The sequence below is a fragment of the Actinomycetospora chlora genome (assembly GCF_039542135.1).
GTDB classification, from domain to species: domain Bacteria; phylum Actinomycetota; class Actinomycetes; order Mycobacteriales; family Pseudonocardiaceae; genus Actinomycetospora; species Actinomycetospora chlora.
On record NZ_BAABHO010000003.1, the window covers coordinates 120,568 to 176,268 of the forward strand.

The 55,701-nt window shown below is 74.6% G+C and carries 58 protein-coding genes (1 of these 58 only partly in view); 34 read left to right on the top strand and 24 right to left on the bottom strand.

The genetic code is table 11. The features are described from left to right. On the top strand, positions 1-1,177 hold a 1,177-nt coding region (locus ABD994_RS02835; protein ID WP_345410862.1), incomplete at its 5' end, for a serine hydrolase. A gap of 30 nt (positions 1,178-1,207) precedes the next feature. Beyond that, entirely contained in the window at positions 1,208-2,176 is a 969-nt protein-coding gene (locus tag ABD994_RS02840; protein ID WP_345410863.1) for a hypothetical protein, read from the top strand. Here ABD994_RS02840 and ABD994_RS02845 read toward each other — a convergent pair. Continuing rightward, a complete protein-coding gene (locus tag ABD994_RS02845; protein WP_345410949.1) occupies positions 2,161-2,667 on the bottom strand; it encodes a MarR family winged helix-turn-helix transcriptional regulator in 507 nt (168 codons plus the stop codon). The genes ABD994_RS02840 and ABD994_RS02845 overlap by 16 nt on opposite strands. Before the next feature lie 51 nt (positions 2,668-2,718). Here ABD994_RS02845 and ABD994_RS02850 point away from each other — a divergent pair, with 51 nt between their 5' ends. The 3 genes from ABD994_RS02850 to ABD994_RS02860 are packed head-to-tail and all read left to right on the top strand — an operon-like array spanning position 2,719 to position 6,006. Beyond that, positions 2,719-3,213, top strand: coding sequence for a VOC family protein (locus ABD994_RS02850; protein WP_345410864.1), 495 nt, complete (start codon positions 2,719-2,721; stop codon positions 3,211-3,213). Positions 3,214-3,217: 4 nt separating this feature from the next. After that, on the top strand, positions 3,218-5,014 hold the full coding sequence (locus tag ABD994_RS02855) for an FAD-dependent oxidoreductase (protein WP_345410865.1): 1,797 nt from the start codon (positions 3,218-3,220) through the stop codon (positions 5,012-5,014). After that, complete coding sequence (locus tag ABD994_RS02860; protein WP_345410866.1) at positions 5,011-6,006, top strand: ring-cleaving dioxygenase; 996 nt, start codon at positions 5,011-5,013, stop codon at positions 6,004-6,006. Before ABD994_RS02855 ends, ABD994_RS02860 begins: the two co-directional genes overlap by 4 nt. Here the strand turns inward: ABD994_RS02860 and ABD994_RS02865 are convergent, their stop codons facing one another. Continuing rightward, positions 6,007-6,465, bottom strand: coding sequence for an SRPBCC family protein (locus ABD994_RS02865; protein ID WP_345410868.1), 459 nt, complete (start codon positions 6,463-6,465; stop codon positions 6,007-6,009). Between the two features lie 115 nt (positions 6,466-6,580). Between ABD994_RS02865 and ABD994_RS02870 the strand changes: the two genes are divergently transcribed. The 4 genes from ABD994_RS02870 to ABD994_RS02885 are packed head-to-tail and all read left to right on the top strand — an operon-like array spanning position 6,581 to position 9,645. Beyond that, positions 6,581-7,711: a sodium:calcium antiporter gene (locus ABD994_RS02870; protein WP_345410870.1), complete on the top strand. Its 1,131-nt coding sequence runs from the start codon at positions 6,581-6,583 to the stop codon at positions 7,709-7,711. Next, positions 7,704-7,982 (top strand): hypothetical protein, encoded by a 279-nt coding sequence (locus ABD994_RS02875; RefSeq protein WP_345410871.1) that lies wholly within the window; start codon positions 7,704-7,706, stop codon positions 7,980-7,982. The genes ABD994_RS02870 and ABD994_RS02875 overlap by 8 nt, the downstream gene beginning before the upstream one ends. A gap of 12 nt (positions 7,983-7,994) precedes the next feature. Further along, positions 7,995-9,308, top strand: coding sequence for an aspartate aminotransferase family protein (locus tag ABD994_RS02880; RefSeq protein WP_345410872.1), 1,314 nt, complete (start codon positions 7,995-7,997; stop codon positions 9,306-9,308). Positions 9,309-9,342: 34 nt separating this feature from the next. Next, positions 9,343-9,645 carry a YrhK family protein gene (locus tag ABD994_RS02885; protein ID WP_345410873.1) on the top strand — a complete coding sequence of 101 codons (303 nt, stop codon included), beginning with the start codon at positions 9,343-9,345 and terminating at the stop codon, positions 9,643-9,645. A 7-nt stretch (positions 9,646-9,652) separates the two neighbouring features. On the opposite strand, the gene ABD994_RS02890 is transcribed toward ABD994_RS02885, so the two are convergent. The 4 genes from ABD994_RS02890 to ypfJ form a co-directional block, all read right to left on the bottom strand. Then, entirely contained in the window at positions 9,653-10,462 is an 810-nt protein-coding gene (locus tag ABD994_RS02890; RefSeq protein ID WP_345410874.1) for an aldo/keto reductase, read from the bottom strand. A 30-nt stretch (positions 10,463-10,492) separates the two neighbouring features. Further along, positions 10,493-11,527 (bottom strand): S-methyl-5-thioribose-1-phosphate isomerase, encoded by a 1,035-nt coding sequence (gene mtnA, locus ABD994_RS02895; RefSeq protein WP_425550008.1) that lies wholly within the window; start codon positions 11,525-11,527, stop codon positions 10,493-10,495. Positions 11,528-11,582: 55 nt separating this feature from the next. Then, positions 11,583-11,828, bottom strand: a complete 246-nt coding sequence (locus ABD994_RS02900) for a hypothetical protein (RefSeq protein ID WP_345410876.1) — start codon at positions 11,826-11,828, stop codon at positions 11,583-11,585. A gap of 200 nt (positions 11,829-12,028) precedes the next feature. Further along, the gene (ypfJ, locus tag ABD994_RS02905; RefSeq protein ID WP_345410877.1) at positions 12,029-13,045 is read right to left on the bottom strand and encodes a KPN_02809 family neutral zinc metallopeptidase; all 1,017 of its coding nucleotides are present in this window, start codon (positions 13,043-13,045) and stop codon (positions 12,029-12,031) included. Positions 13,046-13,116: 71 nt separating this feature from the next. On the opposite strand from ypfJ, the gene ABD994_RS02910 reads away from it, so the two are divergent. Beyond that, complete coding sequence (locus ABD994_RS02910; RefSeq protein ID WP_345410878.1) at positions 13,117-13,725, top strand: P-loop nucleotide/nucleoside kinase family protein; 609 nt, start codon at positions 13,117-13,119, stop codon at positions 13,723-13,725. On the opposite strand, the gene ABD994_RS02915 is transcribed toward ABD994_RS02910, so the two are convergent. Together ABD994_RS02915 and ABD994_RS02920 are read right to left on the bottom strand one after the other, a co-directional pair. Continuing rightward, positions 13,701-14,297 carry a TetR/AcrR family transcriptional regulator gene (locus tag ABD994_RS02915; RefSeq protein ID WP_345410879.1) on the bottom strand — a complete coding sequence of 199 codons (597 nt, stop codon included), beginning with the start codon at positions 14,295-14,297 and terminating at the stop codon, positions 13,701-13,703. The two genes, ABD994_RS02910 and ABD994_RS02915, sit on opposite strands and share 25 nt — an antisense overlap. Then, positions 14,294-15,526, bottom strand: coding sequence for an alpha/beta fold hydrolase (locus ABD994_RS02920; protein ID WP_345410880.1), 1,233 nt, complete (start codon positions 15,524-15,526; stop codon positions 14,294-14,296). The genes ABD994_RS02915 and ABD994_RS02920 overlap by 4 nt, the downstream gene beginning before the upstream one ends. A gap of 186 nt (positions 15,527-15,712) precedes the next feature. Here ABD994_RS02920 and ABD994_RS02925 point away from each other — a divergent pair, with 186 nt between their 5' ends. Next, entirely contained in the window at positions 15,713-16,438 is a 726-nt protein-coding gene (locus tag ABD994_RS02925) for an SDR family oxidoreductase (RefSeq protein ID WP_345410881.1), read from the top strand. Next, entirely contained in the window at positions 16,435-17,376 is a 942-nt protein-coding gene (locus ABD994_RS02930) for an RNA polymerase subunit sigma-70 (RefSeq protein WP_345410882.1), read from the top strand. Before ABD994_RS02925 ends, ABD994_RS02930 begins: the two co-directional genes overlap by 4 nt. Before the next feature lie 7 nt (positions 17,377-17,383). On the opposite strand, the gene ABD994_RS02935 is transcribed toward ABD994_RS02930, so the two are convergent. Continuing rightward, positions 17,384-18,433 (bottom strand): YihY/virulence factor BrkB family protein, encoded by a 1,050-nt coding sequence (locus ABD994_RS02935; RefSeq protein WP_345410883.1) that lies wholly within the window; start codon positions 18,431-18,433, stop codon positions 17,384-17,386. Positions 18,434-18,551: 118 nt separating this feature from the next. Here ABD994_RS02935 and ABD994_RS02940 point away from each other — a divergent pair, with 118 nt between their 5' ends. Continuing rightward, positions 18,552-19,514 carry a mechanosensitive ion channel family protein gene (locus tag ABD994_RS02940; protein WP_345410884.1) on the top strand — a complete coding sequence of 321 codons (963 nt, stop codon included), beginning with the start codon at positions 18,552-18,554 and terminating at the stop codon, positions 19,512-19,514. A 60-nt stretch (positions 19,515-19,574) separates the two neighbouring features. Here the strand turns inward: ABD994_RS02940 and ABD994_RS02945 are convergent, their stop codons facing one another. Continuing rightward, positions 19,575-20,435 carry an alpha/beta hydrolase gene (locus ABD994_RS02945; protein ID WP_345410885.1) on the bottom strand — a complete coding sequence of 287 codons (861 nt, stop codon included), beginning with the start codon at positions 20,433-20,435 and terminating at the stop codon, positions 19,575-19,577. A 161-nt stretch (positions 20,436-20,596) separates the two neighbouring features. On the opposite strand from ABD994_RS02945, the gene ABD994_RS02950 reads away from it, so the two are divergent. Further along, the gene (locus ABD994_RS02950; RefSeq protein ID WP_345410886.1) at positions 20,597-21,550 is read left to right on the top strand and encodes an AraC-like ligand-binding domain-containing protein; all 954 of its coding nucleotides are present in this window, start codon (positions 20,597-20,599) and stop codon (positions 21,548-21,550) included. On the opposite strand, the gene ABD994_RS02955 is transcribed toward ABD994_RS02950, so the two are convergent. Beyond that, the gene (locus tag ABD994_RS02955) at positions 21,547-21,708 is read right to left on the bottom strand and encodes a DUF1059 domain-containing protein (protein ID WP_345410887.1); all 162 of its coding nucleotides are present in this window, start codon (positions 21,706-21,708) and stop codon (positions 21,547-21,549) included. The two genes, ABD994_RS02950 and ABD994_RS02955, sit on opposite strands and share 4 nt — an antisense overlap. Before the next feature lie 155 nt (positions 21,709-21,863). Here ABD994_RS02955 and ABD994_RS02960 point away from each other — a divergent pair, with 155 nt between their 5' ends. Continuing rightward, positions 21,864-22,625 (top strand): AfsR/SARP family transcriptional regulator, encoded by a 762-nt coding sequence (locus ABD994_RS02960; protein ID WP_345410888.1) that lies wholly within the window; start codon positions 21,864-21,866, stop codon positions 22,623-22,625. A 3-nt stretch (positions 22,626-22,628) separates the two neighbouring features. Here ABD994_RS02960 and ABD994_RS02965 read toward each other — a convergent pair whose 3' ends face one another. After that, on the bottom strand, positions 22,629-23,459 hold the full coding sequence (locus ABD994_RS02965) for an alpha/beta fold hydrolase (RefSeq protein WP_345410890.1): 831 nt from the start codon (positions 23,457-23,459) through the stop codon (positions 22,629-22,631). 89 nt (positions 23,460-23,548) lie between these two features. After that, entirely contained in the window at positions 23,549-24,379 is an 831-nt protein-coding gene (locus ABD994_RS02970) for an SDR family NAD(P)-dependent oxidoreductase (RefSeq protein ID WP_345410891.1), read from the bottom strand. A 70-nt stretch (positions 24,380-24,449) separates the two neighbouring features. Here ABD994_RS02970 and ABD994_RS02975 point away from each other — a divergent pair, with 70 nt between their 5' ends. Beyond that, entirely contained in the window at positions 24,450-26,828 is a 2,379-nt protein-coding gene (locus ABD994_RS02975; protein WP_345410892.1) for a xanthine dehydrogenase family protein molybdopterin-binding subunit, read from the top strand. A 58-nt stretch (positions 26,829-26,886) separates the two neighbouring features. Here the strand turns inward: ABD994_RS02975 and ABD994_RS02980 are convergent, their stop codons facing one another. Then, positions 26,887-27,135, bottom strand: a complete 249-nt coding sequence (locus ABD994_RS02980; RefSeq protein ID WP_345410893.1) for a hypothetical protein — start codon at positions 27,133-27,135, stop codon at positions 26,887-26,889. Positions 27,136-27,244: 109 nt separating this feature from the next. Next, the gene (locus tag ABD994_RS02985; protein ID WP_345410894.1) at positions 27,245-27,904 is read right to left on the bottom strand and encodes a TetR/AcrR family transcriptional regulator; all 660 of its coding nucleotides are present in this window, start codon (positions 27,902-27,904) and stop codon (positions 27,245-27,247) included. Positions 27,905-28,170: 266 nt separating this feature from the next. Here ABD994_RS02985 and ABD994_RS02990 point away from each other — a divergent pair, with 266 nt between their 5' ends. Both ABD994_RS02990 and ABD994_RS02995 read left to right on the top strand, forming a co-directional pair. Further along, on the top strand, positions 28,171-28,542 hold the full coding sequence (locus ABD994_RS02990) for a hypothetical protein (protein ID WP_345410895.1): 372 nt from the start codon (positions 28,171-28,173) through the stop codon (positions 28,540-28,542). Positions 28,543-28,565: 23 nt separating this feature from the next. Further along, positions 28,566-29,318 (top strand): SDR family NAD(P)-dependent oxidoreductase, encoded by a 753-nt coding sequence (locus ABD994_RS02995; RefSeq protein WP_345410896.1) that lies wholly within the window; start codon positions 28,566-28,568, stop codon positions 29,316-29,318. On the opposite strand, the gene ABD994_RS03000 is transcribed toward ABD994_RS02995, so the two are convergent. Beyond that, the gene (locus ABD994_RS03000; RefSeq protein WP_345410897.1) at positions 29,282-30,406 is read right to left on the bottom strand and encodes an LLM class flavin-dependent oxidoreductase; all 1,125 of its coding nucleotides are present in this window, start codon (positions 30,404-30,406) and stop codon (positions 29,282-29,284) included. The genes ABD994_RS02995 and ABD994_RS03000 overlap by 37 nt on opposite strands. Positions 30,407-30,473: 67 nt before the next feature. On the opposite strand from ABD994_RS03000, the gene ABD994_RS03005 reads away from it, so the two are divergent. Continuing rightward, complete coding sequence (locus ABD994_RS03005) at positions 30,474-31,784, top strand: phytoene desaturase family protein (RefSeq protein ID WP_345410898.1); 1,311 nt, start codon at positions 30,474-30,476, stop codon at positions 31,782-31,784. Here ABD994_RS03005 and ABD994_RS03010 read toward each other — a convergent pair. Together ABD994_RS03010 and ABD994_RS03015 are read right to left on the bottom strand one after the other, a co-directional pair. After that, complete coding sequence (locus ABD994_RS03010) at positions 31,760-33,490, bottom strand: class I adenylate-forming enzyme family protein (RefSeq protein WP_345410899.1); 1,731 nt, start codon at positions 33,488-33,490, stop codon at positions 31,760-31,762. The two genes, ABD994_RS03005 and ABD994_RS03010, sit on opposite strands and share 25 nt — an antisense overlap. 57 nt (positions 33,491-33,547) lie before the next feature. Continuing rightward, a complete protein-coding gene (locus ABD994_RS03015; RefSeq protein ID WP_345410900.1) occupies positions 33,548-34,318 on the bottom strand; it encodes an enoyl-CoA hydratase/isomerase family protein in 771 nt (256 codons plus the stop codon). A gap of 58 nt (positions 34,319-34,376) precedes the next feature. On the opposite strand from ABD994_RS03015, the gene ABD994_RS03020 reads away from it, so the two are divergent. Then, positions 34,377-35,594, top strand: a complete 1,218-nt coding sequence (locus ABD994_RS03020) for an enoyl-CoA hydratase-related protein (RefSeq protein ID WP_345410901.1) — start codon at positions 34,377-34,379, stop codon at positions 35,592-35,594. On the opposite strand, the gene ABD994_RS03025 is transcribed toward ABD994_RS03020, so the two are convergent. The 3 genes from ABD994_RS03025 to ABD994_RS03035 are packed head-to-tail and all read right to left on the bottom strand — an operon-like array spanning position 35,591 to position 38,218. After that, on the bottom strand, positions 35,591-36,181 hold the full coding sequence (locus ABD994_RS03025) for a TetR family transcriptional regulator (RefSeq protein ID WP_345410902.1): 591 nt from the start codon (positions 36,179-36,181) through the stop codon (positions 35,591-35,593). The two genes, ABD994_RS03020 and ABD994_RS03025, sit on opposite strands and share 4 nt — an antisense overlap. Further along, the gene (locus tag ABD994_RS03030) at positions 36,162-37,733 is read right to left on the bottom strand and encodes an AMP-binding protein (protein WP_345410903.1); all 1,572 of its coding nucleotides are present in this window, start codon (positions 37,731-37,733) and stop codon (positions 36,162-36,164) included. The genes ABD994_RS03025 and ABD994_RS03030 overlap by 20 nt, the downstream gene beginning before the upstream one ends. Then, a complete protein-coding gene (locus ABD994_RS03035) occupies positions 37,730-38,218 on the bottom strand; it encodes an ester cyclase (RefSeq protein WP_345410905.1) in 489 nt (162 codons plus the stop codon). The genes ABD994_RS03030 and ABD994_RS03035 overlap by 4 nt, the downstream gene beginning before the upstream one ends. Positions 38,219-38,289: 71 nt before the next feature. Here ABD994_RS03035 and ABD994_RS03040 point away from each other — a divergent pair, with 71 nt between their 5' ends. From ABD994_RS03040 to ABD994_RS03060, 5 genes are read left to right on the top strand one after another with little or no spacing between them, the layout of a single operon-like run. After that, positions 38,290-38,919 carry a TetR/AcrR family transcriptional regulator gene (locus ABD994_RS03040; RefSeq protein ID WP_345410906.1) on the top strand — a complete coding sequence of 210 codons (630 nt, stop codon included), beginning with the start codon at positions 38,290-38,292 and terminating at the stop codon, positions 38,917-38,919. Positions 38,920-38,959: 40 nt separating this feature from the next. Then, on the top strand, positions 38,960-40,264 hold the full coding sequence (locus ABD994_RS03045) for an aromatic ring-hydroxylating oxygenase subunit alpha (protein ID WP_345410907.1): 1,305 nt from the start codon (positions 38,960-38,962) through the stop codon (positions 40,262-40,264). Beyond that, positions 40,261-40,746 carry an aromatic-ring-hydroxylating dioxygenase subunit beta gene (locus tag ABD994_RS03050; protein WP_345410908.1) on the top strand — a complete coding sequence of 162 codons (486 nt, stop codon included), beginning with the start codon at positions 40,261-40,263 and terminating at the stop codon, positions 40,744-40,746. The genes ABD994_RS03045 and ABD994_RS03050 overlap by 4 nt, the downstream gene beginning before the upstream one ends. Beyond that, the gene (locus tag ABD994_RS03055; RefSeq protein WP_345410909.1) at positions 40,743-40,985 is read left to right on the top strand and encodes a hypothetical protein; all 243 of its coding nucleotides are present in this window, start codon (positions 40,743-40,745) and stop codon (positions 40,983-40,985) included. The genes ABD994_RS03050 and ABD994_RS03055 overlap by 4 nt, the downstream gene beginning before the upstream one ends. A 10-nt stretch (positions 40,986-40,995) precedes the next feature. Beyond that, complete coding sequence (locus tag ABD994_RS03060; RefSeq protein ID WP_345410910.1) at positions 40,996-41,586, top strand: TetR/AcrR family transcriptional regulator; 591 nt, start codon at positions 40,996-40,998, stop codon at positions 41,584-41,586. Here ABD994_RS03060 and ABD994_RS03065 read toward each other — a convergent pair. Next, positions 41,583-42,392 (bottom strand): enoyl-CoA hydratase/isomerase family protein, encoded by an 810-nt coding sequence (locus ABD994_RS03065; RefSeq protein ID WP_345410911.1) that lies wholly within the window; start codon positions 42,390-42,392, stop codon positions 41,583-41,585. The two genes, ABD994_RS03060 and ABD994_RS03065, sit on opposite strands and share 4 nt — an antisense overlap. 53 nt (positions 42,393-42,445) lie before the next feature. Between ABD994_RS03065 and ABD994_RS03070 the strand changes: the two genes are divergently transcribed. From ABD994_RS03070 to ABD994_RS03090, 5 genes are all read left to right on the top strand, one after another. Beyond that, the gene (locus tag ABD994_RS03070; protein WP_345410912.1) at positions 42,446-43,240 is read left to right on the top strand and encodes an SDR family NAD(P)-dependent oxidoreductase; all 795 of its coding nucleotides are present in this window, start codon (positions 42,446-42,448) and stop codon (positions 43,238-43,240) included. 55 nt (positions 43,241-43,295) lie between these two features. Continuing rightward, entirely contained in the window at positions 43,296-44,468 is a 1,173-nt protein-coding gene (locus ABD994_RS03075) for an acyl-CoA dehydrogenase family protein (RefSeq protein ID WP_345410913.1), read from the top strand. A 26-nt stretch (positions 44,469-44,494) separates the two neighbouring features. After that, positions 44,495-45,109: a TetR-type transcription factor C-terminal domain-containing protein gene (locus tag ABD994_RS03080; RefSeq protein WP_345410914.1), complete on the top strand. Its 615-nt coding sequence runs from the start codon at positions 44,495-44,497 to the stop codon at positions 45,107-45,109. Further along, positions 45,106-45,819, top strand: a complete 714-nt coding sequence (locus ABD994_RS03085; RefSeq protein ID WP_345410915.1) for a YoaK family protein — start codon at positions 45,106-45,108, stop codon at positions 45,817-45,819. Before ABD994_RS03080 ends, ABD994_RS03085 begins: the two co-directional genes overlap by 4 nt. Before the next feature lie 67 nt (positions 45,820-45,886). Next, the gene (locus tag ABD994_RS03090; RefSeq protein ID WP_345410917.1) at positions 45,887-46,681 is read left to right on the top strand and encodes a class I SAM-dependent methyltransferase; all 795 of its coding nucleotides are present in this window, start codon (positions 45,887-45,889) and stop codon (positions 46,679-46,681) included. Between the two features lie 20 nt (positions 46,682-46,701). Here the strand turns inward: ABD994_RS03090 and ABD994_RS03095 are convergent, their stop codons facing one another. Beyond that, positions 46,702-47,766, bottom strand: coding sequence for a hypothetical protein (locus tag ABD994_RS03095; protein ID WP_345410918.1), 1,065 nt, complete (start codon positions 47,764-47,766; stop codon positions 46,702-46,704). A 437-nt stretch (positions 47,767-48,203) separates the two neighbouring features. Between ABD994_RS03095 and ABD994_RS03100 the strand changes: the two genes are divergently transcribed. The 3 genes from ABD994_RS03100 to ABD994_RS03110 all read left to right on the top strand — a co-directional run bounded on the left by ABD994_RS03100 (position 48,204) and on the right by ABD994_RS03110 (position 50,809). Continuing rightward, positions 48,204-48,608, top strand: a complete 405-nt coding sequence (locus tag ABD994_RS03100; protein WP_345410919.1) for a hypothetical protein — start codon at positions 48,204-48,206, stop codon at positions 48,606-48,608. Between the two features lie 130 nt (positions 48,609-48,738). Continuing rightward, positions 48,739-49,359: a DUF3159 domain-containing protein gene (locus tag ABD994_RS03105; protein WP_345410920.1), complete on the top strand. Its 621-nt coding sequence runs from the start codon at positions 48,739-48,741 to the stop codon at positions 49,357-49,359. Positions 49,360-49,372: 13 nt separating this feature from the next. Continuing rightward, entirely contained in the window at positions 49,373-50,809 is a 1,437-nt protein-coding gene (locus ABD994_RS03110; protein ID WP_345410921.1) for a carotenoid oxygenase family protein, read from the top strand. A gap of 56 nt (positions 50,810-50,865) precedes the next feature. Here ABD994_RS03110 and katG read toward each other — a convergent pair whose 3' ends face one another. Further along, positions 50,866-53,058: a catalase/peroxidase HPI gene (katG, locus tag ABD994_RS03115; protein WP_345410950.1), complete on the bottom strand. Its 2,193-nt coding sequence runs from the start codon at positions 53,056-53,058 to the stop codon at positions 50,866-50,868. 258 nt (positions 53,059-53,316) lie between these two features. Here katG and ppdK point away from each other — a divergent pair, with 258 nt between their 5' ends. Further along, on the top strand, positions 53,317-55,701 hold the 5' portion of the coding sequence (ppdK, locus tag ABD994_RS03120; protein WP_345410922.1) for a pyruvate, phosphate dikinase. The gene runs 294 nt beyond the window's last position; 2,385 of the gene's 2,679 nt are visible here — the first part of the coding sequence; its start codon is at positions 53,317-53,319; its stop codon lies beyond the right edge, outside the window.

Sequence of the window (55,701 nt, forward strand, 5' to 3'; positions counted from 1 at the left end):
CGCACCGTCACCGCGGGAGGGACGGGCGCGCCGGCGCCGGACCGAGCGCGGGCGCCGCGTCCTCGAGACCCGGCTCGTCGAGCCGGGCGCGGCCTTCGGCGGCGGCAGCGGCAGCACCGGCCCCGCACCCCGGGACCTGCCCACCGTCCCGCGCGCCACACCGGTCCCGCGGACGGGCCCGCCCGCCGAGGCCGCGTCCGCGCCGGTCACGGCGGCGCCGTACCCCGCCCCGCCCCGGCCCGCCCCGGCCCGACCGGCCCCGAGCCGGCGCGCGGGCGTCGCCCGCCTCGTGCTGCTCGTGGCCGTGCTGGGACTGCTGGTCGTCACGGCGAGTCAGGCGCTCGAGCCGGGGACACGGCCGGCCCCGCCGCCCCCTGTGGCCGCCCCGGCACCACCGCCCGGGCGCACCCTCGTCGATCCCGCCGCGGTGGACCGCGACGCGACGGCGGCCATCGACCGGCTCGTGCAGGGCGACTCCGCGGGCCACGTGTCCGTCGCCGCCCTCGACACCGCGACCGGGCGGTCGTTCGGCTACGCCGCCGACAACCCCGTCTCGACGGCGAGCGTGGTCAAGCTCGACATCCTCGAGACGCTGCTGCTGCAGAGCCAGGAGGGCGAGACCGTCCTCGGCCCGGCCGCGCGGGACCTCGCCGGCCGGATGATCCAGCAGAGCGACAACGCCGCGGCCACGAGCCTGTGGGGCGACCTCGGCGGCATCCCGGCGCTGACCGCCGCCAACCGCCGCCTCGGGGTGCGCCACACCACGCTCGACGACCACTGGGGCAGCACCACGACCCCCGCGTCGGACCAGGTGCGCCTGCTCGCCGCGCTGACCGGCACGCCGCCGCTCGCCTCCCCCCTCGACGCCGACTCCCGCGCGTTCGCCCGCGACCTCATGACCCGCGTCGCCGCCGACCAGCGCTGGGGCGTCAGCGCCGCCGCCGACCCCGGGACGACGACCGCGCTGAAGAACGGCTGGGTGCCCGTGGACACCGCGGGCGGACGCTGGATCGTCGGCTCCGTCGGTGCCGTGACCGCCGGGGGCCACCCGGTGCTCCTCGCGGTCCTCTCCGAGCACCAGCCGAGCCAGGAGGCCGGCATCCGCCTCGTCGAGTCGATGGCGCGCCTCGCCGCCGGTGCCGTCACCTCGCGGCCGGAGGTCGTCGCGGCGGGCTGACGACACGCCCACTCGCGGTACCGTCGCCCGATGGCGCGGCGGGGCCGGCTCGGGTGGGTCCTCGCCGCCGTGCTGCTCGTCGGGCTGGCCGTGGAGACCGTCCACGACCTCCGCGCCGGCGACCACGCGCCCGACATCCCGGTCATCGACGACTGGCTGCACAGCACGCTGATCCTGGCGTCGAGCGCGATCTGCGCGGCCGGGGCGCGGCGCCGGGTCCCCCGCAGCCCGAGCCGCGGGGCGTGGTGGTGCTTCTCCGCGGCGCTGCTGCTGTTCGGGCTCGCCGAGGTGCTGTGGTCCGCGCTCTACCCGGCCGGCGTCGACGTCCCCACCCCGAACCCCACCGACCCGCTCTACCTCGCCACGTATCCCCTGTTCATGGCCGGGCTCGTGCTCATGGTCCGCGCCCGGGTGATCGACGTCCCCTGGCACCGCTGGCTCGACGGCTTCGTGCTGGCCCTCATCGTGGCGACCCCGGGCGTCCTGCTCGTCATCGAGCCGGTGCTCGAGACCGCGCCGATCGACCCCCTCGGCCGGGCCGTCACCGTGGCCTACCCCCTGGGCGACATCCTGTTGCTCGGCGCGCTCCTCGGGACGCTGCCGCTGATGTCGTGGCGGCTGCACGGCAGCTGGAAGTGGGTCGGGCTCGGCCTCACGTGCATGACCGTCGCGGACGCGACCTACAGCCTCGCCGCGAGCGACGCGTTGTCTCACGAGGGGCCCGTCGACTTCCTCTGGAGCGCCGGGGCGCTCGCCTTCGCCGTCGGCTCGACGCGCCTGCCTGCGGGCCCCCAGCCGTCCCGGGAGATCACCGGGTGGCCGGCGATCGCGCTGCCGCTGTTCGCGCAGCTGTTCGCGCTCGCCACCCAGGTCTACGGCTGGTTCCGGCCGCTGCCGGCGGCCGAGCGGCTGCTGACGATCGCTGTGCTGATCATCGGCATCGCCCAGATCGTGGTCTCGCGCCCGCGCCCGGGCACCGGGGATCAGCCCGCGGACTGAGCGTCGGCGATCCGGGCCAGGACCGCGTCGGAGACCGCCGCCCAGGCGTCCACCTGCGCGTCGTCGAGCCCGTCGAACACGAGCTCGCGGACGGCCGCGACGTGCGCGGGCGCCGCCTGCTCGATCGCGCTCCGCCCGGTGGGGCTGAGCACGACGAAGGCGCCGCGGGCGTCGTCCGGGCAGTCCTCGCGACCCACCAGGCCCCGGCGCTGCATGCGCGTGAGGTGGTGGGACAGCCGGCTCTTCTCCCACTGCAGGGCCTCGGCGAGCTCGGTGACGCGCAGCGGCGCTCCCCCGTCACCCCGCTCGCTCAGCGCCACGAGCACGTCGAAGTCCGCGAGCGAGAGGCCCGCGTCCGCCTGCAGCCGCCGGTTGAGCTCGGCCTGCAGCCGCGCCGCCACCGCGAGGTGGCCGCGCCACGCACGTTGCTGGCGCTGGTCCAGCCACCGGGGCTCCGTCACGACGCCATCGTACGCCAGTGGTTGACACATCATCCATCAGTGAGCAAGGTAGGTGACACGTCAACTGACGAGGAGGACCCGATGGCGACCGACACGACGACCCTCGACGCCGAGCGCGCCCGCATCCGCGACGCGTACCTGCAGCCGCCGGCCGAGCGCCCCGCCTCCACGGCCCGGGGGCTGCACCACACGGCCCTGGTGTCGAGCGACGTCGAGCGGACCGTGCGCTTCTACCAGGGCGTGCTCGGCTTCCCGCTCACCGAGTTGATCGAGAACCGCGACTACCCCGGCTCGTCGCACTTCTTCTTCGACATCGGGCACGACAACCTGCTCGCGTTCTTCGACTTCCCCGGCCTCGACGTCGGGCCCTACGCCGAGGTGCTCGGCGGGCTGCACCACGTGGCGATCAGCGTCGACCCGCAGCGCTGGGAGGAGCTGGTCGCCCGCCTCGCCGACGCCGGCGTCGAGCACGAGGTGCACAGCGGCGTGTCGGTGTACTTCCGCGACCCGGACGGCGCCCGGATCGAGCTGATCGCCGACCCGCTGGGCGAGATGTACGGCCACCAGGTTCTCTGAGCACATGACCCCCGCGTTCACGACCGACGTCCTGGTCGTCGGCACCGGCCCGGCCGGCGCCGCGATGGCCCTCGCGCTGGCCACGTACGGCGTCGACCACGTCGTCATCACCCGCTACGCCTCCCTGGCGACCGAGCCGCGGGCGCACATCACCAACCAGCGCACGATGGAGGTCCTGCGCGACCTCGGCGTCGAGGACCGCGTCGTCGCGCAGGCGACGCCGCAGCACCTCATGGGCACGACGACGTTCTGCACGTCGATCGCGGGCGAGGAGCTCGGCCGGCTGCGGTCGTGGGGCAACGACCCGCTGGTCCAGGCCGCGCACGACCTGGCCAGCCCCTCGCGCATGTGCGACATGCCGCAGAACCTCATGGAGCCGGTGCTCGTCACCGAGGCCACGCGGCGCGGGACGCCCCTGCGCTACCAGACCGAGTACCTGTCCCACCGCGAGGACGCCGACGGGGTCACCGTCACCGTGCGGGACCGGCTGCGCGACGACACCTACGAGATCCGCGCCCGCTACCTGTACGGCGCCGACGGCGGGCGCAGCCGCGTCGCGGAGAACGCGGGCCTGCCGATGCGCGGGGAGATGGGTGTCGCCGGGTCGCTGAACATCCTGTTCCGGGCCGACCTCTCGGACCTCGTCGCGCACCGGCCGAGCGTCCTGTACTGGGTGCTGCAGCCCGGCTCGGACATCGGCGGGATCGGGATGGGCGTGGTCCGGATGGTCCGCCCGTGGGACGAGTGGCTGACGATCTGGGGCTACGACGTCGCCGACGGCCCGCCCGACCTCTCCGAGGAGTTCACGACGGATCTGGTGCGCCGGCTCGTCGGCGTGGACGACCTCGAGGTCGAGATCCTCGGCAGCTCCGCGTGGACGGTGAACCACATGGCCGCCGAGCGCTACGACGCCGGCCGGGTGTTCTGCGGCGGCGACGCCGTCCACCGTCACCCGCCGTCGAACGGCCTGGGCTCCAACACGTCGATCCAGGACTCGTTCAACCTCGCCTGGAAGCTCGCCTTCGTGCTCGACGGGCGCGCCGGGCCGGGACTGCTCGACTCGTACAGCGCCGAGCGGGCCCCGATCGGGCGCGGGGTGGTCGACCGGGCCAACCAGTCGATCGGTGAGACCGCCCGCATCTTCGAGGCGCTGGGCCTCGCCGGCGTCGACGACCCCGCCCGCATGCGGGCCAACATGGCGGCCCGCCGCGGCAGCGACCCCGACGCCGAGAAGCAGCGGCGCGCGCTGCGCGAGGCGATCCGGTTCAAGGTCTACGAGTTCAACGCCCACGGCTTCGAGCTCAACCACCGCTACGTCTCCGGCGCGGTCGTCCCCGACGACGGCGACGCGGGGCTGCGGCCGGATCCCCTGCCCGCCACGGCCGACGCGACGCTCGAGCACGTCGCCACCACCGCCCCGGGCGCCCGGCTGCCCCACGCGTGGGTCACCGTCGGCGGCCGCGAGCGCTCGACGCTCGACCTCACCGGCGACGGCCGGTTCACGCTGCTCACCGGCCTCGGCGGGGAGGCCTGGCGCGACGCGGCGGCCGCGGTCGCCGCGGACACCGGCGTGACCGTCGACGTCGTGCTCGTCGGGCCCGGGTGCGCCGTCGAGGACCCGTACGGCGACTGGGCGGCCCGACGCGAGGCCGACGGGCTCGCCGACGCCGGGGCCCTGCTGGTCCGCCCCGACCAGCACGTCGCCTGGCGCACGGCGGGTGTCCCCGACGACCCGGCGGGCGCCCTCGCGCGAGCGCTCGCCGCGGTGCTCGCCCGGACCGCGATTGAGGAGCGCGCGTGACGCCGACCCCCGACACCGTGACCGACGCCGCCAGCACCATCGCCCCGCACGGCCTGCACCACGTCACGGCCATCGCCTCCGACCCGCAGCGCAACCTGGACTTCTACACGGGCGTGCTCGGGCTGCGGCTGGTGAAGACCACCGTCAACTTCGACGACCCCGGCACCTACCACCTCTACTACGGCGACGAGGCGGGCCGGCCGTCCACGATCCTGACGTTCTTCCCGTGGCGCGACGTGGAGCCCGGCCGCCAGGGCACGGGCCTGACCACGGCGACCGCGTTCAGCGTGCCGCCGGAGTCGCTGGGCTGGTGGCAGCGCCACCTCGCAGGGCACGACGTCGACCTGGTCGCGGCGCCCCGCGACCGGGACACCGCGGGGCGGCACGAGGAGGTCCTGACCTTCCGCGACCCGGACGGGCTGGTCATCGACCTCGTCGCCTCGCCCGGCGACACCCGCTCGGGGTGGGACGGCGTCGCCGCGGTGCCCGCCGAGCACGCCGTGCGCGGCCTGCACTCGGTGACGCTGACCGAGCGCGAGCTCGACGCGACGGCCTCGATGCTCACCGGCCTGCTCGGGATGGACGGGAGCGGCGGCGGCGAGCGCGCCCGGTTCGCCATGGCCGACCAGCCGGGCGCGGTGCTCGACGTCGCCGCCACCACCGACGGGCAGGAAGGTCGGCAGGCCGGCGGGACCGTGCACCACGTCGCGTTCCGCGCGCCCGACGGCGAGACCCAGGAGCGCTGGCGCCGGGAGCTGGTCGACGCGGGGCTGCACGTCACGCCGATCCTCGACCGGCAGTACTTCACGTCGATCTACTTCCGCGAGCCCGGCGGGGTGCTCTTCGAGATCGCGACCGACCGGCCCGGCTTCGACGTCGACGAGCCCCTGCTCGAGCTGGGCCGCCACCTCAAGCTCCCGCCGTGGCTCGAGCCCGACCGCGAACAGATCGAGCGGTCGCTGCCGGCCCTGCGGTTGCCCGACGCCGGGTAGTCAGCCCTCGGCCTGCGCGGCGAGCCGGTCCAGCGAGGCGGCGAGCCGCGCGGTCGTGGTGGCCCGGGCGGTGCGGAACCGGCCCGGATCGGTGAGCTGCGTCCAGTCGTAGGTGTGCCGCACGAGCGTACGTCCCTCGCCGCGCGGCTCGAGCTCCCAGCGCCACAGGTGGCCGGGCGGCGCGGCGCCGGGCTCCGCGGGGCGCCAGGCGATCCGGCGGCCCTCGGTGAACTCGACGACGTGGTTCTCGCGCTCCGCGCCCATCGTCAGCCGCATCGTGAACACGTCACCGACAGCGTGCACGCGCTGTCCGGGGGCGGCCTCGGCGAGGTTGTCGCCGCCGTCCCACGCGGGCTGGCGGGCCGGGTCGGCGATCATCTCGAAGATCGTGGCCGCGTCGGCCGCGACCTCCCGCTCGGCCGTCGTGACCTGCGGTTCGTCCGGGTTCGGCGCGCTCACCGGGCCGCTTCTATCGGTCCCCGGGAAGGGTGTCAACCCGTTGCACGAGCGGATGGTCCCGATCACCATCGGTGTTCGGCGCAATCCGTTCCGACATCGGCGTGGGGGCAATCTTGTGATCCCGATCATCGAATTCGTCCTCGGCATCGCGGTGCTCGTCTACAGCGCCGAGAAGCTGATCGGGTACCTCGTCGGCGTCGCGAGCCGCTGGGCGATCTCGCTGTTCCTCGTCGCCGTGGTGTTCACCGGCATCGAGTTCGACGACCTCGCGTTCGGCATCGTGCTGAACCTCGAGGACCTCAGCAACGTCGCCCTCGGCACGGTGATCGGGACGACCGTGGCCATGACGGGGGTGGTGCTGGCCATCGCCGCCATCGTCGCGCCCACGCCCGTGGACGTGCCGGCGAGCTACCTCGTGCTGTTCGTGGCGGCGCCGGTGGTCATGTACGCGCTGGCGCTGGCGGGCGTCCTCACGCTGGTCACCGGCATCGTGCTGCTGCTGCTGTTCGTGGCCTTCGTCGGCTGGGTCGCCTACCGCGAGTACTCCTCGCGCCGCCCGGTGTGGCGCAACGCCGAGCTCTACGAGCAGATCGACGACATCAAGGTCGGTGCCGGCGTCGGCGGCGGGACGGCCACGCTCGCGGGGGACGGTGGCGGCGCGCCGCCGGCCGGCGGGAGCACCGGCTCCGGCACCGGCACCGGGTCCGGTGGGCACCACTTCGAGCTCCCGGACGACCTGAAGGTCGACCAGGGCTTCCTCAAGGCCCGGGCCAAGTCACCGGTCGTCACGGTCCTGTTCGCGGTCATGGCGCTGATCGGCCTCGTGGTCGGCGCCGTCGTCGCGGGTCAGGGCACCGAGGGCGTCCTCGACGAGTTCGCGATCGACGGCACCGTCTTCGGCGTCACCATCGCGACGCTCGCGCTCTCGCTCGAGGACATCTTCCTCACGGCCGAGCCCCAGCGCCGCGGCGCGCCCGAGATCGCGATGGCCAACGTCGTCGGCAGCGTCGTGTTCTCGGTGACCGGCAAGCTCGGGATCATCCTGCTCGTCGGCGGCGCGATCACCGTCGACCACAGCGTCCTGGTCTGGCACCTGCCCGCGCTGGTGGTGCTGACGCTGATCTCGGCGCTCTTCCTCTCGAGCGGACGGCTGCTGCGCTGGCACGGCTTCGTCCTGCTCGGGCTCTACGTCATCTACTTCGTCACCAGCCTGGTGTCCTTCGGAGGGGTCCCGCTCGATGACTGAGACGCGCACGGCGATGACCACGAAGGACCGCGTCGGGGCCGGGCTCGCGGTGCTCGCCGCGATCGTCGGCCTCGTGCTGGTGTTCACCTACCGCGACGTGGCGGGCGGCGACGATGACGACGACGGCCCGCAGGGCCCGGCCGCCCCGCCCTCGATCAGCCAGGTGGTCCCGGCGCCGGGACAGCCGGGGCAGGTGGCGCCGCAGCCCCAGCAGCAGGCACCCCAGCAGGCACCCCAGCAGGGTGACGGCGACGGTGACGACGACGGCTGAGCCGGAGCGACCGTGAGCGCTCCCGACCCCGCGCCCCCCGAGCACCTGATCCGCTACGGCGTCCCCTTCGCCCCGGACCTCGTCGAGCGGGCGCGGGGCTCGTGGGTGGTCACCCGCGGGGGCGCGGAGCTGCTGGACTTCACGTCCGGCCAGATGAGCGCGCTGCTCGGGCACGGTCACCCCGAGATCGTCGAGACGGTCGCGCAGGCCGCGGCGACGCTGGACCACCTGCACAGCGGCATGCTCAGCCCGCCGCTGCTCGACTGCGCCGCGGCCCTCGCCGGCACCCTGCCCGCGCCGCTGTCGAAGGTCCTGCTCGTCACCACCGGGGCGGAGTCGAACGAGGCCGCCCTCAAGATGGCCAAGCTCGCCACGGGCCGCTACGAGGTCGTGTCGTTCGACCGCTCGTGGCACGGCATGACCTCCGGCGCGGCGGCCGCGACGTTCTCCGCCGGGCGGCGCGGCTACGGCCCGACCATCCCCGGCAACCTCGCCCTGCCGACCCCGGACGCCTACCGCTCGCCCTTCCGCCACGCCGACGGCAGCCACGACTGGGAGACGGAGCTGGAGTTCGGGTTCGACGCGGTCGACCGGCAGTCGACGGGCAGCCTCGCCGCCTGCCTCGTCGAGCCGATCCTGTCGTCCGGCGGCATCGTGGAACTCCCGCCGGGCTACCTCGCGCGGCTGCGGGAGAAGTGCGCCGAGCGGGGCATGCTGCTCGTGCTCGACGAGGCCCAGACCGGGCTCGGGCGCACCGGGACGATGTACGCGTTCGAGCGCGACGGCGTCGCGCCGGACGTCCTGACGCTGTCGAAGACGCTCGGGGCGGGGCTGCCGGTCGCGGCCGTCGTCACCTCACCGGAGATCGAGCAGGCCTGCCACGAGCACGGCTTCCTCTTCTACACGACGCACGTCTCCGACCCCCTCGCCGCGTCGGTGGCCCACACCGTGCTGCGCGTCGTGGCCCGCGACGGCCTCGTCGAGCGCGCCCGGCGGCTCGGCGAGCAGATGCACGACCGGCTCGCGGGGATGCGCGACCGGTACGCCGAGGTCGGCGACGTGCGCGGCCGCGGGCTGCTGCAGGGCATCGAGCTGGTGCGGGACAAGGACAGCCGCACCCCGGCGCCCGAGCTGATCGGCGGGCTGACCGAGGACTGCCGCCGCCGCGGGCTGCACGTCAACATCGTCCAGCTCGCCGGGCTGGGTGGGGTCGTGCGGATGGCCCCACCGCTGACGATCACCGAAGACGAGCTCCACCACGGGCTCGACGTCCTCGACGCGGCCCTCGCGGCGACGCTCGGGGCCGTCCTCACCCGCCGCGGGTGAGCCCGGGCGGCGCCGTCGCGGCGACCGTGCCGGGATGCTGCTCTTCCTCTACCTGCGCCACATCAGCCGCACCGCGCACGACATGCCCTGGGTCCACCTCGGGATCGGGCTCGTCGGCAACTTCTGCTTCGTCGTCGGCAGCCTGTTCTTCCTCTCCCCGGAGCTGACGCGGGCCGGGACGTGGCTGTTCGTGGCGGCGTCCTGGGGCCTGCTCATCGGCGTCTGCGGCGAGATCATGGTCCGGGTCGAGACGCGCCGGCAGCTGCGGGAGGCCGCCCCGCTCATCGAGGCCGGGCGGCACGCCCTGCAGGAGCGGGCGGCCGGCGAGGGCGGGTAGACGCTGCTCAGAGCCAGCGGCGCATGCTGCTGAGCGCGAGCACCTCGCGGCGCGAGAGCGTGAAGTCGGCGATGTCGAGGTTCTCGCGCAGGCGCTGCGGGTCCGCCGACTTGGGGAAGACGATCGTGCCCTGCTGCAGGTGCCAGCGGAGCACGACCTGCGCCGGCGTGCGCCCGACCTGCGCGGCGACCTGCCGCGCGACGGGGTGCTCGGTGAGCCGCCCCTCGCGCAGGGGACCGTGCGCCTCGGTCGCGATGCCGCGGCGGCGGAGGTGGCGGCGCGTCCCGCGACGCGGGAGGCGCGGGTTGCACCGGATCTGGTTCACCGACGGCACCACACCGGTCGTGCGCACCAGGTGGTCGATGCGGCGGCGGTCGAAGTTGGATACACCGATCGAGCGCACGCGTCCGTCGGCCCGCAGGGCCGCCATCGCCCGCCAGGTCTCGGCGTCCGCGTCGGCGTCGGGCCCGGGGCGGTGGACGAGGTAGAGGTCGACGTGGTCGGTGCCGAGACGCTCGAGGCTGCCCTCGAGGGCGGCGACGGCGGCGTCGGGCGTGTGGTGGTCGTCGTCGAGCTTCGTGGTGATCCACACGTCGTCGCGGTCGACCCCGGCCGCGCGCAGGCCCCGGCCGACGCCCGCCTCGTTGCCGTACTGCTGCGCGGTGTCGACGTGGCGGTAACCCAGGTCCAGCGCCGCGGCGACCAGGTCCGCGGTCTCGGCGTCGGGCACGCGGTACACCCCGACGCCGAGCTGCGGGATCGCGGTGCCGTCGTTGAGGGTCACGTGCGGGAGGGCGGTGTGCGGGAGGCCGGCCATCGCGGCCATCATCCCCTCACGCCCATCCCCTCACGCGGGCAGCGCCGCCCGTGCCCAGGCGCCGTGGCGGAAGGTCGCCGACTCGGTCACCACCGCCGCGAGCAGCGCCGCCGGCGTGACGTCGAAGGCGGGGTTGTAGACGGGGGTGTCCGGCGGGGCGACCGGGACGCCCGCGACGGCGCGCACCTCGTCGGGCGCGCGCTCCTCCACGACGATGCCGGCCCCGGACGCGGTGGTGTGGTCGACCGTCGACTCGGGCGCGACGACCAGCACCGGGATGCCGTGGTGGGCGGCCGCGCAGGCCAGCGCGTACGTGCCGATCTTGTTCGCGGTGTCGCCGTTGGCGGCGATCCGGTCGGCGCCGACGACGACCGCGTCGACCAGCCCCCGCGCCATCGCCGACGCGGCGGCCGCGTCGACCAGCAGGCGGTGCGCCACGCCCATCTGCGCCAGCTCCCAGACGGTCAGCCGTGCGCCCTGCAGCAGGGGGCGCGTCTCGCAGGCGAGGACCTCGGCGACCTGCCCGCGCGCCGCGAGCTCGCGGATCGCGCCCAGCCCGGTCCCCCACGTCACCGCGGCGAGGGCGCCGGAGTTGCAGTGGGTCAGCAGCCGCAGCGGGCGGTCGCCGCACAGCTGCGTGACGAGGTCGGCGGTGCGGTGGCCGAGGCGGCGGTTGGTGGCCTCGTCCTCGTCGAGCAGGGCGCACGCCTCGGCGACCACCGCGCCGGGGCCGTCGTCGAGCCGTGCCAGCGCCCGCTCGACACCACGGCGCAGGTTCACCGCGGTGGGGCGGACCGCGGCGACCCGCTCGGCCTCGGCCCGCACCCGGTCGGCGTCGTCGGGGTGGCGCCGGACGGCGAGCGCGACGCCCAGCGCGCCGGCCGCGCCCAGCGCCGGGGCACCCCGCACGGTGAGGTCCGCGACGGCGTCCACCAGGGCGTCGACGGTCGCCAGGCGCCGCACCCGGAACGTGCCCGGCAGCGCGCGCTGGTCGATCACGGCCACGGCTGGGCCGGTCGCCGCGTCGCCCTCGTCCCAGTCGATCGTCCGTACGGTCGTCCCCACCACGACGGCCACTCTCGCCCTCCGGTCCCGCGGGCACCAGACCCGGCGGAGCGCGTCAGGCCGAGCGGACGGCCTCGAACGGCGCGGTCGGCTGGGAGGTGGCGTAGCGGCGCGGGCGCGGGCCGGCGGGCGGCTGCTCGGTCGGGGTGGTGGGCAGCGACGGCACCGCCGACGGCCGGGTGTCGGCCGAGGCCAGGACCTCGGAGCCGAAGGGCCAGCCGGTGCGGCGGGCCGTGCGGGCGGCGTCGGCCAGGTCCGCGAGGTCGCGGTCGCCGACACCGGTCGCCGGGACGGGATCCACGGGCGAGCCCGGCTCCCGGGCGACCGCCCCGGCCCGCTCGGCGCGGTGCGATCCGGCGGCGCGGGGCGACCGGCCCCTGCTGTGGTGTCCCATATCGACCCCTCGAGGTGAGAACGCCCGACTGCGCCGTCACCCGGGAGAACGAGCGGGGTCGCCGGAGGCAACGGCCCGGCCGTCCGACGTCGTCGACCCGCGAGCGATCACCCCAGGTCGTTGGTGCGGAACGTGTCGCAGCGGGTCGGGTCGCCCGTGGTGTAGCCGGTGGTCAGCCACTTCTTGCGCTGGGCCGACGTGCCGTGGGTGAACGAGTCCGGGTCGACGGTGCCGCCGCCGAGCCGGCCCTGGATGTAGTCGTCGCCGATGCGCTGGGCGGCGTCGACCGCGCCGTCGAGGTCCGCCTGGGAGACCTCGGTGATGAACGCCGGGCGACCGTTCGCCGGCTGGGCGGCGTGGTTCATCCAGACGCCCGCGTAGCAGTCGGCCTGCAGCTCGAGGCGCACCGAGTCCGAGCTCGCCCCCTGACGCGTGCGCACCGCGGCCTCCGTGCCGAGGAGGTCCTGGACGTGGTGGCCGTACTCGTGGGCGAGCACGTAGGCGTTGGTCAGCCCGCCGCCCTGCGCGCCGAACTGCTGGCGGAGCTGGTCGTAGAAGCTCAGGTCGATGTAGACGAGGTCGTCGCCCGGGCAGTAGAAGGGCCCCGCGCTGGAGTCGGCGCTGCCGCAGCGGGTGTTGACCGAGCCGGTGAAGAACACGGTGTCGATGTTCGTGTAGCGCGGCTGCGCCCCGCGCACGGTGCGCGCCACGGTCGCGTAGCCGCCGCCGGCCCAGTACGCCTGGATGGAGTTGATGTCCGCGACGATCGCGCAGTCGGGGTTGGTGTTCGCGTCCCGGCCGGTGCGGCACTCGCTCGCGAGCTCCGACGTCCCGGCACGGGCCGGCCCGCCCGGCTCGCCGAAGGCCCCCGCCACCGAGGAGCCCGACGACCCGGTCCCGCCGCCGAGGAACGTGAACGCGAGGAAGCCGATCACCACCACGACGATGAGGACCCAGCTGACCTTGCCGCTGCGCCCGCGGAACAGCAGCCCGATGAGCAGCGGCAGCAGGCCGCCGCCCATCCCGCCCCCGCCGCCCCCGAAGCCGGCCGGCCCGCCACCGCCCTGCCCCCGGGTGTCGGTCACCTCGGAGGCGTCGAGCTGGGCGTCGTCGTCGTAGCGCATCGGCTTCCCGTCGGTCGAGGGAACGGACGGCGCCGATCCTCGCGCACTCCGGGGTCGTGCACGATGTCTGCGTGGTGCGGGCCGACGTCTGGGTGGTGGCCGGGGCACCCGGCGCGGGCAAGAGCACCGTGGCCGACCGGCTGCTCGCCGTGCTCGGCGACCTGGGCGGGCCGGTGCCGGCGCTGCTGGACAAGGACACCCTCTACGGCGGGTTCGTCGGCGCCACCCTCGCGGCGGCGGGCCGGCCGGACGGCGAGCGCGAGGGCCCCTGGTACGACGAGCACGTCAAGGTGCACGAGTACGCGGGCATGACCGCCGTCGCGCGCGAGGTCCGCGAGCGCGGGTGCCCGGTGCTGTTGTGTGCCCCGTTCACCGGCGCGATCCGCGACCCGGAGCGGTGGGCGGCGTGGGTCGGCGAGCTGGGCGGTGAGCCCGTCCGCCTCGTCTGGGCCTCGTGCGACGCCGCCACCCTGCGCCGGCGGCTCGAGGCCCGCGGCCGTCCGCAGGACGCGGGCAAGCTCGCGGCGTTCGACGCCTTCGTCGCCCGGATGCGCCCGGACGTCCCACCGCCCGTGCCGCACCTCGCGGTCGACACGACGCTCCCCCTCGACCCCCAGCTCCGCGCGGCCCGACGCGGCGGAGGCGAGGAGCACGTTCAGCAGGCGCCAGGGCCACCGTGACCTGCGGAGCGTGCCTCTCGTGAGGCGAAGGCCGCGCGGGTGAGGGTCCGCGCCGGCCGGACGATGCCGGCCACGGTCGCCTCGTCGTCGAGGTGGCACAGGTCGAGCAGGGTCAGCACGGCCTCGGCGCTGACGACCACCGCCAGGTCCTGCACGAGGTCGTCCACCCGGCCCCACCAGGGAGCGAGCGCGACCTCGAGGAGCTCGAAGCGGTACCCCGGACGCAGGCCGGCGACCTCGGGCCGGGTGATGACGCCGGCGAGCACCGCCCGCACGGCCCCGCGGCGGCGCAGCACGTCGCGGGCCAGCACCTCGGCGGCCGCGGCGACGCGCGCCACCGGGTCGTCGCTGCCGGCGACGGCGGCCAGGGCCTCGGCCGCGCCCTCGCGCCGGATCGCCTCGCCGAGCAGGGACACGAGGTCGGGGAAGTAGCGGTAGGCCGTGGCCTCGGAGACCCGCGCGGCCGCGGCGACCGCGGGCATGGTGACCTCGCCGCCGGTGTCGGCCAGCTCCCGCGCCGCGGCGACGATCGCCGTCCGCGTGCGCTCCTTCTGCGCGACGCGCCCGGTCACCGCAGCACCGGCGCGAGGACGTCGCGGACCGCCTCGGGCCGCTCCACGAAGGGCAGGTGCCCGGTCCCCGGGACGGTGACGAGCTCCGCGCCCAGGGCGTCGGCGTAGGCGCGGCCGTAGGCGACGTCGACGATGCCGTCGCTCTCGCCCCACACCACGAGCGCCGGCACGTCGACGTCGCCCAGCTCGCCGAGCAGCGCCGGGTCGTGCATGTACGGGTCGCCGGCGTAGGTCGCGAACACCGCCGCGTTCGCCGCCATCGCTGCCCGCCGCGCGGCCGGGAGCGACGCCGGATCGACGCGGAACCGGTCCGGGTCGTGGTAGCTGAGGTCGGCGAGCCGGTCGAGCGGCAGCCCCGAGACGTCCGTGATCGGGTGCCCGGGCACCGCGATGCCCACGGCGTTCACCAGGACCACGTCGCGCACCCGGCGGGTCGCGTGCACCCGCTCCTCCAGCGCCATCCGCGCCGCCACCCAGCCGCCGACGGAGCTGCCGACGACGGTGACGTCGGTGAGGTCGAGGTCGTCGAGCAGGCGCCGGTAGGTGCGGGCGAGGTCGTCGACGCTGCGCAGGCCGGCGGGACGGTCGGTGCCGTCGAAGCCGGGGATGGTCGGCGTGAGCACCCGCAGGCCGAGGCCGGTGAGCACCGCCGACAGCCCCGCCACGGACGCGGGCCCGCCGCCGCCGTGCAGCAGCAGGACGGGCCGCCCGGCGCCGACGTCGTCGACGTGCAGCCGCAGCCCGTCGGCGAGCACGACCTCGGCCGCGGGCGCCGCGTACTCCGTCGCCGGCTCCGTCGCGTACCGCGCCATGACGCCGGCGACCGCCTCGCCGGTCATCTCCTGCCCGCCCTCGACCATCGCCCGCAGATCGCGGAAGTACTGGACGTAGAGGTCGGGGGTGAAGGTGTTGAGGATGACCGCGGGCTCGTCGCCCGGGTTGGCGAACGTGTGCGGCGCGCCCGTCGGGACCATCACGAGGGTGCGCGGACCGGCGTCGACGCTCGTCTCCCCCACGCTGAACCGGGCCGTGCCGGAGACGACGTAGAAGCCCTCGTCGTGCTGGGCGTGCCGGTGCTGGGCCGGCCCGTCGGTGTGCGGCTCCACGGTGATCTCCCCGAGCCCGAGGCGGTGCTCGGTGCTCCGGCCGTCCTCGAGGATCCGCATGCGCACCGGGCTCGTCAGCGTGACCTCGCCGTCGTCGGGCCCGACGACCGACACCTCGGCCATGGCCACCACCTCTCGTGAGAGTGAACTCGCACGAACGACGCTAGACCCCGTCGAGGACTTCGTGCAAGTGAGCTCTCACGACGAGGGCCAAGTCTCACGGAGTGACCCAGGTCACTGCTCGGTTCCGACGGATCGGCGCCGCGACTCCGGTCTCGACGGGGGCACACCCACACCACGGAGGTCACCATGAACGCCGTCGTCACCGGCGCCGGACGCGGCTTCGGCCGCGCCGTCGCCACGGCCCTCGTCACGGCCGGCACCGAGGTCGTCGGGATCGCCCGCACGGCCGCCGACCTCGAGTCGCTCCACCACGAGCTCGGCGACGCCTTCGTCCCGCTCCCCGCGGACGCGACCGACGAGGCGGTCGCCGAGCAGGTGGTCGCCGACCGCAAGCCGGGGCTGCTGGTGCTCAACGCGGGGGCGACGCCCCACCTCGCCGGCCTCGCCGACCAGACCTGGGACGCGTTCCGGGCGCCGTGGGAGACCGACGTGCACCACGCCTTCGCGTGGCTGCGGGCCGCGCTGCGCGTGCCGATGTCGCCCGGCGGTGTCGTCGTCGCCGTCTCCAGCGGCGCGGCGCTCGCGGGCTCGCCGCTGTCGGGCGGTTACGCGGGCGCCAAGGCGACGATCCGCTTCCTCACCGGCTACGCCCGCGACGAGGCGCAGCGCGCCGGACTCGACCTGCGGTTCCACGCCCTGCTCCCCCAGCTCACCCCGCGGACGGGGCTCGGCGCGCTCGCCGTCGAGGGCTACGCGGCGCGGCAGGGCGTGGACCCCGCGACGTTCGCCGCGGGGCTGGAGCCCGTGCTGGCACCCGAGCAGATCGCCGCGACGGTGCTCGCGATCGCGGGCGACCCGGGCGCCGCGGCGGAGTACCGCGTGGGCGGCGCGGGTGCGAGCGTGCTCGGGTGAGCACGTCCACCGCGACCCCCGACGACGTCGGGTTCGACGCACTGACCGCCCCGTTCCGGCGGGAGCTGTTCGCGCACTGCTACCGCATGGTGGGCTCGGTGCAGGACGCCGAGGACCTCGTCCAGGAGACCTACACGCGGGCCTGGCGCGGCTTCGGCGGGTTCGAGGGACGGTCGTCGGTGCGCCGCTGGCTCCACGCCATCGCGACGAGCGCGTGCCTCTCGGCGCTGGCGGCGCGCCCCCGGCGGGCGCTGCCGTGCGGCCTCGGCCCGCCGGCCGACGACCACCGCGTCGCCGTGGCCGGGCGCGACCCGTCGGTCCCGTGGCTCCAGCCGGTGCCGGACGCGCTGGTCGACCCCGCCGCGGTCGTCGCGTCCCGGGCCGGCGTGCGGCTCGCGTTCGTCGCGGCGCTGCAGCTCCTGCCCGCGCGCCAGCGCGCCGTGCTGACGCTGCGCGACGTCCTCGGCTTCCCCGGCGCGGAGGTGGCGTCGATGCTCGGGACGACGCGCGAGGCCGTCGACAGCGCCCTGCGCCGCGCGCGCCGGCACCTCGCCGAGGCCGCGCCGGCGGCCGACGACCTCGCCGAGCCCGACGCGCCCACCGAACGGGCCCTGCTCGACGCGTACGTGGACGCCTTCGTCCGCGCCGACACCGCCGCGCTCGTCGGGCTGCTGCGCGCCGACGTCGAGCTCGAGATGCCGCCGATCCCGACGTGGTTCAGCGGGCGCGACGCCGTGGTCGGCTTCCTCCGCGCCCGCGTCCTGGGCCGCGGGCGCTGGACGATGTCGCCGACGCGCGCCAACGGCGCACCGGCCCTCGTCGTGCGGACGGGGGCCGGTGTCCCCTACGGCGTCCAGGTGCTCACGACGGCCGGCGACCGGATCGCCCTCATCACCTCGTTCAACGACCCGTCGCTCGTGCCGCTCTTCCCGGCGTGACGGCGGCTCAGGCGGCCACCGCGTCGTCGGCCTTGGCGGCGCCGCGCACGCCCATCGGCTCGGCCCGCCCGCGGGTGGTGTCCGCCTCGGTCTGGTACTCCGCCTCCGAGTTGATCTCGGCACCGAGCAGGACGATGTAGCTGGTCAGGTACATCCACAGCAGGAAGACCACGACGCCGGCCAGCGCGCCGTAGGTCTTGTTGTAGCTGCCGAAGTTGTCGACGTAGACGCTGAACACGACGCTGCCGAGGACCCAGAGCACGGTGGCCGTGATCGAGCCCGGCGTGACCCAGCGGAAGCGCGGCGCGTCGCGGTCGGGCGCGACGCGGTAGACGACGGCGAGCCCGACGGTGACGAGCACGACGAGCAGCACCCACCGACCGATCCCCCCGACCACCTGGCCCGCCGTGCCGAGACCGTCGAGCAGCACCGGGGCGACGGCGACGAGCGCGACGGCCACGACGACGAAGACGATCGCGCCGGCGGTGAGCGCGAGCGCCAGCGCGCGGAGCTTCACCGCGCCACGCCCCTCGGTCTCGTCGTAGGCGATGTTGATCGCGGCCATGAGGTTCTGGGTGCCGCTGGACGCGCTGAACAGCGCCGCGAGCACCGAGATCACGAGCCCGGTGGTGAGACTGCCGGTGCCCGCGCTCACGACCGAGCCGATCTGGTCGGCCACGAGGCTCTGGGCGCTGGCCGGGAGCGCCGAGCTCAGGCTCTCCAGCGTCGCGGCGACCTGGGCCGGGTCGGCGACGAGCCCGTAGAGCGACACGAGGGCGATGAGCGCCGGGATGATCGCGAGGAAGCCGAAGAACGCGACGCCGCCGGCGAGCATGCTCACGTTGTCCTTGCTGCCCTCGGCGAACGCGCGCCGCAGGATCTGCCACCAGCCGCGCGCCGGCACCTGCTCCGGCGACGCCGCCCGGCCGCCGGGCACCGCCGCGGCGCGGTCCGGCGGGGCGTCCGAGTACCGCCGGACGACGGCGGCGTCGTCGGGGGTGCGGGCGACGTGGCGGACCACGAGCAGGGCGGACAGCAGGCGGACGAGAGCGCGCATGGCGCCGCTGGTACCCGGTCGTGCCCGCCGACGATCGGGCGACGGCGCGGTTAGTCGGCGCGGCGGATCGGGCACCACGGCGGCCTCACGACGGAGTGTCACCGAATGAGGAGGGCTGATGCCCGCACCATCCGGGGGCGGTGGCTTCGACGTCCTGCAGAGCCTGCAGAACGCGTTCACCACCCTGCTGAACTACGTGCCGAACGTGATCGGCGCGCTGCTGGTCCTGCTGATCGGCTACGTCATCGCCCGCCTGATCCGGGCCGGGATCACCAAGCTGCTGCGCCGGGTGCGCCTCGACGAGCGGCTCACCCACGGTCGCGGCGGCGAGTACGTCGCGCGCTTCTCACCCGACAACAGCCCCGCGAAGCTCGTCGGGCTGGTCGTCCAGTGGGTGCTGCTGGTCTTCGTGATCGTCTCGGCGGTCGGGACGCTCAACATCCCCGCCGTCACCGGGTTCGTGAACCTGGTGCTGTCCTACCTGCCGAACGTGCTCGCGGCGGTGCTGATCTTCCTGGTCGCCGCGGCCGTCGCCGCGGCCGTCGGTGGCCTGGTGCACCGCACGATGGGCGACACGCCCTCCGGGCGCGTCGTGCGCAGCGCCGCCCCGACGCTGGTCATGGCCATCGCCGTGTTCATGATCCTCAACCAGCTCGGCATCGCGCAGACGATCGTGACCGCGACCTACATCGCGCTCATCGGCGCGATCGCGCTCGGCTCGGCGATCGCGTTCGGTCTCGGCGGCCGCGACGCCGCGAAGGACCTCATCGACTCCGGCTACCGCCGCGCCCAGCAGCAGTCCGGTCAGGTCCGCAGCGACCTGCAGGCGGGCCGCGAGCGCGCCGAGGCCGACGCCCGGGCGTACGCGCCGAACGGCCTGGCCGGCGACGGCCAGGCCACCCAGCAGTACCCGGCGGACCCGGCGACGCGGGTCGACCGCGCCGGCCCGACGCCGCCGCAGGGCATGCCGGCCGCCGACCCGTACGGCGGCGGGGCGCACACCGCCGGCGCGGGCGAGGTGCACCCGGGCGCCACGGAGCCCGTCGCGCCGCCGACCCGCCCGGGCGGCCCGGCGCGCTGACGTCGCCCGTCGAGGAACCGACCGCCCCGGAGCGTCCGTCGCTCCGGGGCGGTCGCGCGTCTACTTCACGAACCGCCCGACGAAGTCCAGGCAGACGCGGGCCACCTCCTCCCAGCCCGAGTCGATCGTGAGGGAGTGGCCGCGCCCGGGCATCTCGGTGAACTCGGTCGGGAAGTGCGCGTTGCGCTGCTGCGCCTCGTAGGTGGCGTAGGCGATGGCGTGCGGGGCCTGGTGGTCCAGCTCGCCCGAGACGACGAGCATCGGGCCGCGGTCGTCGCCGGTCTTCGCGGCCTTGGCCTCGGTGTTCGGGTTGATGTTGGCGAACGCCGCCTGGAACAGCGGGATGCCGGACCCCGCGACGTGGTACTGGTCGTACAGCTCGCGGGCCTCCTCCTCGGGCACGGCGTTGGCGAACCCGTAGCGGAACTGGTCGAAGGTCAGCGTGACCGCGCGGTGCCGGTTGGCGGGGTTCGCGAGCACCGGACCGGCCGCCTTCAGCGCCGCGAGCGGCAGCGGGAGCACGCCGCGCGACGGCGCCGGGTCGATCGCGCAGGTCGCCGCGGACAGGCCCCGCCCCGCGAGGATCTGCACGAGCACGCCGCCGAACGAGTGCCCGACGAGCGCGGGCTTCCGGTCGAGACGCTTGATGATCATCTGCTGGTACGCGGCGACGTCGCCGACGCTCTTGCCCGCGAAGACGTCCGGGTTCGCGTGGGCCTCCTCGACCGAGAGCGGGTCGTCCGGCCACCCCGGGGTCACGGCCACGTAGCCGGCGTCCTCGAACAGCGCGGCCCACCGGTCCCAGCTGGAGTCGAGCAACCAGAGACCGTGGACGAACACGACGGGCTGCTTGCCCGACGCGTTCGCGCGGTCGATCTCCTCCTGCTCACCGGGGGTGGGGGCGAGGGGTGTCTCGGTCATGGGCGGGCTCCTGCGTCGAACCGTGGGGACGGCTCGACCATGGACATCCCGCGGTGTCCGCGGTGGACTGGTGGTGCACGCCGGTGTGCTGTTCCTGCAGGACACGGCCCCGGAGGCGGGTCGCGGTCCCCGATCTCCACGTCCCGTCACGAGGTGACCACGTGCCGCTGTCGCTGAGCATCGCCGACGTCCCGGCGGCCGAGCGCGTCGACCACCTGCACGAGCTCATCGCGACGAGCGTCCTGCCCGTCGACATGACGTTCGCGCCGGACCCCGCGGACATCGAGGTCGAGTTCCGAGTCGGCCAGGCCGGGCCGGTCAACTTCTCCTCCGCCCGCTCCAGCGCGAACGCCCTGCACCGCACCCCGGGACTCGCGCGGCGGGACCACGTCCCCCAGCTCTTCCTCGCCGTCCAGGTCGCGGGCACCACCGTCGTCGAGCAGGCGGGCGGCCAGGCCGTGCTGCGCCCGGGCGACATGACCGTCTACGACAGCACCCGGCCCTACACGGTGGAGAACCGTGCCCGGACCGAGCTGCACTACTTCCGCATCCCGCGCGAGGCCCTGGCGCTGCCGCAGCGCCGCCTCGACACCCTGCTCGGGGTTCGGATCACGCGCGCGCAGAACCCGCTCGCGGCCGCGGTCGGCTCGTTCTTCGGCACGCTGGCCACCTCCGACGCCCTCGACCACCCGGAGGCCGCCCGCCTCGTCGCCGCGCCGGGCATCGAGCTGGTGCGCGCGCTGCTCGCGGTCCACGCCGGCGCGGACGCGAGGGAGCCGCTGGAGGGCTCCCTCGTCGTCCGCGTCCAGCAGTACGTCCGCGACCACCTCGGCGACCGCGACCTCGGCGCGGAGCGCATCGCGGCCGCGCACCACGTCTCGGTCCGCCACCTCTACGCCGTGCTCGCCGCCGCCGGGGTGAGCCTGCACGCCACGATCCGCGACCAGCGCCTCGAGGGCTCCCGCCGCGACCTGCGCGACGCGCGCCTCGCCCACCAGGCCGTGGCCACGGTCGGGCGGCGCTGGGGCTTCGCCGACCCCTCGCACTTCGGGCGCGCCTTCAAGGCGGCCTACGGCGTGACGCCCGCGCAGTGGCGCCGCGCCGCCGACGGCTAGCCCGGCACGACCTCGATCCACCCGCGCACGACCGCCGGCGTCACCTGGGCGACGAGGTCGGGGTGGTCCTGGCGGACGTGGGCGAGGACCTGGTCGACGACCTGGCCCTCCTCGCCCGCGCGCGCCTCGTAGCCGCACTCGCACGTCACCTGGTTCATCGCTGGTCCTCCTCCGCTCGTCCGACGGTGCCACCGTCGCCCGACGCGTTGCCGCAACCTTGTCGCGGGCTTGTTGCCGTGTCCCCTCTGAACGGTCCACCGGGCCCGCGCCCCGCACTAGACTCCCGTGGCACGCGCCCCGGGGGGAGACCGTCATGTCCGACCACGACGGTCCACCGTCGGTGCGGATCCAGCTCCACGGACGGTTCGCCGTCGCGCTCCACGGTCGCCCCGTCGAGCACCTCCTGCCCGGGCGGCGCGCCCGCCTGCTCGTCGCGGTGCTCGCGCTCTCCTCCCGCAGCGCCGTCGACCGCTCGACGCTGATCGACGTGCTCTGGCGTCCCGCCGCCCCGGGCGACGGGGCCGCCGCGACGTTCTCCGCGCTCCTGTCCAAGGTCCGCACCGCGCTGGACCCGGCCGAGATCCGAGGCCGCCGCTGCCTCCAGCTCGTCCTGCCGCCCGACGGGATCGTCGACGCGTCGGTGGCCGAGGCCGCGCTGCACGCCGCGGAGTCGGCGAGCGCGCGGCAGGACTGGCCGCGGGTGTGGACCGAGGCGCTCAGCGCCCTGTTCGTCACCCAGCGCGGGTTCCTCTCCGACTTCGACGACCCCTGGAGCGAGGACCGGCGCCGGGACCTCGCCCACCAGCACCGCCGTGTCCTCGCCTGCTACGGGGAGGCCTGCCTGCACCTCGGTCCCGGCGAGCTCGCCGGCGCCGAGCGCAGCGCGCGGGCGCTCATCGAGCTCGACCCGCTCGCCGAGACCGGTCACCGGCTGCTCATGCGCGCCCTCGACGCCCAGGGCGACCGGGCCGCCGCGCTCGCCGTCTACGAGGACGTGCGGCGCACCCTGCGCGACCAGCTCGGTGCCTCGCCCAGCGCGAGCACCCGCGAGCTGCACGCCGCGCTGCTGGGTTGATCCTCAGCCGGCGATCGGCGGTGCCGGCTCGACGTCGAGGAACGTGGTCACGACGTCGGTCACCAGGGTGGTGCGGGCGAGGCCGGTGAAGTGGGTGGTGCCCGGCAGGACCGCGAGCTGCGAGGCGGGCACGCCGTCGAAGTCGCCGTTGACGTCGCCACCGCGCAGGCGCAGGAACCGCAGCGCGTGGTCGAGGCGCACCGCGTCGCAGTCGCCCACCGTCATGAGCGTCGGGGCGGCGATGCCCTCGATCTGCGCGTCGGTGAAACCCCCGCCGTCGTCGAACGACCCGAGCTTGTCGAGCAGGCCCTGCAGGCCCTCGGGGTGCGGGGACTTGGCGCGGTAGGACTCCGCCATCGGCGTCCCCTCGATCATGTCGACGGTCATCGCGCCGACGGCCTCCGCGTTCTGGGGCCGCATGCCGTCGGGCGAGAACGACACCGACGACACGACGAGCTTGCGCACGAGCTCCGGGTGGTGCACCGCCAGGTGGAGGGCCACCGCCCCGCCGATGGAGTTGCCGAAGACGTCGACGCGCTCGAGACCGAGGTGCGCCAGCAGCGCGACGACGTCGCCGGCCAGCGCGGCGGCCGACAGCGGGCGGTCGAGGTCGTTCGTGCGGCCGTGGCCCTGGAAGTCGGTCGCGACGACCCGCCGGGCCGCGGACAGCCCGGGCAGCAGGGCGCCGAACTGCAGGTCGATGTCGAACAGGCCCCCGTGCAGCAGCAGGAGCGGCACGCCGGCGGTGCCGGCGGTGTCGGCCGTGTCGGCGGGGCCGTGCACCTCGTAGTACATCTGCAGGTCGCCGACGGGGGCGTAGCCGGTGGTGCTCATCGCGGGCTCCTCGGGGTGGGCGCTGATCGTGACACCACCCCGTCGACCGGCGCGGGCCTCCTTCGACACCGGCCCGCGAGATTTCTCCGTCAGGCCCCGAAGTGCTCCATGCCGGCCTTCAGCGCGGGCAGCAGCAGGGTGCGCGGCGTGAAGCGCCCGCCGAGCGCGCTGAGCTGGTTGACCAGGCCCGGGGTGATGCTGCGGTCGCCGCGGGCCATCGCCGCGACGCCGGCCTCGGCGACGTCCGCGGCCTCGCCGACGACGAGGTCGGGCACCTGGTCGAACGCGTCGGTCCCCGCCGCCTCGGCGAAGCCCGTGCGCGTCAGGCCCGGGCTGACCGTGGTGAGGGTGACGTCGGTGCCGGCGAGCTCGGCGTGCACCGCCTCGGAGAACGACTGCACGAACGCCTTGCTCGCGGCGTAGCTCGCCGCACCGGGCAGGGGCTGGAACGCGGTGATCGACGAGACGTTGAGGACCGCGCCGGACGGGCCCCCCGCCCGGGCGCGCCGCACCAGCGCACCGACGGCGGCGACGGTGAGGTCGTGCAGCGCGAGCACGTTGAGCCGCACGAGGCCGTCGAGCGCGGCCCGCTGCCCGGCGTCGTCGGCGAGGTCGGCGACCCGGCCGGTGACGCCGAACCCGGCGGCGTTGACGAGCCCGACCACGCGCTCGTCGTCGAGCAGGGCGCGGACGTCGTCGAGGCCCGCGTCGGTGCCGAGGTCGGCGGCGTGCACCTCGTGCTCGAGCCCGGAGAGCCCACCCAGCTCGCCGGCGAGGTCGGCGAGCGCGTCGGCCCGGCGGGCGACCAGCGTCGTCGGGTACCCGCGGGCGGCGAGGGCGCGGGCGACGGCGGCGCCGATCCCGGAGGACGCGCCCGTGACGAGGACACGGGCGACGGGCCCGGGTGGTGGCAGCGGCATGGCGGGCCTGTACCCCGTCGGCGCCCGCCGCACTTGCGTTCGAGCGCACTCGAAGGCCTACCGTCGACGCGTGCCTGGTTCGATCATGGGAACGGCCGTGCGGCGCGTCGAGGATCCGGAGCTGATCCGCGGCCACGCCACCTACGTCGACAACATCGTCGCGGACGGGACGCTGCACTGCGTCTTCGTCCGCTCTCCCCTCGCCCACGCGCGCGTCGGCACCGTCGACGCCGCGAAGGCCCGCGAGGCGCCCGGGGTCGTCGCGGTCCTCACCGGCGACGACCTCGCCGACATGCCCGACCACCGCCCGTTCATGGTGCTCAACGACGCGTGCGCGCGGCCGCTGCTCGCGCGCAGCAAGGTGCGGTTCGTCGGCGACATGGTCGCCGCGGTCATCGCGGCCACCCGCGCCGAGGCCGTCGACGCCGCCGAGCTGGTGGAGGTCGACTACGACCCGCTGGAGCCCGTCGTCGACCCGGAGGCCGCGCTGGCCGACGGCGCGCCGCTGCAGTTCGAGGAGCTCGGCAGCAACCTCGCCGCGGGCTTCCGCGACCCCGAGGACGTCGCCCCGCTCGATGACGCCGAGGTCGTCGTGCGCGCGCGCATCGTCAACCAGCGCCTGGCCGTCGCGCCGATGGAGGGCAACGCGGTGACGGCGGCGCCGGGCGCCCCCGACGGGCCCCACGACATGACCGTCCACGTCTCCACGCAGATGCCCCACGGCCTGCGCGGGCAGGTCGCCGCGCAGTGGGGCTGGGACACCGACCGCGTCCGCGTCGTCGCGCCGGACGTCGGCGGTGGCTTCGGCGGCAAGGCCGGGATGGCGCCCGAGCACGCGGTGGTGATCGAGGCCGCGCGGCGCCTGGGCCGCGCCGTGACCTGGACCGAGACGCGCTCGGAGAACCTCACGGCGATGCCGCACGGGCGCGGGCAGGTGCAGTACGGCGAGCTCGGGCTGCGCCGCGACGGGACGATCACCGGGCTGCGCGCCCGGGTGGTGGGCGACGCCGGCGCGTACGCGGGCTTCGGCGGCGCCCTGGCGCTCGGCCCGACGCGCAACATGGCCCAGGGCGTCTACCGCATCCCGACCATCGCCTACGACGCCGCGGCGGCGTTGACCACGACGACGCCGATGGGCGCGTTCCGCGGCGCCGGCCGCCCGGAGGCCGCGGCGATGCTCGAGCGGCTGGTCGACATGGCCGCCCGCGAGCTCGACATGGACCCCGCCGAGCTGCGGCGGAAGAACTTCCTGCAGCCCGACGAGTTCCCGCTGACCACCCGGACGGGGTCGCTGTACGACTCCGGCGACTACGCGGCGCCGCTGGACAAGGCGCTCGCCATCGCCGGGTACGACGACCTGCGTCGCGACCAGGCCGCGCGCCGGGAGCGCGGCGACCGGGTGGCCCTGGGGATTGGTCTCGCCGTGTACGTCGAGGTCACGGCCGGGGGCGGTACGCAGGAGTACGGCGCCGTGAGCGTCGACGAGGACGGCGGGGCGACGGTGTCGGTGGGCACCTCGGCGCACGGCCAGGGGCACGCGACGTCGTTCGCGATGATCGTGGAGGACCGCCTGGGGATCCCGATGGACAAGGTCCGCTTCGTGCAGTCCGACACGGCGGCGGTGCCGCGGGGCGGCGGCACCGGCGGGTCACGGTCGCTACAGCTGGCGGGGTCGAGCGTGCTCGTCGCCGCCGACACGGTGCTCGAGCGGGCCCGCGCGGTCGTCGCGACCGCCCTCGAGGCCGACGTGGACGACATCACCCCCGTCGAGCAGGGCCTCGGCGTCGCCGGCGTGCCCGACCGGGCGCTGTCGTGGCGCGAGGTCGCGGCCGCCGCCGCCGAGCAGGGGGTGTCGCTCACCGAGGCCCGCGACGAGTCGCAGCCCGGCGCCACCTACCCGTTCGGCGCCCACGTGTCGGTGGTCGAGGTCGACCTCGACACCGGGCGGGTGGCGCCGGTGCGCCACGTCGCCGTCGACGACTGCGGCACGGTGCTCAACCCGACGCTCGTGGCCGGCCAGCAGCACGGCGGGCTCGCCCAGGGCATCTCGCAGGCGCTGTGGGAGGGCTTCTCCTACGACGACGACGGCAACCCGACGACGGGGAGCTTCGCGGCCTACCTGCTGCCCACCGCCGCGGAGCTGCCGAGCTACGAAGCGGCCAGCACCGAGACCCCGACGCCCTACAACCCGCTGGGCGCCAAGGGCATCGGCGAGGCCGCGACGATCGGGTCCACCCCGGCGGTGCAGAACGCCGTCGTCGACGCCCTCGCGCCGCTCGGGGTGCGCCACGTGGACATGCCGCTCACGCCGGACCGCGTGTGGCGCACGATCCGCGCCGCCGAGGCCGGCACCCTGGCCGACCCGTGGTCGGAGCCGCCCGCCGTGTTCGCGACGCTCCCCGTGCGGGGCGCGTCGGCGGACCCGGAGGCGGCGTCCGTGGACGTCTAGGCCGACCGTCCTGCGTGAGCAGTTGCGGCCCGTATACGGGCCGCAACTGCTCACGTGGCTAGCTGCTGCGGCGCGGGCGGGGCGCGACGGGCTCGGCGGCGCAGTCCGGGCAGTGCTCGCGCTGGACGTCGAGGTCGCGGCCCGCGGCCCAGAGGCGCACGACGTCGAGCGCGGGCGTCCGGCGCTGTCCCGGGACGGCGTCGGGGTGGTGGTGGAGCGAGCCGTCCCGCATCGCGTCGCGGACGGCCGCGACACCGGCACGGATCCGGGCGCTGTCGAGGGGGGCGAGGTCGGGTGTCGCGGTCATGCCACGAGGATCGGCTGCCGCGGGCCGAGACTCGATCACTCAATCGGTGCGGCGTGCCTCCTGGACGCCGAATCACCCATCCGTCGCAACCAGTTGCGTAGAACGGCCGTCACGAGGCGTGAGGGACGCCCCCGCAGGCCGCCCAGACCATGCTCGCGGTGCGGTGGGCCCAGTCGTCCGGGAGGTCCTCGCCCCGCAGGGCGTGCGCCAGCCACGACGCCGCGAGCAGGTCCTCCGCCGTGCCGCGGTCGGCCTGGGCGCGCACGGCGCCGGCCTCGACCCCGGCCCGCAGGCAGGCCCGCAGACGCCGGTGACGGGGCGCGAGGAGCTGCTCCCGGACGTGCTCGCACACCCGCCCGTCCGTGCCCTCGAGCAGCATCACCGCGACGAGCGCGGTCGCGTCGTGGGTGGCGACGAAGTGCCGGAAGCGCTCGAGCTCGGCGACGAGGTCCTCGAACGGGTCGCCGGTCGGCGCCGGCTCGGGGTCGTGGGCGATCGTGCCGAGCGCGGCGAGGGCGAGCTCCGTGCGCCCGGCCCAGCGCCGGTAGACCGCGGCGCGGGTCGTCCCCGCCTCCTCGGCGACGGCCGCGACCGACAGTCCCGGCAGGCCGCCGGCGCGCAGGTGCCGCAGGGCGACCTCGAGGACGTGCCGGTCGATCTCGGCGTTGCGCGGGCGACCGTTCGACGACCCGTCGGACGGGGGCCGGGTGCGCCCGGAGGCGGTGGGAGCAGCCGGGGCGGGCCCGGCGCCGGGATCGGCGGGAGGCACGCCACGAAGGTGACCCGAACCGGGCGATACACAAACGTGGTGTATCGCTACGCAACGTGTCACGGGCAGGTCAGCGCCGACCGAGGAGCGCCGACTCTGACGCAGAGACAGCATCGTTGGGCCAAGTGGGTGGCTCACAGCTGGCGTCGATCCCGGACCATTCGGCGATCGAGATACCGTCCGTATTGCTTGCCGAGCTGTGACGACGTTAACGTTTCGCAATCCGATACATGTCTGCTGTGTATCGCCCCGGCGGGAGGAGCCCGATGATGATCACCAACCGCGACCTCGACGTCATCGGTCCGCTCGCCGCCGTCCCCGGTCCCCGCGCCGCAGCCCCGCAGGTCGACACGGGCGGCGCCGACGAGTTCGAGCTGCTCCGCGACGCGCCGACGGCGCACGCCGGCTGGTCGCTGCGCTGCCGGCGCGAGGCGCGCGTCGTCTGGTCGATGCCGCTGGCCCCGCGCGGCGCCGCCCCCGGGGTGCGCCCGGGCATCGCGCAGGCCGTGGCCGTCCGCGTGCTCTCGGAGCTCGGGGTGTTCGTCAGCGGCTGGAACCAGCTCGACGACGGCACCGAGAGCGACGACGCCTGGCGCTTCGTCGCCCGCCGCCCGCGCCACGCCTCCGCCCTCGTGTGAGGACCGACCCCTAGGGTCGGCCCGTGGGCGGACCCTGGGCGCTGGTGGCGGGCGGGTCGGGCGGCATCGGACGCGCCGTGGGGCGCCGCCTGGCCGCCGACGGGTGGGATGTCGCGCTGACCTACCGCACCCGCCCCGAGGCCGCGGCCGCCGCGGCGGCCGAGGTGGAGGCGGCGGGACGCCGGGCGGTCACCGTCGCGCTCGACCTCACCGACGCCGACGCCACCGCGGAGGTCGTCCGCACGGCGACACCCGAGCCGCCGTCCGCGGTGGTCTACGCGTCCGGTCCGCACATCCCGATGCGGTACCTCTCGGCGATCACCCCGGAGCGCTACCGCGAGCAGATCCTCGGCGACACCGTCGCCGCCTACAACCTGTTCCACCCGTCGCTCTCCGTGCTGCGGGCGACCCGCGGCAGCCTCGTCGCCCTCGTGACCCCGGCGATCGAGCGGTACTCGAAGAAGGACGCGCTGTCGTCGGCGCCGAAGGCGGGGATCGCCGCGACCGTCCGCGGGATCGCCGCCGAGGAGGGCCGCTACGGCGTGCGGGCCAACTGCGTCGGGGTGGGCCTCGTCGAGGGCGAGGGCATGTGGCGCGAGCTCGTCGCGCGCGGCGACTACACCGACGAGCTGCTCGACACCGCGCGGCGCAACCTCGCGCTGCGCCGCTTCGGCTCGGTGGACGACGTCGCCGAGGTCGTCGCCTTCCTCGTGTCGGACCGGGCCGGCTGGATCACGGGTCAGACCATCGACGTCGACGGCGGGTACGCGCTCTGAGCCGGTGCCGCGATGTCCCGGTGCGGGTCGACCGCGGCCAGCTCCGGCAGCACCTGCTCGGCGTAGACCTCCAGCGCCCGCTGCGCCACGTGCTGCGGCATGCCGCCGAAGGAGAAGAGGTTGACCACGCCGCCGGCGTCGAGCGCGCGGACACGCTCGACGGTCTGCTCGACCAGCTCCGCCGGCGTCCCGCCCATCTGCAGGTCGGCGAGGAAGCGGTTGAACGCCGGCAGCCCGTGCTTGTCGATGTTGCGGCGCAGGCCCGCGTAGTACTCGTAGCCCGGGACGTGCTCGAGGCGCGCGTCCGTGAACCCGTAGTGGTCGATCGTGGAGCGCGCGTAGGCCGTCGCGTACTCGTCGTGCAGGTCGCGGGCGCGGGCCGGGTCGGGGTCGACCGTCGTGAAGTTGACCAGCACCGGCGCCGGCGGCTCCACGCCCTGGATCTCCCGGAACAGCTCGCGGTACTCCGCGGTCTCCCGCACGGTCACCGCCCACGGCTTCTGCGCGATGAGCATCAGCCCGTAGCCGAGCGTCGCCATGATCCGCGCCGACTCCGGCGACACCGCCGACGCGTAGGTGCGTCCGCGGAACGTCGTGACGGCCGGCGGGTGCAGCTCCGCCCGCGGCTGGCGGTAGAGCTCGCCGTCGGCCTCGACCGCCCCGGTCTCGAACGCGCCGGAGATCGCCGTCGCGTACTCGACGAACCGCTGCCGGGACTCCCCCATCTCGAGGCGGAACCCGTCGAACTCGACCGACCCGAGGCCGCGCCCCAGCCCGAGCACCACGCGCCCGCCCGACACCGAGTCCAGCCAGGCGATCTCCTCGGCCACCCGCACCGGGTCGTGCCACGGCAGGACCATGACCATCGTGCCCAGCCGGGCGTGGGTGGTCCGGCCCGCGAGGTAGGTCAACAGCTGCGCCGGGTTCGGCATCATGTGGTAGCGCGTGAAGTGGTGCTCGGCGGTCCAGATCGAGCCGAAGCCGCGTGGCTCCGCCTGGTCGGCCAGCGCGAGCCCGCCACGCACCACGTCGTGGTCGTCGCGGCCCTCCTCCAGCCCCTGGAAGAACAGCCCCATCCCGACGTGCACCGGTGACCACCCCCGTTCTTGAATCCAGACTAGAAAAAATCGGCGGCGTGGGCAACGATCCGGAGCCATGGAGCAGCACGACACCGACGTCCTCGTGATCGGAGCGGGGGCGGGCGGCCTGTTCACCGCCGCCCGGCTGGCCCACCGCGGGTACCGGACGCTCGTGGTCGAGCGCCTCGACCGGGTCGGCGGGCGCGCGTCGAGCGAGGTGATCGACGGCTTCACGGTCAACAACGGCGCCATCGTCATCGAGACGGGCGGGATCACCGAGCAGACGTTCGCCGAGGTCGGCGCGCGGTTCGACGTGCGCCCGGCGAAGCCCCCGATCCTGTACCGCCTCGGCGGCAAGGACGTCGACGTCACCGGCGGCGGGTGGGGCTTCCTGCTCTCGAAGCTCACGCGGCAGGGCGCCAAGCTGCTCGACGGTCTCGGCGCCGCCCGTACGGACGACGGCCTGCCCGACGCGGAGCTCTCCACCGCCGACTGGGTGCGGCGGTACACGGGCAACGAGAAGGTCCACGGGATCTTCCGCAACATGTGCGCGTCGATCTTCGCGGTGTCGTCGGAGGACCTGCCCGCGGCCGTGTTCCTCACGTACTTCACCCGGCGCAGCGCGTTCAAGAAGTTCGGGTTCTGCCCCGAGGGTACGATCGGGGTCTGGCGCGCGCTCGCCGACGCGATCGAGGGCAGCGGGCGCGGCGAGGTGTGGCTCGACAGTGAGGTGACGTCGGTGGACCTCGGCCCGGACGGCACCGTGGCCGGCGCGACGGTGGTCCGCGGGGGGCAGCCCGTGCACGTCTCCTGCCGCGTGGCCGTCAGCGACGCCGGTCCGGCCGCGACCGCCGACCTCGTCGGGCGCGACCGCCTGCCCGCGGACCACACCGCGACCGTCGACACCACGCCGTGCGCGATGCTCGTCGTGAACTTCGCGAGCCGGGAGCCGCTCGTCGAGGCGCCGGGCCTCCTGAGCTTCGCCACCACCCGCCGGATGTGCTACGTCGCCAACTTCACCGCGACCTGCCCCGAGATGGCACCCGAGGGCTGGCACCTCTACAACGGCACGTCGGTGCCCGAGCCCGCGACGGGCGACTTCGACGCCGACCGCGAGCTGGAGCTGCTGCACGAGGACCTCCGCGAGCAGATCCCGGGGTTCGACGGCGCCCGCGTGCTGTCGACGACGGTGTGGCGCGACGCGTGGCCCCCGCAGCGCGCGGTCGCCGGTCACGACCTCCCGCACACCACACCGATCGCGAACCTGTGGAACGTCGGCGACGCGGTGAAGCAGTTCGCGAACGGCGGCACCACCGCCTGCGCCGAGACGGCCGCGCTGGTGGCCGACGAGGTCGCCGCCCGCTACCCGGTGACGACGCCCGTCTGAGCGGGCTCCTCCGACGCCACCATCCGCGCGAGCTTGTACTTCTGGACCTTGCCGGTCGGGGTGGTCGGGAGGTCGGTGGCCTCGACGAAGACGACACGGCGCGGCACCTTGAACCGCGCCAGCTGCTCGCGGCACAGCGCGATCAGCTCGTCGCCGGTGACCTCGACCCCCGGCTTCGCCACCACGCAGGCGACGCCGATCTCGCCCCACCGCTCGTCGGCGACCCCGACCGCGAAGGCCTGGCTGACCCCCGGGTGCCGGGAGAGGACCTCCTCGACCTCCTTCGGCATCACCAGCTCGCCGCCGGACTTGTAGAGCTCCTTGCTGCGCCCGGTGAGCACGACGTAGCGGTCCCCGGTGACGTAGCCGAGGTCGCCCGAGCGCACCCAGCCCTCGTCGTCCAGCGCGGCCGCGGTCTCCTCGGGCTTGCGCCAGAAGCCGAGCATGTTCGTCGGCCCGCGCGCGGCGAGCTCACCCTCCTCGCCGATCGGCAGCGGGTCGCCGGTGAGGACGTCGATCGTCCGGTACTCGGTGAGGTCCCCGGTCCCGGGGAGCCCCGCCGAGCCGGCCAGCTTCACCCGCCCGACCGTGCCCGCGAGCCGCTCGAACGGGTCCTCGGGCAGCGTCAGCGTCATCGCGCCGCCCTGCTCGGTCATGCCGTAGCCGGTGACGATCTCGTCGACGCCGAGGGTGTCGCGCACCTTCTCCCACAGCCACACCGGGGCGGGCGCGGCACCGGAGAGGATCGCGCGCAGGCTGGACAGGTCGCGGGTCGCGAGGTCGGGGTGCTCGAGCAGCGCGACGGTCATCGTCGGCACGCAGAGGATGTCGGTGGCGCGGTGGCGCTCGATGCCCTCGAGGTAGCGGCCGGGGTCGAACGCGGTCTGCGGGACGATCGCGCCGCCGACCATCATCGCCGCCATCAGGCCCTCGACGTAGCCGAACATGTGGTAGCAGGGCAGCGAGAACAGGATGCGCCGGCCGTCCTCGAACGCCCGGGTGAGCGCCGACGCGTAGCCGGTGCGCTGGCTCGCGTCGTGGGTGATCAGCACGCCCTTGGGCGAGCCGGTGGTGCCCGACGTGTAGAGGATGTCGGCGACGTCGTCGGGTCCCGGTGTCTGATCGGCACCGCGGTCGGCGCTGCCGCCGGGGTGCTCGCGGCCGAGCTGCTCCAGGTCCTCGACGCTCCCGACGCCCTCGCGGGAACGGCCATCCGTCGACAGGGTCACGACACCCCGCAGCTCCGGCAGTGCCGTCTGCTCTCCCCCGTCCCAGCCCGGAGCGATCTCGTCGAGCATCCCGAGGTGGTCGAGCCCGGCGAAGCCGGTCATCGTGATCAGCAGGGTGCACTGCGACTGCTCGAGGACGTAGCGCAGCTCGTCGGTGCGGTAGAGGTAGTTGAACGGGATCGCGACGGCGCCGGCGCGCGAGATCGCGAACTTCAACGGCACGAACTCGACGTAGTTGGCCATGACGAGCCCGACGCGGTCGCCGGGACGGACGCCGAGCGCGACCAGGCCGTCGGCCAGCCGCTCGGTCCACGCGGCGATGTCGGCGTAGGTGACGGTCCGGTCGTCGGTGATCACCATCGGGCGGTCGGCGAACTCCTCGGCGCACCGGGCGAGCCGCTCGTGCAGCGTCATCGGCGTCCAGGTCGCGAACCGCCGCCGCAGGACGTCGCGTCGCTCGTCGAGGCTCGCACCCATCTGATCACTCCCGGCGCCGTGTCCCCCGTTTTTTAGTCGCGAGAAGAATACAGAGCTTCACCGGCGGCGGAAGGCCTCGAGACGGGCGGCGACGGCCGGGTCGGCCAGGTGCTCGAGGACGACGTCGGTCTCGCGCGCCAGACCGTCCTCGAGCGGGAGACGCAGCCCCTCGTGCACGAGCCGCTTGGTGCGCGCCGTCGCGCCCGGGTCGGTCCGGAGCAGCCGCTCGACGACCTCGGTCACGAGCGCCTCGAACCCCTCGGCCGGCGCGCTGCGCCACGCGAGCCCGAGCCCGACGGCCTCGGCGCCGGTGAGGCGCTCGCCGAGCAGGATGTGCGTCAGGGCGCGCTGCGCGCCGAGGGCCCGCGGCAGCCGCTGCGAGCCGCCACCGGCGGGGACCTGGCCGAGGCGGGCGTGGTTGTCGGCGAGCACCGCGTCGTCGCGCACCACCACGACGTCGGCGGCCTGCACGAGCTCGAAGCCGCCCGCCGCCGCCGAGCCCTCGACCGCGGCGACCACCGGCACCGGCAGCGTCGCCACCACCGAGCACGCGCGGTGGAACGCCGTGAACAGCCGGCGCAGCGCGTCGGGTCCCTCGGCGGCCAGCCGCGTCACCTCGTCGGTGTCGCCGCCCGCGCAGAAGTGGCCGCCGGCGCCCCGGACCACGACGACGCGCGCCCGCCCGGCGAGGTCGACCAGCGCGTCGTGCAGCCCGTCCGCGAGCGCGACCGTGATCGCGTTGCGGGCCTGCGGGCGGTTCAGGACGACGTTCCCGACAGCATGACCCGGCGGGCCCTCGAGCCGGGTCAGGACCGGTGACTCGGGCACGGTGACTCCTCTGTCGCTGCGTGTTCTAATCTACATTAGAAGAATGGGAGGTCCGCCCGTGACGGAGCCCGAGAAGACCGTGCGCGCGCTGTACGACGCCCTGGCGGCGGGCGACCGTCCCGCGCTCGAGGGCCTGCTCGACCCCGGGTTCACCGGGCAGGCCACCGAGGGCCTCCCCCACGGCCTCGGCGGCACCCACGCCGGCGCCGACGCCATGATCGACGACTTCTGGTGGGCGATCGGGCGCCACTACCGCGTCCGCGCCGAGCCCGCGGAGTTCCTGCCGCTGGCCGACGGCGGCCTCGTGGTGCTCGGGCGCTACACGGGCACCGCGCGCGAGGGCGGGCGCCCGCTCGACGCCGCGTTCGCGCACGTCCTGACGTTCGCCGCCGACGGCCGGGTCACCGGGCTGCGGCAGTACACCGACAGCGCCCGCTGGGCCGCCTCCCTGGGATCTCACGAGGACCGCTCGACGCCCGCCGGCCGGCGGGAGCTGCGCGTCGTGCGCTACGACGTCACCGACGGCCTCGCGACGATCGAGCTGGACCGCCCCGAGGCGGGCGGCGCCATCGACCCGACGATGGTGGAGGACCTCGACGAGGCGACGTTCCGCGCCACGCACGACCCGGCCGTGCGCGCGGTGCTGATCCGCGGCACGGGCCGGAGCCTGTCGGTGGGCGGCGACCTCGCCTACTTCACGCGCCACGCCGACGACATCCCCGCGCGGCTGCGCGGGATCATCGACCGCTACCACGTGACGCTCGACCGGCTCGCGACGCTCGACGCGCCCGTGGTCTGCGCGGTGCACGGCGCGCTGGCCGGCGGCGGGCTGGGGCTCGCGCACGTGTCCGACGTCGTGATCGCCGCGGACGACGCCAAGTTCGCCGTCGGCTACGGCGCGATCGGCCTGGCCTCCGACGGGGCGAACACCTGGTACCTGCCACGTCTGGTCGGGATGCGGCGCGCGCAGGAGATGTTCCTGCTCAACAGCGTGCTCACCGGGCGCGAGGCACTCGACGCCGGTCTCGTCACCGAGGTCGTGCCCGCGGCCGAGCTCGCCGCCCGCGCCCAGGAGGTGGCCACGACCCTCGCCGCCGGCCCCACCCGCGCGTTCGGGCACATCAAGCGCCTGCTGCTCACGAGCCAGGACACCGACCTCGCCGACCAGCTCGCCGAGGAGACCCGGCACATGACCGCCTCCGGCGCCACCGACGACGCGCGCGAGGGCATCACCGCGTTCGTGGAGCGGCGGCGCCCGGACTTCCGGGGCCGCTAGGACGGCAGGCGCAGCAGCGCCGCGACGACCTCGGCCGTGCGGGCGGGCGGCTGGCCGGCCAGGCCCGCGGCGTTGAGCGCGCCCAGCAGCAGGTCGCGGACCTCGGCCGGGTCCGGACCCGCTGGCAGCGTGCCGTCGTCCTGCGCCGCGGCCACCAGCTCGGCCCAGCGCCGCAGGTACTCCCGGCGCAGCGCGCGGAAGCCCGGCACCTCGCGGTGCAGCGCCGCGAACTGCGGGGCGAGCACCACCACCGCGTAGTCCGACAGCTCGGCCAGGGCGCGCAGGTGCGCGGTGATGCCCGCACGCAGGCGCTCCGCGGGCGTCGCGCGCTGCGGAGCCGCCATGGCCGCGTCGAGGCGCTGCAGCGAGGCGCGGATGCCCTCCTCGAGCACGGCGGAGATGAGGTGCTGCTTCGACGGGAAGTGGAAGTACAGGCTCCCGGTGCGCAGCCCCGCCGCCTCGGCGATGGCGCCGAGGCCGGCGCCGGCCGGGCCGTGGCGGGCGATCTCCGCGGCAGCCGCGTCGAGGATGCGCCGCCGCGTCAGGTCGCCCTTGCCGAGGGCCCGCTCAGTGGATGCGCCTGCCATGACCGCGCCAGTATGGCTCGCGCAGGGCGGGCTTGATGACCTTGCCGGTCGCGGTGCGCGGCAGGGCGTCGACGACGTCGACGGACTTCGGGCTCTGGAACCCGGCGAGCCGCGCGCGGGCGAAGGCGACGACCTCGGCCGGGTCGGGCACCGACCCCGCGACCGGCACGACGACGGCCTTGACGGCCTCGCCCCAGCGCTCGTCGGGCACGCCGATGACGGCCACCTCGGCGAGGTCCGGGTGCGCGGCGAGCACCCGCTCCACCTCGGCGGGGTAGACGTTCTCGCCGCCGGTGACGATGCGGTCGCCGGCACGGTCGACGAGGTGGATCCGCCCGGCGGCGTCGAGCCGGCCGAGGTCGCCGGTGCGCAACCACCCGTCGGGTGTGAGCGCCGCGGCCGTCTCCTCGGGGCGCCGCCAGTACCCGACCATGTTCTGCACCGACCGCGTGCGGATCTCGCCGATGGCGCCGGGCGCGGCGTCGGCGCCGCTCTCCGGGTCGACGATGCGCAGCTCCGTCCACGGGTACGGGCGCCCGGCCGACGCGAGCGCCGGCCCGCCCTCGCGGTGCTCCGCGGCGGAGAGCTGCGCGAAGGCGCCGGTGGCCTCGGTGAGCCCGTAGATCTGCACGAAGTCGCAGCGCAGCGCCACCATCGCGCGCTTGAGCGCGTCCTCACCGATCGGCGAGCCGGAGTAGATCATCTGCCGGAGACCGAGCGGGCGGGAGTCGACGCCCGGCACCGCGCACAGGGCGGCGAGCATGGTGGGCACGCAGAACGCCGTGGTCACGCCGTGCCGCTCGATCGCGTCGAGCACGTCGGCGGGCACGAAGTCGCGGACCACGACCGCCCGCGCGCCGCGCGCCATCCCGGCCAGCGCCCACGCCAGCCCACCCATGTGGAACAGGGGCATGGCGACCAGGCTGACGTCACCGTCGCGGAAGCCCCACGCCTCGGCGATCCGGTCGGTCAGCACGGCCAGGTTGCGGCCCGCGAACACCGCGCCCTTGGGTCGGCCCGTGGTGCCCGACGTGTAGAGCTGGAAGGCGTCGTCGTCCGGCGCCGGCGCGCGCTGCGGGTCCGCGGCCGGCACCGCCCACTCGGCCAGGGCGCGCCACGAGGAGTCGGACCCCGCCGGGACCGCCCCGAGCGCGACGACCCGCCGCACCCCCGGACGGTCCGCGAGCACCGCGGCGAGGGCGGCCGCGGCGGGCTCGTCGACGAGCACGGTCGTCGCCGCCGCGTCGTCGATCATGGCCGCGAGGTCGTCGGCGGCCAGGCGCGGGTTGAGCGGCGTCAGCACCGCCCGGGCCAGGCCGGCGCCGAACAGCAGCGGGAAGTATCCCGGGTCGTTGCGCGCCACGAGCACGACCCGCTCGCCGACGTCCACGCCGTCGCGCACCAGCGCCGCGGCGACGGCCTGCGCCCGCTCGCGCAGCGCGGTCCACGTCGTGCCCTCGCCGGGCCGGCCGGCCGGCTCGACGGCGACCGCGTCGGGCGCGGTCGCGCACCGGTCGTCGAGCAGCGCGCGCAGGCTCACGACCGCACTCACGACCGTGCTCCCCGCCCGACGCCGATCTGCTTCATCAGCCCGTGCAGGTCGTAGGTCGCGTTGAGGTAGCAGGCGCGGTCGCCACGGAAGTCGAAGACCTCGAGGCCCGCGAAAGCGAACGCCCGGCCCGTGCCCTCGATGCCGGGCGGGTCGAGGCGCCCGGTGAAGTGCCCGGTGCCCCGCCAGTGGAACCCCGCCCGTGCGCGGTCGTCGGCGTAGAGCGGCGGGGCGGTCACCTCCCACTGCAGGTCGGGGTAGGCGCCCAGGACGTAGCCGATGTAGCCCTCGGCAGCCGCCGGGCCCTGCACGTGCCAGCCGGTGTGGCGCGTGGTGGGGCTGTCGAGCACGAAGTCGTCGGTCAGCAGCTCGCGGCAGAGCTCCGGCCGGTTCTCGTTCCACGCCCGGATCCAGCCGTCGTACCAGCGGACCGCGAACGCGCGGTCGAGCGGCGTCGGGTCGCACTCCGGGATCACCACAGCCGTCACGGCCACCTCCTCTAACGTTCGTTAGAATCTAACGAGCAACAGATTTCGGCACAAGAAGTAGCCTGCGCGCCGTGGCGTCGGTGACCCGTCGAGCGCACGGCGCGCGTGCCCGGCGGCGGCAGGAGAACCTCGCGAAGCTCCTCGGCGCGCTGGAGTCGCTGCTGGCCGAGGGCGAGACGTTCACCGAGCTGTCGGTCGAGCGGCTGGTGGGGCGCGCGGGGGTCTCGCGCTCGACGTTCTACGTGCACTTCGCGGACAAGGGGCAGCTCCTGCGCGAGCTGACGGCCGACGTCGTCGACCAGCTGCTCGCGGCCGGACGCGGCTGGTGGAGCCACGAGCCGCCGGCGACGCGGGCGGAGCTGCGCGCCCGGGCCGAGGTCATCGTCGCGACGTACCGGCCGCACGCCGAGCTCATGCGGGCCGTCATCGACTCGTCGACGCACGACCCGGCCGTGCGCGAGGTGTTCCGCGACCTCACCGGCCGCTACGTCGAGGAGATCACCGACCACATCCGCGCCGGCCAGGCGACCGGGCGCGTGCGCCGTGACCTCCCGCCCGGCCCGACCGCCCAGATGCTGACGTCGATGGCCGAGCGCGGGCTGGACCGGATGCTCCGCGGCACCGACGACGCCGCCGCCCACGACGCCGTCGAGGCCTTCACCGCGATCGTCTGGAACGCCCTCTACCGCGACGCCCCCTGAACCTGGACACTGTGTCCAGACACTGCGTCCAGGAGGCCCGATGACCACCGTCGACGTCGACCCGGAGGCCGACCGCCTCCGCTCGCTCGTGCGCCCCGACGCCGTGCACGGATCGCTCTACACCGACGCCGGGATCTACGCCCGCGAGCTCGAGCGCATCTGGTACTCGACGTGGGTCTACGTCGGGCACGAGAGCGAGGTGCCCGAGCCGAACGACTACGTGCGCACGACGATCGGGCCGCAGCAGGTGGTCATGACCCGCGACCGGGCGGGCTCGATCCACGTGCTGCACAACCGCTGCTCGCACCGCGGCAACCTCGTGTGCGACGCCGACCGCGGCAACGCCGGGTCGTTCCGCTGCCCGTACCACGGCTGGACGTTCGCGAACACCGGCGAGCTGCTCGGCTTCCCGTTCAACCAGGGCTACGGCGGCTCGCGCGCTCGCGCCGAGCTACCCGGCCTGGCCGCGGCGCCGCGCGTCGCCTCGTACCGCGGCTTCGTGTTCGCGAGCCTGGCCGCCGAGGGTCCGACGCTGCGCGAGCACCTCGGCGCGGCCGCCGACCGTCTCGACCAGCTCTGCCGCCTCTCCCCCGCCGGCGAGGTCGAGCTGACCGCGGGCTGGGTGCGCCACGAGGTCACGGCCAACTGGAAGATGCTCGTGGAGAACGAGACGGACGGTTACCACCCGCAGTTCGTGCACTCGTCGATCTTCTCGATCTCCGGCAGCGGTATCGGCGCGCTCTACAGCGACCGGTCGAGCGCGGTGACGCGCGCGCTGGGCGGCGGGCACACCGAGAACGACCTGCGGCCGGAGTTCCGGAAGATGGGCGTCCCGATGGGCTGGGCCGGGACGCCCGAGGCGAAGATCCCGGACTACGCGGCCGCGATGCGCGCGACGCACGGCACCGCGGCCGCCGACGAGATCATGATCGACGGCGCGCCGCACGTCATGGTCTTCCCGAACCTGTTCATCGCCGAGATCCAGCTCTTCACCATCCAGCCGCTCGCGGTCGACCGCACCGTCCAGCACGTCACCGCGATCCAGTTCCGGGACGCGCCCGACCTCAACCGCCGGCTCGTGACGCAGTGCGTGGGGTCGGTCGGCCCGGCCGGGATGCTGCTCGCCGACGACGCGGAGATGTACGAGCGCAACCAGCGCGGGGTCGCGGCCCGGCAGCCGGAGTGGCTCGACCTGTCCCGCGGGCTGCACCGCGAGCGCGTCGACGACGACGGCTTCACCGTCGGCACCGCCACCGACGAGACGTCGATGCGGGCGATGTGGGCGCACTACCTGGAGCTCATGGAGACGAAGCGCAGCGGAGCTCGACCGTCGGAGATGACGTGACGAGCGTCGAGCAGGACATCGACCTCCGCGAGGCCGAGGCGTTCCTCTACCGCGAGGCCCGGCTCGCCGACGCGTTCGCGCTCGAGGAGTGGGAGGCGCTCTGGACCGACGACGCGGTCTACCACGTGCCCGTCGACGAGCACGCCGATCCGCGGACGCACATGTCGATCGTCTTCGACAACCGCAGCCGCATCGCCACGCGCATCCGCCAGCTGCAGACCGGGCGCCGGCACTCGCAGCGCCCGCCGTCGCGGCTGTGTCGCTCGGTGACGAATGTCGAGGTGCTCGGACAGGAGGGCGACGACACCGTCGTCGGCTCCGTCGTGCAGGTGCTCGAGTCCCGGGACCGCGGGCGGACGTGGTGGGTCGGTCGCGTCACGCACCGGCTCCGGCGGGTCGACGGCGAGCTGCGGATGGCCGCGAAGACCGTCGTGCTCGTCGACAGCGACCGCGCCCTGCCGACGATGTCGTTCCTGCTGTGAGCGAGACCGTCGCGAACGAGTTCGCCAGCGTGTCGGTCGCGGTCGACCACTCCGGCAACGGCACCCGCCTGCGGCTCGAGGACCTGCGCACCGGGACCGTGCGCTTCCTCGACGCGCTCGAGCTGGAGTCGATCGTGTGGGCCCCGGACGCGGTGCTGCGCTCGCTGCTCGATCCGTCGCTGCACCGCTGGCGCGACGCCGACGGCGCACCGGCACAGGAGTCGCTCGACCAGCCCTAGGATCGCGCCCGTGCGCAAGTCCGCCCGCACCCGCGAGCGCATCCTCGCCGCGGCCGCGCAGATCCTCAGCCGCAAGGGCTGGGCGGGCACGCGGCTGGTCGACGTCGCCGAGGTCGCGGCCGTGCAGGCGCCGGCCGTCTACTACTACTGGTCCTCGCGCGAGGAGCTGCTCGCCGAGGTCGTCACGGTCGGGCAGCGGGCGACGCACGCGCACGTCGTCGCCTCGCTCGAGGCGCTGCCCGCCGGGGCGGGCGCGCTGGAGCGGATCGACCGGGCGATCGCCGCGCACCTCGAGGTCGTGCTGGACCGCTCGGACTTCGCGCTGGCCGCCATCCGCAACGCCGCCCAGCTGCCCGCCGACATCCGCGAGCGCCAGCTCGTCGGCCAGCGCGAGTACGCCGACGTGTGGCGCGGGCTGGTGGAGGACGCCGTGGCCGCCGGCGAGCTGACCGCCGACGTCGACGCGCGCGCGGCGCGCATGCTCGTGCTCGGCGCGCTGAACACCGCACCGGAGTGGTGGAACCCGGAGCGCGGGCCGCTGGCCGACGTCGTGGCGACGACGCAGCACGTGGTGCGGCGGGGTCTCGCCCGGCGTCGCTAGTCGCCGGTGAAGTGCGGGGCCCGCCGCTCGATGACGGCGTCGAGCCCCTCGCGCGCGTCGGCGCTGCCCGAGAGCTCGGAGACCGTGCGGGCCTCCTCGGGCAGCTGCGCCTCCACGCGCGCCCCGAGCCCGGACCACATCAGCCACTTGGTCGCCGCGAGGGCGCGCGGCGCGCCCGCGACGAGCGTCGCGACGAGCTCCTCGGTGCGCGCGGCCAGCTCGCCTTCGGGCACGACGGCGGTGAGCAGCCCGGCGTCGAGCGCCTCGGTCGCGGTCAGCACCGGGTTGGTCAGCGCGATCTCCAGCGCCTTGCGCAGCCCGACGAGCGCCGGCAGCGTCACCGTCGCGCCGGCGTCGGGCGCCATGCCGACGCGCGTGGCCCCACCGAGGAAGCGCGCCGACTCCGCGGCCACGACGAGGTCGGCCGCGCACACCAGCCCGAACCCGCCGCCGCCGGCCGCGAACCCGTGCACCGACGCGACCACGGGCGCCGGCAGGGCGAGCAGCCCCGCCACCACCATCTGCAGCCGCGACGTCGCCTCGCGCAGGTAGTCGGGCAGGCCCGCGCCCTTGCTGGCGAACACCTTGACGTCGCCGCCGGCGCAGAAGTGCCGGCCCTCACCGCTGAGCACCAGCACCCGCAGGCCGGGGCGCGCGTGGCACGTCATCACCGCGTCGTGCAGCGCGGCCAGCAGGTCGACGTCGAGCCCGTTGGAGGCCTCCGGGCGGTTGAGGCGCAGCCGCGCGACACCGCGCTCGTCGACGTCGAGCAGCACCGGTCCGGACCCCACGAGCCGCTCGCCCACCGCTAGCCTCCACTCCGGTTTCTAACGACGATTAACCGTACACGGGAGTGCTCATGGACCTCGCGCTCGCGCAGGCCCGCGTCATCGTCACCGGTGGGGCGTCGAACATCGGCCGAGGCATCGTGCACGGGTTCGCCCGCGAGGGGGCGCGCATCGTGCTCGCCGACCGCGACGCCGACCAGGCCGCCGCGGTGCGCGCGGAGGCGCTCGACCTCGGCGCCGCGGCGCTCGAGGTGGTCGAGATCGACCTGACCACCGACGGCGCCGGCGCCCGGGTCGCCGGGGCCGCGGTGGACGCGTGGGGCGGGGTCGACGTCCTCGTCAACAACGCCGGCTGGAGCGTCCCGGGCTTCCTCACCGAGCAGACCGACCGCGCGCTGTGGCAGCGCACGATCGAGACCAACCTCTACACCGCGATCGACGCCACCCAGGCCGTGCTCGGGCCGATGGGCGACGCCGGGGCGGGGTCGATCGTGTTCATCTCCTCCGACGCCGCGTTCGGCGCGATCCGCCAGGGGGTCTACGGCACGACGAAGGCGGGGCTCATCGCCCTGGCCCGCACGACGGCGCGCGAGCAGGGGCGGCGCGGGATCCGGTCCAACGTCGTGTGCCCGGGGCTCGTGCTGCCCCCCGACGGCGCGGTCGGTGCGGCCAGCCTGTGGGCGGGCGGCCGGGACGCGGTGTTCGACGACGACCAGGTCGAGTACGTGCGACGCCAGACCCCGCTGCGGCGGCTGACCACCCCCGAGGACGTCGCCGACGCCGTCGTCTGGCTCTCGTCGTCGCGCGCGGCCCGACAGGTGACCGGGCAGGTCGTGGCCGTCGGCGGCGGGTCGTCGATGCCGTAGACACCGCACCTGCCATTTTTTATCCTGGATGAGAAACCGAGCCCCGGGAGCCCGCGTGAACCAGTCCTCGATCGTCCCCGAGACCGACGAGCGGGCGGCGCTGCGCGACGCCGTCATGGCGCTCGTCTCGCGCTACGGGCACGCCTACTTCGTCGAGCGGGCCCGCGCGCACGAGGAGCCCACCGCGCTGTGGAAGGAGCTCGGCGCGGCCGGGTTCCTCGGGGTGCACCTGCCCGAGGAGTACGGCGGTGGCGGCGGGACGCTCGGCGACCTGTCGGTGGTGGTCGAGGCCGCGTCGGCCGCCGGCTGCCCGCTGCTGATGACCGTCATCTCCCCGGCGATCTGCGGCACGATCCTCGCCCGGCACGGCTCGCCCGAGATGAAGCAGCGCTGGCTGCCCGGCATCGCCGACGGCTCGCTGAAGATGGCCTTCGCGATCACCGAGCCCGACGCCGGGTCGAACTCCCACGAGATCACGACGACCGCCCGTGCGGACGGCGAGGGCTGGCGGTTGAGCGGCACCAAGTACTGGACCTCGGGCGTCGACGAGGCCGACGCGATCCTCGTCGTGGCGCGCAGCGGCGCGGGTCCCGGTGACGGCGCCCGCCGGCCACTGAGCCTGTTCGTCGTCCCCACCGACGCGCCGGGCCTGACGTGGCAGCCCATCGAGGCCGCGCTCGTGCAGCCCGAGCACCAGTTCACGGTGTGGTTCGACGACGTCCCCCTCGGCCCCGAGGCGCTCATCGGCGACGACGGCAACGGGCTGCGCCAGGTATTCTCCGGCCTCAACCCCGAGCGCATCACCGCCGCGTCCATCAGCAACGGCATCGCGCTCTACGCGCTGGCGAAGGCCACGGCGTACGCGACCCAGCGCACGGTGTGGAAGGGCGTGCCGATCGGCGCGCACCAGGGCGTCGCGCACCCGCTCGCCGAGGCCTACATCGGCGTCGCGCAGGCCCGGCTGATGGCCGCGCGCGCCGCGGAGCTGTTCGACGCGGGCGCCGATGCGGCCGAGGCGTCGAACATCGCGAAGTTCGCCGCCGCGGACGCCTCGCTGCGCGCGCTCGACCAGGCCATCCAGGCCCACGGCGGCAACGGCCTCGCCCTCGAGTACGGCCTCGCCGACCTGTGGTTCCTCGCCCGCATGCTCAAGACCGCACCGGTGAGCCGCGAGATGGTGCTGAACTTCGTGGCCCAGCGCAGCCTGGGCCTGCCGTCCTCGTACTGAGCCGTCCCGACCCTAGGCTCGCCCGCGTGACCGAGACCGCGCGCGACACCAAGTCGGCCCGGACCCGCCGGCGCGTGGTGGACGCCGCGGCGCACGTCCTGGTGCGCCGGGGCTACGCGGGCACGCGGCTGTCCGACGTCGCCGAGGTCGCGCAGGTGCAGGCGCCGGCGATCTACTACTACTTCGCCAGCCGCGACGAGCTCATCGACGAGGCCGTCGCCGTCGGACTGCACCGGGCGCGCTCGCTGGTGTCCGAGGCGCTCGACGCCGCACCGCCGGACCTGCGCGCGATCGACCGGCTCGGGATCGCCGTGGCCGCGCACCTGCGCACCCTGCTCACGCACTCCGACCACGCGGCGGCGGCCGTGCGCACGGTGCCGCAGCTGCCGGAGGCCATGCGCGAGCGGCACCGCCAGGCCCAGCGCGACTACGTCGACGTGTGGCGCGCGCTCGTGGCGCAGGTGCGCGCGGAGGGGGACCTCGACCCCGGCCTCGATCCCGGCACCGCGCTGATGGTCGTGCTCGGCGCGCTCAACTGGACCGCGGAGTGGTGGGACCCGGCGCGCGGCTCGCTCGACGGCGTCATCGACGCCGCGCAGCGCCTGGTGCGCGACGGGCTCGCGGCGACGGAGCAGCCGTGACCGGCGCCGGCACGACGCTGCGCGGCGCGCTCGTCGACGACCGGGACGGGCCGCTGCCCGCGATGCTCCTGGCGTTCACGTTCCTCGCCGGGATCGTCGACGCGACCAGCATCCTCGCGCTCGACCACGTCTTCGTCGCCGCGATCACCGGCAACATCGTCTTCCTCGGGCTCGGGCTGGCCGGCGCGGGCTCGATCGTCTCGCCGGCGATGGCCGTCGCCGGGTTCGTGGTCGGGGCGGTCGTCGGCGCGCGGGTCTGCCGGCACGCCGGACACCGCGGGCGGGCCGTCCGCGACACCGCGATCACCAAGACGACGCTCGCGGTGCCCGTGACGCTCGTGGTCGTGCTCGTCGATGGCCCCCTGGGCACGACGCCGCGGCTGGCGGTGACGGCCCTGCTCGCCGCCTCGATGGGCGCCCAGCTCGCGCTGATCCGCCACCTCAAGGTGCCCGACCTCCTCACCGCCGTGCTCACGCTGACGACGATCGGGCTGCTCACCGAGCACGGCGGCGGGCGCCGCGACCCGCTGGTGCTGCGGCGCGTGCTCGCGCTGCTGGCGTTCGTGGCCGGGGTCGTCGCCGGCGGCCTGCTCGTGGTGGGCGTTGACGCCGGGGCGGCCCTGCTGCTCGGGCTGCTGGTGATCCTCGCCGTCGGCGCCGGCAGCCACGTCGTGTCGCGCGACGAGGCGCCGTGGGCGGCGCCCCGGTAGCGCGGCACCGACGTCGCGGGCCCTCCGGCCCTTGTCCCGCCGCACCGCTCCTGGGACAACCGTGGGCGTGGACGCGGACGTGACGTGGGTCGGGTCGATGCCGGAGGTCTACGAGCGCTGCCTGGTGGAGCCGGTGTTCCGCCCGTTCGCGCGCGAGCTGGCCCGGCGGGCGGCGACGTCCGTGCCCACCCGGATCCTCGAGCTCGCGGCGGGCACCGGTGTCGTCACCGCGGAGCTGGTGGCCGCCCTGCCCGACACGGAGATCACCGCGACCGACCTCAACGAGGCGATGGTGGCGCTGGCGTCCGCGCGGGTGCCCGGACCCATCTGGCGGGTCGCCGACGCGGCGGACCTGCCGTTCCCCGACGGCGCGTTCGACCTCGTCGCGTGCGGCTTCGGCGTGATGTTCCTGCCGGACAAGCCGGCCGGCTTCGCCGAGGTCGCGCGCGTCCTCGCCCCGGACGGGCGTTTCGTGTTCAGCGCGTGGGGCACGCTCCCGACGCACGGCTTCGGGCAGGCGGTGGTGGACGCGCTCGAGGACGTCGTCCCCGGCGAGGTGCCGCCGTTCCTCGCGACGGTGCCGCACGGCTACGCCGACCCCGCGCGCGTCGCCGACGACCTGCGCGCCGGCGGCTTCACCGACGTCGAGGTGGACACGCTCACCCTCGAGGGCACCGCCGACGACGCGGCGGACATCGCCGTCGGCATCTGCACGGGCACCCCCATGCGCGCCGACCTCGCCCGCCGGGGGGACCTCGACGCGACCGTCGCCCGGGTCGCGGCGGCGATGACCGACCGGTTCGGCGCGGGTCCCTGGACCACCGCGATGACCGCGCACCTCGTTGCCGCGCGCCGTCCCTGACAGGCGTTCCCCGCGCGGCGTCAGTGCGCGTCGCGTGGCGCCGCCGTGCGCGGCACCAGCTCGATCTCGGGCCGTTTCTGTTCCGGATCCTTGGGGCCCGCGAGGTTGTCGAGCACGTCGCGGGCACGCCGGTCGATCATCCCGGTCAGCAGTTGTTGGGCGTAGCCGAACACGAGGGCGTAGGCGAGGATCTGTTCCTGGCTGTCGAGCGCCGAGAGCCCCGGCACGAACTGTCCGCGGATCGCGATCAGGGCGCCCACGGCGGTGAGCGCCCCGGTCGGCACCTTCAGCAGCGCGAGGCACACCGGGATGTCGTAGGGCGTGGCCGTGCCCCGCATCGTGCGGATCGAGACCGCCGCGGACAGCGAGCCGCCGAGGAGCCCGAGCAGCGCCACCACGACGAGGTCCCAGCCCCCGGGCACCTGCGCCGGGCCGTCACCGGTCGGGCACGCGAGGGGCTGCGCCGACGGCGGTCCCCCGAAACAGAGCGGGATGAGCGCGGGCCGCAGGAACGCGATGCCGGCGAACACCACGTCCAGCACGGTGATGAGCAGCGTCGTCACCAGGATGACGTTGCGCAGGTTGCGCACCCGGGTGTGCTGCCGGTCCGAGGCCTCGTGCCCGGCCTCGACGACCCGCCGCAGCCAGGTCCGGCGACCCGCCCCGTTCTTCATGGTCACGAGCTTGCGCGCCGCGAGCCGGATCGGGTCGTCGCGGTGCAGGGCGAGCTCGACGCGCGAGAGGGCCGCCGGCACCTCCGCGTCGACCTCGTCGTCGGTGTAGAGGCGGACGGCCTCGGCCTCGGCCCGGTGCAGGTGGCCGAAGGCCGCCTCGATGTCCGTGCCGCGCCACCAGCTGCGGACCGGACGGCGCGGAGGGTCCTCACCCCGCGCCGCCCGGAGTGCGGCGTCGAGCATCCCGTCGACGGTCTCGACCGTGCCGGCCCGCGCCTCGTCGGAGCCCCGCGTCGTGCGCGCACACCGCAGGCGGGCGCGCAGGGACGCGACGCTGACCTCGACCTCCTGCATCCAGGCGCGGCCGACCCCCCGCGGCGCGCCGCCCCGCCCCTTGCCGAGATCCAGCATCGCGACCTCCCCCTTCCGTCGGGTGCCGGTCGGGCGAGTGTGCGGAGGACGATTCGCGACGCACAATGCGTCCCACCCGCCCGGCCCAGGGGCTCGCGCCCGCGTCGGCAATTCCACCGACGCGGGAGGTCGCGATTCTGCGCGCGTGTACGCATTCCTGCTGACGCCGTTCGGGTCCCGATCGGGATCGCGCGCGGAACGGCCACGGAAACCACGCCGCGTGGTCGGCGCAGCGGTTCCGGAGAACCGTTCCCGCCCGCTCGCCGATCCTCCGCCGCGGCGTCGGGGCGGACCGCGTCGGTAACCGGGCGGCCACCGTCTCCCCGGCTCCGCGCGGGGTCGCGGGGACGGTCGCGGCAACCCGCCGGCGCAAGGGCTCGCCCCACGGGCCGCGGCAGGGAATCATGGGGCGTGCACCGTGCGGGAGGAGGCGGATCGTGTACGCGGACCTGCTGGCCCAGCGCGTGGTCGAGCTCATCGAGGGCGCCTCGTTCCCCCACCTGGATCCGGCCTCGGTGATCAGCGTCATCGCGCTGCTCCTCGCCGGGGCCGGTCTCGTGACCGTGCGGGACTACGCCCTCGGCGGCGGTGAGCGCCTCCCGCTGCTGGTCGCCGAGCCGTTCCCCCGGGTGGAGGCCTCCATCGGCATCGTGGCCGCCCTCGAGGGGGTGGACGAGGCACTGTCCCGCCGCCTCGCGCACTACGCCCAGCACCCCGCGGTCGACGGCCTGGTGCTCGTCGGGGCCGCGCCCGGCGCCGTGCCACTCCCGCGCGCGGTCGGGGGCGTCCCCCTGCGGACGGCCACCGCGGTGTCGTCCCGCGCCACGGGCCCGACCCACTGACACTCGGTCGGCCCAGTCGGTCGTCCTAGATCGTTACCCTGGGCGAGTCAGATCCGCGTCTCTCCCCTTGAATCTTCCACCCTCGGCCGCTCATGCTGACGCAGAGTCATCACCAGCGGCTGGAGGCGTCGTGCAGAAAGCGTCCATCTTCCTGGGCTTCGTGCCCTGGATCGTGTTCTCGGTCGTCGCGGGACCGAGCACCTGGGAGTGGGCGGCGCTCGCGGCGCTCGTGTGCTCGCTGGTGCTCGCGGTGCCGGACTGGCGCCGCAGCCGCTCGATCAGCATCCTCGACGCCGCCGCCCTGGTGTTCTTCGCCGTCCTGCTGGTCCTGAGCGTCACGCTCGACCGCGCCGCCCTGCAGCCCATCGAGGACCGCGCGCAGCTGCTTTCCAGCGTCGTCATCGCCGTGGTCGCGCTCGGCTCGCTGGCCGTCGGCCGGCCGTTCACCGAGTTCTACGCGAAGAAGGAGGCCCCGCGGGAGGTCTGGGGCACGCCGACGTTCAAGCAGATCAACCGCGTGCTCACCGGCCTCTGGGGCGTCGTGTTCGTCATCAACGCGCTGTGCGACGTGGCCGTCGGCTACTGGGGCGCGAGCCCGGACGTGTTCAACTGGGTGATCCCGATCGTCGCGATCGTCGTCGCCGTGAAGATCACCAGCTGGTACCCGGCGCACGTCCGGGCGCGCGTCCAGGCCGAGCACGGCACCCACGGCACCCACGGCGCCCACGAGGCCCCGGCCCAGTCGGCCTGACGGGAGGAGCACCGTGACCACCACCGTGCCCTCCGGCCCGCCCCCGGTCGACGCCGTCCACGACCCGCACCTCTCCGGGCTCTTCGAGCCGGTCATCGACGAGATCGACGCGGGCGACCTCGAGGTGATCGGCGAGCTCCCGCCCGACATGGACGGGACGTACCTGCGCAACGGCCCGAACCCGCGCTTCACCCCGCTCGGCTCCTACGTCTACCCCCTCGAGGGCGACGGCATGGTGCACGGCCTGGTCGTCTCGGAGGGACGCGCGCGGTACAGCAACCGCTTCGTGCACACCCCGATGCTCGACGCCGAGATCGCGGCCGGCCGCGCCCTCTGGGGCGGGCTGATGACGGGCTACACGCCGGGGGCCGACGAGGTCGGCCCCTCGCTGGCCGGGCTGACCAAGGACCTGCCCGACATCAACGTCGTCCGCCACGGCGGGAAGCTCCTGGCCCTCGCCGAGTCGAACCCGCCGTACGCGCTGTCCCCGGAGCTCGCGACCCTCGGCAAGGAGACGTTCGGCGGCTCGATCCCCGCGGGGATCTGTGCCCATCCGAAGGTCGACCCGCGCACCGGCGAGATGATCGTTTTCTGCTACGGGCTCGAGCCGCCCTACCTGACGTGGTCGGTCCTCGGTCCCGACGGCGGCACGCGCCGGGCGCCGACGGCCGTCCCGACCGTCGACGAGCCCGTGATGATCCACGACATGGCCATCACCGCGCGCTACGTCGTGCTCGTGCTCGGGCCGCTGTACTTCGACGTGGCCGCGGTCATGCGGGGTGGCTCGCTGCTGTCGTGGCGGCCCGACGACGGCACGCGCGTCGCGCTCATCCCGCGCGACGGCGGCCCGGTCCGCTGGGCGCACTCCGACGTGTTCTGGACGTGGCACAGCGCGAACGCCTACGACGTGGACGAGAGCGCCGACGGGGGCGTCGTCCTGGACTACGTCCAGTGGTCCCGGCCGGCCGGGCTGTCCCCGAGGGACACCCCGCTGGTCGGCGGCATCGCGCGGGCCGAGATCGACCCGGCGCGCGGCACGATCACGCGACGGATGCTCACGGAGCCGCAGGGGATGGAGTTCCCCCGCGTCGACGACCGGCGCCTCGGCCGCCGGCACGACGTCGTCGCGCTCGGCGCGAAGACCGGCCGCGTCGACCTCACCACCGGCGAGTTCGACGCCGTGCTCTTCCTCGAACCGGCCACCGGGACGGCCGTCACGTGGGAGGCCGGCGACCTGTCGGTCGGCGAGCCCTGCTTCGTGCCGAAGCCCGGCGTCGACGACTCCGCGCAGGGCTGGTGGGTGACGTTCGCGACCGACCGCACCGACCGCACGAGCTGGTTCGTCGTCATCCCGGCCGCCGACCCGGGCTCGGGCCCGGTCGCGCGGGTGCGGATGCCGGCCCGCGTGCCGCTGGGCCTGCACGGCGCCTGGCTGCCCACGCAGGAGTAGGCCCGGGACAGCAGAACGCCCCGGCCGCGACGGCCGGGGCGTTCTGGTGTCGTGCGTCAGTTCAGGTCGTAGCGGTCCAGCATCATGACCTTGTCCCACGCCTTCGCGAAGTCCTCGACGAACTTCTGCGCCGCGTCGGCGCTGGCGTAGACCTCCGCGACCGCGCGCAGCTCGGAGTTCGAGCCGAACACGAGGTCGTTGCGGGTGCCGGTCCAGTGGATCTCACCGTCGGCGCCGCGGGCCTCGTAGACGCCGTCCTCCTCGGCCATCTTCGCCCACTGGGTGTTCATGTCGAGCAGGTTGACGAAGAAGTCGTTCGTCAGCTGCCCGGGGCGCTCGGTGAGGACGCCGTGGGTCGAACCCCCGGTGTTCGCCCCCAGCACCCGCAGGCCGCCCACGAGGACGGTCATCTCGGGCGCGGTGAGGTTGAGCAGGTTCGCCCGGTCGACCAGCAGGTACTCGGCGGGCAGCGAGTGGCCCTTGCCGAGGTAGTTGCGGAAGCCGTCGGCGGTGGGCTCGAGGTGGCTGAACGAGTCGACGTCGGTCCACTCGAGCGAGGCGTCCGTGCGGCCCGGGGTGAACGGCACGGTGACGTCGAAGCCGGCGTCGCGAGCCGCCTTCTCCACCGCGGCGACGCCGCCGAGCACGATGAGGTCGGCCAGCGAGACCTGCGTGCCCGACGCGTTGAACGACTTCTGGACGTCCTCGAGCGCGGAGAGCGTGCGGCGCAGCTCCTGCGGGTCGTTGACCTCCCAGTCGATCTGCGGGTCGAGACGCACGCGCGCGCCGTTGGCGCCGCCGCGCTTGTCGCCGATGCGGAACGTCGACGCCGACGCCCAGGCCGCCTTGACGAGCTGGGAGACGGTCAGGCCCGCGTCGAGGACCTGCTTCTTGAGGTCGGCGATCTCGGCGGAGCCGATCACCGCGCCCTCGTGGGCGGGCACCGGGTCCTGCCAGATCAGCGTCTCCTGCGGCACCCACGGGCCGAGGTAGCGCTGGATCGGGCCCATGTCGCGGTGGGTCAGCTTGAACCAGGCCCGGGCGAACGCCTCGGCGAACTGCTCGGGGTTCTGGTGGAACCGCTGCGAGATCTCCTTGTAGACCGGGTCGACCTTCAGCGAGACGTCGGTGACCAGCATCGTGGGCTGGCGGGTGAGCTCGCCGGTCTCCGGGTCCGGCACGGTGTTCGCGCCGCCGCCGTTCACCGGGCGGTACTGCCACGCGCCGGCCGGCGACTTGTGCAGCTCCCACTCGTAGCCGAAGAGGTTGTCGAAGTAGGCGTTGCTCCACTGCGCCGGCGTCGAGGTCCAGGTGACCTCCAGGCCCGACGTGATCGTGTCGCGACCCTTGCCCTTGCCGAAGCCCTGGTGCCAGCCCAGGCCCTGCTCGGTGATGTCCGCGCCCTCGGGCTCGGCGCCGACGAACTGGTCGGGGTCGGCCGCGCCGTGGGTCTTGCCGAACGTGTGGCCGCCGGCGATGAGGGCGACGGTCTCCTCGTCGTTCATCGCCATCCGGCCGAAGGTCTCGCGGATGTCGCGCGCCGCGGCCAGCGGGTCCGGGTTGCCGTCCGGGCCCTCCGGGTTGACGTAGATGAGGCCCATCTGCGAGGCACCGAGCGGCTGCTCGAGCTGGCGGTCGCCGGTGTAGCGGGCGTCGCCGCCGAGCCACTCGCGCTCCGGGCCCCAGTAGGTCTCGTTGTCGGGCTCCCAGACGTCGGGACGCCCGCCGGCGAAGCCGAAGGTGGTGAAGCCCATGGTCTCCAGGGCGCGGTTGCCCGTGAAGATCATCAGGTCGGCCCAGGAGACCTTCTTGCCCCACTTCTGCTTGACCGGCCAGAGCAGGCGGCGGGCCTTGTCGAGGTTGCCGTTGTCCGGCCAGCTGTTGAGCGGCGCGAAGCGCTGCATCCCCATGCCGGCGCCGCCGCGGCCGTCGGCCAGGCGGTAGGTGCCGGCCGAGTGCCACGCCATGCGGATCATGAAGCCGCCGTAGTGGCCGAAGTCGGCCGGCCACCAGTCCTGCGAGGTGGTCAGGACCTCGTCGACGTCGCGCGCGAGCTCGTCGAGGTCGACGGTCTTGAACGCCTCGGCGTAGTCGAAGTCCTCGCCCATGGGGTTCGACGCGGCGGTGTGGCTGCGCAGCACGCGCAGGTTCAGCTGGTTCGGCCACCAGTCGACGTTGCCGCCGCCCTCGGTCGGGTGCGCGAGACGCCCGCCGTGGACCGGGCAGCCGCCGGCCTGGTCGGTGTTCATCTCCGTCTCGCGGGTCACGTGGCTCTCGGACACGAGGTGGTCCTCCGGGTGTCGGTGGGTGTTCGGTGTCACGGTTCTCGCGGTGGCACTCGCCCCGCAGTCTGGCCCCCAAACTGGAATGAATCAAGAATGGGCCCGGGCGCGCAGCATCTGCGCGCCGAGCGTCACGGTCACGGGCCCGGGCGAGGACTGGCCGACGGGCTGCCCCTCGGCCAGGCTGGCCGGGTCGGTGCCGGCAGTGGTGACGGAGGGGCCCGCATGACCAAGCTCGTGTACTCGTTCAGCGAGGGCGACAAGGACCAGAAGGACCTGCTCGGGGGCAAGGGCGCCAACCTCGCCGAGATGACGAACCTGGGGCTGCCGGTACCGCCCGGGTTCACCATCACCACCGAGGCCTGCCGGGCCTACCTCGCGGACGGCCACGAGCCCGCCGGCCTCGCCGACGAGGTGACCGAGCACCTGGTCGCCCTCGAGAAGACGATGGGCAAGCAGCTCGGCCAGGCCGACGACCCGCTCCTGGTCTCCGTGCGGTCCGGGGCCAAGTTCTCGATGCCCGGGATGATGGAGACCGTCCTCAACGTGGGCCTCAACGACTCCTCGGTGCGCGGGCTGGCCGAGCAGGCCGGCGACGACCGCTTCGCCTGGGACTCCTACCGCCGCCTGGTGCAGATGTTCGGCGCGACCGTCCTCGGGATCGAGTCCGAGCACTTCGGCGACGCGCTCGACGCCGCCAAGAAGGCCAAGGACACCACGAACGACCTCGACCTCGACGCCGACGACCTCGCCGCCCTGGTGGAGACGTTCAAGGGCGTGGTGCGCGAGCACGCGGGCCGGGAGTTCCCCCAGGACCCGCGCGAGCAGATGGACCTCGCGATCCGCGCGGTGTTCGAGTCGTGGAACTCCCCCCGCGCGAACGTCTACCGCCGCCAGGAGCGCATCCCCGCCGACCTCGGCACCGCGGTGAGCGTCTGCTCGATGGTGTTCGGCAACCTCGGCATGGACTCGGGCACCGGCGTGGCGTTCACGCGCGACCCCGCCTCGGGCGAGCAGGGCATCTACGGCGACTACCTGCAGAACGCGCAGGGCGAGGACGTCGTCGCCGGCATCCGCAACACGCTGCCGCTCACCGAGCTCGAGCGGATCGACAAGGCCTCCTACGACCAGCTGCTCGAGATCATGTCGACGCTCGAGAACCACTACCGCGACCTGTGCGACATCGAGTTCACCATCGAGCGCGGCAAGCTGTGGATGCTGCAGACCCGCGTCGGCAAGCGCACCGCGGCCGCGGCGTTCGTCGTCGCCTGCCAGCTCGTCGACGAGGGCCTCATCGACATGGACGAGGCGCTGCAGCGCGTCACCGGCGCCCAGCTCGCGCAGCTGATGTTCCCCCGCTTCGACCGCGATGCCGACAAGGAGCTGCTGACCACCGGCATGAACGCCTCCCCCGGCGCCGCCGGCGGCGTGGCGGTGTTCGACTCCCCGACCGCGGTACGGCGGGCGAAGGCCGGCGAGAAGGTCATCCTGGTCCGCCGCGAGACCACCCCCGACGACCTCGACGGCATGATCGCCGCGCAGGGCGTGCTCACCAGCCGCGGCGGGCGCACCTCGCACGCGGCGGTCGTGGCCCGCGGGATGGGCAAGACCGCGGTCTGCGGCGCCGAGGAGCTCGAGGTCGACGTCCGCGGCAAGAAGATCACGCTGCCGGACGGGCGCGAGGTCGTCGAGGGCGACACCCTCTCGATCGACGGCACCAACGGCGAGGTCTACCTCGGCGAGGTGCCGGTGGTGGCCAGCCCGGTGATGTCCTACTTCGAGGGCTCGACGGGGCTCGCGGAGAACGACGACCTGGTCGCCGCGGTGGACCGGATCATGCGCCACGCCGACGGCGGCCGGCGGCTGAAGGTGCGCGTCAACGCCGACACCGGCGAGGACTGCGCGACCGCGCGGACGTTCGGCGCCGAGGGCGTGGGGCTCTGCCGCACCGAGCACATGTTCCTGGGCGAGCGCCGCGAGCTCGTGGAGACGCTCGTGCTCGCCGAGACCCGGGACGAGCGCGAGAAGGCACTGGCGGCGCTGCTGCCGCTGCAGATCGAGGACTTCACCGCGATCTACCGGGCGATGGAGGGCCTGCCGGTGACCATCCGGCTGCTCGACCCGCCGCTGCACGAGTTCCTGCCCGACCTCACCGAGCTGTCGGTCGAGGTCGCGGTCGCCCGCGAGCGCGGCGAGCTGACCGAGGAGAAGGAGGAACTGCTCGCCTCGGTGCGCCGCCTCCACGAGCAGAACCCGATGCTCGGCCTGCGCGGCGTGCGCCTCGGGATCGCGGTGCCCGGCCTGTACGCGATGCAGGTCCGGGCGATCACGCGGGCGGCGGCGGCGCTGGCCGCCGAGGGCATCACCGTCCTGCCCGAGATCATGGTGCCGCTGGTCGGCACGGTGCAGGAGCTGCAGGCGGTGGCGGCGGAGATCGCCGAGGTCGTGGCCGAGCCGGAGTCGCTGGTGAACGGCGAGCCGGTCGAGCACCAGATCGGCACGATGATCGAGCTGCCGCGCGCCGCGCTCGTCGCGGCCCAGATCGCCGAGACCGCGGAGTTCTTCTCGTTCGGCACGAACGACCTCACGCAGACGACGTGGGGCTTCTCC

Coding starts and splice junctions, on each gene's coding strand:
- ABD994_RS02840 (WP_345410863.1), top strand. CDS start 1,208: ATGGCGCGGCGGGGCCGGCTCGGGTGGGTCCTCGCCGCCGTGCTGCTC.
- ABD994_RS02845 (WP_345410949.1), bottom strand. CDS start 2,667: ATGTGTCAACCACTGGCGTACGATGGCGTCGTGACGGAGCCCCGGTGG.
- ABD994_RS02850 (WP_345410864.1), top strand. CDS start 2,719: ATGGCGACCGACACGACGACCCTCGACGCCGAGCGCGCCCGCATCCGC.
- ABD994_RS02855 (WP_345410865.1), top strand. CDS start 3,218: ATGACCCCCGCGTTCACGACCGACGTCCTGGTCGTCGGCACCGGCCCG.
- ABD994_RS02875 (WP_345410871.1), top strand. CDS start 7,704: ATGACTGAGACGCGCACGGCGATGACCACGAAGGACCGCGTCGGGGCC.
- ABD994_RS02885 (WP_345410873.1), top strand. CDS start 9,343: ATGCTGCTCTTCCTCTACCTGCGCCACATCAGCCGCACCGCGCACGAC.
- ABD994_RS02890 (WP_345410874.1), bottom strand. CDS start 10,462: ATGGCCGGCCTCCCGCACACCGCCCTCCCGCACGTGACCCTCAACGAC.
- ypfJ (WP_345410877.1), bottom strand. CDS start 13,045: ATGCGCTACGACGACGACGCCCAGCTCGACGCCTCCGAGGTGACCGAC.
- ABD994_RS02920 (WP_345410880.1), bottom strand. CDS start 15,526: ATGGCCGAGGTGTCGGTCGTCGGGCCCGACGACGGCGAGGTCACGCTG.
- ABD994_RS02925 (WP_345410881.1), top strand. CDS start 15,713: ATGAACGCCGTCGTCACCGGCGCCGGACGCGGCTTCGGCCGCGCCGTC.
- ABD994_RS02935 (WP_345410883.1), bottom strand. CDS start 18,433: ATGCGCGCTCTCGTCCGCCTGCTGTCCGCCCTGCTCGTGGTCCGCCAC.
- ABD994_RS02940 (WP_345410884.1), top strand. CDS start 18,552: ATGCCCGCACCATCCGGGGGCGGTGGCTTCGACGTCCTGCAGAGCCTG.
- ABD994_RS02945 (WP_345410885.1), bottom strand. CDS start 20,435: ATGACCGAGACACCCCTCGCCCCCACCCCCGGTGAGCAGGAGGAGATC.
- ABD994_RS02955 (WP_345410887.1), bottom strand. CDS start 21,708: ATGAACCAGGTGACGTGCGAGTGCGGCTACGAGGCGCGCGCGGGCGAG.
- ABD994_RS02960 (WP_345410888.1), top strand. CDS start 21,864: ATGTCCGACCACGACGGTCCACCGTCGGTGCGGATCCAGCTCCACGGA.
- ABD994_RS02965 (WP_345410890.1), bottom strand. CDS start 23,459: ATGAGCACCACCGGCTACGCCCCCGTCGGCGACCTGCAGATGTACTAC.
- ABD994_RS02970 (WP_345410891.1), bottom strand. CDS start 24,379: ATGCCGCTGCCACCACCCGGGCCCGTCGCCCGTGTCCTCGTCACGGGC.
- ABD994_RS02980 (WP_345410893.1), bottom strand. CDS start 27,135: ATGACCGCGACACCCGACCTCGCCCCCCTCGACAGCGCCCGGATCCGT.
- ABD994_RS02990 (WP_345410895.1), top strand. CDS start 28,171: ATGATGATCACCAACCGCGACCTCGACGTCATCGGTCCGCTCGCCGCC.
- ABD994_RS03005 (WP_345410898.1), top strand. CDS start 30,474: ATGGAGCAGCACGACACCGACGTCCTCGTGATCGGAGCGGGGGCGGGC.
- ABD994_RS03010 (WP_345410899.1), bottom strand. CDS start 33,490: ATGGGTGCGAGCCTCGACGAGCGACGCGACGTCCTGCGGCGGCGGTTC.
- ABD994_RS03025 (WP_345410902.1), bottom strand. CDS start 36,181: ATGGCAGGCGCATCCACTGAGCGGGCCCTCGGCAAGGGCGACCTGACG.
- ABD994_RS03045 (WP_345410907.1), top strand. CDS start 38,960: ATGACCACCGTCGACGTCGACCCGGAGGCCGACCGCCTCCGCTCGCTC.
- ABD994_RS03070 (WP_345410912.1), top strand. CDS start 42,446: ATGGACCTCGCGCTCGCGCAGGCCCGCGTCATCGTCACCGGTGGGGCG.
- ABD994_RS03095 (WP_345410918.1), bottom strand. CDS start 47,766: ATGCTGGATCTCGGCAAGGGGCGGGGCGGCGCGCCGCGGGGGGTCGGC.
- katG (WP_345410950.1), bottom strand. CDS start 53,058: ATGAACACCGACCAGGCCGGCGGCTGCCCGGTCCACGGCGGGCGTCTC.